The organism is Kribbella solani (assembly GCF_014205295.1).
Lineage (GTDB): Bacteria > Actinomycetota > Actinomycetes > Propionibacteriales > Kribbellaceae > Kribbella > Kribbella solani.
In genome coordinates, this window is sequence record NZ_JACHNF010000001.1 from 7,762,223 (window position 1) to 7,810,665 (window position 48,443).

The 48,443-nt window shown below is 68.8% G+C and carries 41 protein-coding genes (1 of these 41 cut by a window edge); 31 read left to right on the plus strand and 10 right to left on the minus strand.

The window, feature by feature from the left end:
* Both HDA44_RS36095 and HDA44_RS36100 read left to right on the plus strand, forming a co-directional pair.
* Positions 1–613, plus strand: the 3' portion of a protein-coding gene (locus HDA44_RS36095) for a TetR/AcrR family transcriptional regulator (protein WP_184842481.1). Its footprint begins 104 nt before the window's first position; 613 of the gene's 717 nt are visible here — the last part of the coding sequence; its start codon lies off the left edge, out of view; the stop codon is at positions 611–613.
* Positions 614–723: 110 nt separating this feature from the next.
* Positions 724–1,902 (plus strand): serine hydrolase domain-containing protein, encoded by a 1,179-nt coding sequence (locus HDA44_RS36100; protein WP_184842484.1) that lies wholly within the window; start codon positions 724–726, stop codon positions 1,900–1,902.
* A gap of 16 nt (positions 1,903–1,918) precedes the next feature.
* On the opposite strand, the gene HDA44_RS36105 is transcribed toward HDA44_RS36100, so the two are convergent.
* Together HDA44_RS36105 and HDA44_RS36110 are read right to left on the minus strand one after the other, a co-directional pair.
* Entirely contained in the window at positions 1,919–3,088 is a 1,170-nt protein-coding gene (locus tag HDA44_RS36105) for a glycoside hydrolase 5 family protein (RefSeq protein WP_184842487.1), read from the minus strand.
* Between the two features lie 322 nt (positions 3,089–3,410).
* Positions 3,411–4,427 (minus strand): LacI family DNA-binding transcriptional regulator, encoded by a 1,017-nt coding sequence (locus HDA44_RS36110; RefSeq protein ID WP_184842489.1) that lies wholly within the window; start codon positions 4,425–4,427, stop codon positions 3,411–3,413.
* 86 nt (positions 4,428–4,513) lie between these two features.
* On the opposite strand from HDA44_RS36110, the gene HDA44_RS36115 reads away from it, so the two are divergent.
* Genes HDA44_RS36115 through HDA44_RS36125 form a run of 3 tightly spaced genes read left to right on the plus strand, consistent with a single transcriptional unit; the run spans position 4,514 to position 7,620 of the window.
* A complete protein-coding gene (locus tag HDA44_RS36115) occupies positions 4,514–5,812 on the plus strand; it encodes an ABC transporter substrate-binding protein (RefSeq protein ID WP_184842492.1) in 1,299 nt (432 codons plus the stop codon).
* Complete coding sequence (locus HDA44_RS36120) at positions 5,813–6,706, plus strand: carbohydrate ABC transporter permease (RefSeq protein WP_238352632.1); 894 nt, start codon at positions 5,813–5,815, stop codon at positions 6,704–6,706.
* Positions 6,703–7,620, plus strand: coding sequence for a carbohydrate ABC transporter permease (locus HDA44_RS36125; RefSeq protein ID WP_184842495.1), 918 nt, complete (start codon positions 6,703–6,705; stop codon positions 7,618–7,620). The genes HDA44_RS36120 and HDA44_RS36125 overlap by 4 nt, the downstream gene beginning before the upstream one ends.
* A 39-nt stretch (positions 7,621–7,659) precedes the next feature.
* On the opposite strand, the gene HDA44_RS36130 is transcribed toward HDA44_RS36125, so the two are convergent.
* Positions 7,660–8,022 carry a hypothetical protein gene (locus HDA44_RS36130; RefSeq protein ID WP_184842498.1) on the minus strand — a complete coding sequence of 121 codons (363 nt, stop codon included), beginning with the start codon at positions 8,020–8,022 and terminating at the stop codon, positions 7,660–7,662.
* A gap of 125 nt (positions 8,023–8,147) precedes the next feature.
* On the minus strand, positions 8,148–9,020 hold the full coding sequence (locus HDA44_RS36135; RefSeq protein ID WP_184842501.1) for a phosphotransferase: 873 nt from the start codon (positions 9,018–9,020) through the stop codon (positions 8,148–8,150).
* A 101-nt stretch (positions 9,021–9,121) separates the two neighbouring features.
* Between HDA44_RS36135 and HDA44_RS36140 the strand changes: the two genes are divergently transcribed.
* Genes HDA44_RS36140 through HDA44_RS36155 form a run of 4 tightly spaced genes read left to right on the plus strand, consistent with a single transcriptional unit; the run spans position 9,122 to position 13,671 of the window.
* A complete protein-coding gene (locus HDA44_RS36140; RefSeq protein ID WP_184842504.1) occupies positions 9,122–9,850 on the plus strand; it encodes an ABC transporter ATP-binding protein in 729 nt (242 codons plus the stop codon).
* The gene (locus HDA44_RS36145) at positions 9,847–12,348 is read left to right on the plus strand and encodes an FtsX-like permease family protein (RefSeq protein ID WP_337906806.1); all 2,502 of its coding nucleotides are present in this window, start codon (positions 9,847–9,849) and stop codon (positions 12,346–12,348) included. Before HDA44_RS36140 ends, HDA44_RS36145 begins: the two co-directional genes overlap by 4 nt.
* A complete protein-coding gene (locus HDA44_RS36150) occupies positions 12,338–12,790 on the plus strand; it encodes a hypothetical protein (protein ID WP_337906807.1) in 453 nt (150 codons plus the stop codon). The genes HDA44_RS36145 and HDA44_RS36150 overlap by 11 nt, the downstream gene beginning before the upstream one ends.
* Positions 12,790–13,671 (plus strand): HTTM domain-containing protein, encoded by an 882-nt coding sequence (locus tag HDA44_RS36155; RefSeq protein ID WP_184842510.1) that lies wholly within the window; start codon positions 12,790–12,792, stop codon positions 13,669–13,671. Before HDA44_RS36150 ends, HDA44_RS36155 begins: the two co-directional genes overlap by 1 nt.
* 13 nt (positions 13,672–13,684) lie before the next feature.
* On the opposite strand, the gene HDA44_RS36160 is transcribed toward HDA44_RS36155, so the two are convergent.
* The gene (locus HDA44_RS36160) at positions 13,685–14,077 is read right to left on the minus strand and encodes a DUF1844 domain-containing protein (protein WP_184842515.1); all 393 of its coding nucleotides are present in this window, start codon (positions 14,075–14,077) and stop codon (positions 13,685–13,687) included.
* Between the two features lie 295 nt (positions 14,078–14,372).
* Here HDA44_RS36160 and infC point away from each other — a divergent pair, with 295 nt between their 5' ends.
* The 4 genes from infC to HDA44_RS36180 all read left to right on the plus strand — a co-directional run bounded on the left by infC (position 14,373) and on the right by HDA44_RS36180 (position 16,634).
* Complete coding sequence (gene infC, locus HDA44_RS36165) at positions 14,373–15,050, plus strand: translation initiation factor IF-3 (RefSeq protein WP_202868536.1); 678 nt, start codon at positions 14,373–14,375, stop codon at positions 15,048–15,050.
* Between the two features lie 90 nt (positions 15,051–15,140).
* A complete protein-coding gene (gene rpmI / locus HDA44_RS36170) occupies positions 15,141–15,335 on the plus strand; it encodes a 50S ribosomal protein L35 (protein WP_184842517.1) in 195 nt (64 codons plus the stop codon).
* Between the two features lie 75 nt (positions 15,336–15,410).
* Positions 15,411–15,803: a 50S ribosomal protein L20 gene (gene rplT / locus HDA44_RS36175; protein WP_131367113.1), complete on the plus strand. Its 393-nt coding sequence runs from the start codon at positions 15,411–15,413 to the stop codon at positions 15,801–15,803.
* Positions 15,804–15,833: 30 nt separating this feature from the next.
* Positions 15,834–16,634 carry an RNA methyltransferase gene (locus tag HDA44_RS36180; protein WP_184842519.1) on the plus strand — a complete coding sequence of 267 codons (801 nt, stop codon included), beginning with the start codon at positions 15,834–15,836 and terminating at the stop codon, positions 16,632–16,634.
* 84 nt (positions 16,635–16,718) lie between these two features.
* On the opposite strand, the gene HDA44_RS36185 is transcribed toward HDA44_RS36180, so the two are convergent.
* Positions 16,719–17,423, minus strand: a complete 705-nt coding sequence (locus tag HDA44_RS36185; RefSeq protein WP_337906809.1) for a TetR/AcrR family transcriptional regulator — start codon at positions 17,421–17,423, stop codon at positions 16,719–16,721.
* Positions 17,424–17,478: 55 nt separating this feature from the next.
* On the opposite strand from HDA44_RS36185, the gene HDA44_RS36190 reads away from it, so the two are divergent.
* The 8 genes from HDA44_RS36190 to HDA44_RS36225 all read left to right on the plus strand — a co-directional run bounded on the left by HDA44_RS36190 (position 17,479) and on the right by HDA44_RS36225 (position 34,673).
* A complete protein-coding gene (locus HDA44_RS36190) occupies positions 17,479–19,008 on the plus strand; it encodes an MFS transporter (RefSeq protein ID WP_319044234.1) in 1,530 nt (509 codons plus the stop codon).
* 12 nt (positions 19,009–19,020) lie between these two features.
* The gene (locus HDA44_RS36195; protein ID WP_184842522.1) at positions 19,021–19,950 is read left to right on the plus strand and encodes a hypothetical protein; all 930 of its coding nucleotides are present in this window, start codon (positions 19,021–19,023) and stop codon (positions 19,948–19,950) included.
* 87 nt (positions 19,951–20,037) lie between these two features.
* Complete coding sequence (gene pheS / locus HDA44_RS36200; RefSeq protein ID WP_184842525.1) at positions 20,038–21,147, plus strand: phenylalanine--tRNA ligase subunit alpha; 1,110 nt, start codon at positions 20,038–20,040, stop codon at positions 21,145–21,147.
* Positions 21,147–23,738, plus strand: coding sequence for a phenylalanine--tRNA ligase subunit beta (locus HDA44_RS36205; RefSeq protein WP_184842528.1), 2,592 nt, complete (start codon positions 21,147–21,149; stop codon positions 23,736–23,738). The genes pheS and HDA44_RS36205 overlap by 1 nt, the downstream gene beginning before the upstream one ends.
* Before the next feature lie 106 nt (positions 23,739–23,844).
* A complete protein-coding gene (locus HDA44_RS36210; RefSeq protein WP_184842532.1) occupies positions 23,845–25,398 on the plus strand; it encodes a gamma-glutamyltransferase in 1,554 nt (517 codons plus the stop codon).
* A 39-nt stretch (positions 25,399–25,437) separates the two neighbouring features.
* The gene (locus HDA44_RS36215; protein ID WP_184842537.1) at positions 25,438–26,409 is read left to right on the plus strand and encodes a glycosyltransferase family 2 protein; all 972 of its coding nucleotides are present in this window, start codon (positions 25,438–25,440) and stop codon (positions 26,407–26,409) included.
* Complete coding sequence (locus HDA44_RS36220; RefSeq protein ID WP_184842540.1) at positions 26,406–28,616, plus strand: hypothetical protein; 2,211 nt, start codon at positions 26,406–26,408, stop codon at positions 28,614–28,616. The genes HDA44_RS36215 and HDA44_RS36220 overlap by 4 nt, the downstream gene beginning before the upstream one ends.
* 108 nt (positions 28,617–28,724) lie before the next feature.
* Complete coding sequence (locus tag HDA44_RS36225) at positions 28,725–34,673, plus strand: Ig-like domain-containing protein (protein WP_238352634.1); 5,949 nt, start codon at positions 28,725–28,727, stop codon at positions 34,671–34,673.
* Here the strand turns inward: HDA44_RS36225 and HDA44_RS36230 are convergent, their stop codons facing one another.
* The 3 genes from HDA44_RS36230 to HDA44_RS36240 are packed head-to-tail and all read right to left on the minus strand — an operon-like array spanning position 34,674 to position 36,667.
* Positions 34,674–35,192: a GNAT family N-acetyltransferase gene (locus HDA44_RS36230; RefSeq protein WP_184842543.1), complete on the minus strand. Its 519-nt coding sequence runs from the start codon at positions 35,190–35,192 to the stop codon at positions 34,674–34,676.
* Between the two features lie 33 nt (positions 35,193–35,225).
* Positions 35,226–36,116: an RNA polymerase sigma-70 factor gene (locus HDA44_RS36235; RefSeq protein ID WP_184842547.1), complete on the minus strand. Its 891-nt coding sequence runs from the start codon at positions 36,114–36,116 to the stop codon at positions 35,226–35,228.
* Entirely contained in the window at positions 36,113–36,667 is a 555-nt protein-coding gene (locus HDA44_RS36240) for a carboxymuconolactone decarboxylase family protein (RefSeq protein ID WP_184842550.1), read from the minus strand. Before HDA44_RS36240 ends, HDA44_RS36235 begins: the two co-directional genes overlap by 4 nt.
* A 225-nt stretch (positions 36,668–36,892) precedes the next feature.
* Here HDA44_RS36240 and argC point away from each other — a divergent pair, with 225 nt between their 5' ends.
* The 8 genes from argC to HDA44_RS36280 are packed head-to-tail and all read left to right on the plus strand — an operon-like array spanning position 36,893 to position 44,851.
* The gene (gene argC / locus HDA44_RS36245; RefSeq protein WP_184842554.1) at positions 36,893–37,924 is read left to right on the plus strand and encodes an N-acetyl-gamma-glutamyl-phosphate reductase; all 1,032 of its coding nucleotides are present in this window, start codon (positions 36,893–36,895) and stop codon (positions 37,922–37,924) included.
* On the plus strand, positions 37,921–39,135 hold the full coding sequence (argJ, locus tag HDA44_RS36250; protein WP_184842558.1) for a bifunctional glutamate N-acetyltransferase/amino-acid acetyltransferase ArgJ: 1,215 nt from the start codon (positions 37,921–37,923) through the stop codon (positions 39,133–39,135). Before argC ends, argJ begins: the two co-directional genes overlap by 4 nt.
* Positions 39,132–40,007, plus strand: coding sequence for an acetylglutamate kinase (argB, locus tag HDA44_RS36255; RefSeq protein WP_184842561.1), 876 nt, complete (start codon positions 39,132–39,134; stop codon positions 40,005–40,007). The genes argJ and argB overlap by 4 nt, the downstream gene beginning before the upstream one ends.
* The gene (locus HDA44_RS36260; protein ID WP_184842564.1) at positions 40,004–41,206 is read left to right on the plus strand and encodes an acetylornithine transaminase; all 1,203 of its coding nucleotides are present in this window, start codon (positions 40,004–40,006) and stop codon (positions 41,204–41,206) included. Before argB ends, HDA44_RS36260 begins: the two co-directional genes overlap by 4 nt.
* Positions 41,206–42,138, plus strand: coding sequence for an ornithine carbamoyltransferase (gene argF / locus HDA44_RS36265; RefSeq protein ID WP_184842567.1), 933 nt, complete (start codon positions 41,206–41,208; stop codon positions 42,136–42,138). Before HDA44_RS36260 ends, argF begins: the two co-directional genes overlap by 1 nt.
* Positions 42,135–42,647 carry an arginine repressor gene (locus HDA44_RS36270; protein ID WP_184842570.1) on the plus strand — a complete coding sequence of 171 codons (513 nt, stop codon included), beginning with the start codon at positions 42,135–42,137 and terminating at the stop codon, positions 42,645–42,647. Before argF ends, HDA44_RS36270 begins: the two co-directional genes overlap by 4 nt.
* A gap of 8 nt (positions 42,648–42,655) precedes the next feature.
* A complete protein-coding gene (argH, locus tag HDA44_RS36275) occupies positions 42,656–44,071 on the plus strand; it encodes an argininosuccinate lyase (RefSeq protein ID WP_184842574.1) in 1,416 nt (471 codons plus the stop codon).
* Positions 44,072–44,092: 21 nt separating this feature from the next.
* Entirely contained in the window at positions 44,093–44,851 is a 759-nt protein-coding gene (locus HDA44_RS36280; RefSeq protein ID WP_184842577.1) for a DNA-3-methyladenine glycosylase, read from the plus strand.
* A gap of 49 nt (positions 44,852–44,900) precedes the next feature.
* Here HDA44_RS36280 and HDA44_RS36285 read toward each other — a convergent pair whose 3' ends face one another.
* Complete coding sequence (locus HDA44_RS36285; protein ID WP_238352635.1) at positions 44,901–45,848, minus strand: LLM class flavin-dependent oxidoreductase; 948 nt, start codon at positions 45,846–45,848, stop codon at positions 44,901–44,903.
* 100 nt (positions 45,849–45,948) lie between these two features.
* On the opposite strand from HDA44_RS36285, the gene HDA44_RS36290 reads away from it, so the two are divergent.
* The gene (locus tag HDA44_RS36290) at positions 45,949–46,986 is read left to right on the plus strand and encodes an App1 family protein (RefSeq protein ID WP_184842582.1); all 1,038 of its coding nucleotides are present in this window, start codon (positions 45,949–45,951) and stop codon (positions 46,984–46,986) included.
* Between the two features lie 48 nt (positions 46,987–47,034).
* Positions 47,035–48,327 carry a tyrosine--tRNA ligase gene (gene tyrS / locus HDA44_RS36295; RefSeq protein ID WP_184842585.1) on the plus strand — a complete coding sequence of 431 codons (1,293 nt, stop codon included), beginning with the start codon at positions 47,035–47,037 and terminating at the stop codon, positions 48,325–48,327.
* The last annotated feature ends 116 nt before the right edge of the window (positions 48,328–48,443 follow it).

Sequence of the window (48,443 nt, forward strand, 5' to 3'; positions counted from 1 at the left end):
TGTGGCCACCGGCATCGAGTTCGGCGACCGGTACGGGTTCGAGGCGATCTCGTTGCAGCGGATCGCGGCGCACCTCGGCGTCACCACGAACGCGATGTACCGCTACGTACGCTCCAAGGAAGAGCTGATCGTGCTGGTGCACGACAAGGCGATCGGCCTGCCACCCGAGCTGCCGGCGGGCTGGCGGGCGGCGGCGACGGCCTGGATGAAGGCGCAGGTCGACCGGTACGCGGAGCGGCCGTGGTTGCTCGACGTACCGATCCGCGGCGCGCCGATCACGCCGAACCTGCTGCGCTGGATCGAGGTGATGCTCACCGCGCTGGCCGGCACCGGGCTCAGTCAGCACGACAACCTCGGCTGCCTGGTACTGATGGACGGTTTCGCGCGCAACTACGCGAGCCTGGCCCGCCAGCTGGGCGCGAGCGACAGCACCCCGGTGCAGGCGGAGGCGGTCGGCCAGTTCCTGCTGCCGCGGCTGATCGAGGGCGGCTACCCGACGCTCACCTCGCTGTACCTGAACCAGGAGTACGAGGACGAGCTGGACGACGACCTGGAGTTCGGCCTGGCCCGGATCCTGGACGGCATCGAGGTGCTGATCGGCAAGTTGCCCTGAGCACCATCAGGTGTACCGGTTACCTGAATCGGCAACCTCATCGGTAACGCGGAGGAAACGCCGCGGGGAGTTGTATCGCAGTGGTCACAGATCACGTGAGGAGAACTCCCTTGGCACTTCAGAGCAGGCGCTCGTTTCTGCAGCTCACCGGGATAGCTGCCGTACCAGCGGTCGTCGGAGGCGGTTGGCTGATGTCCAGCGCGGCCGCGGACACCAAACAGGCAGCCACTACTCCAGCAGCCGCCACACCGGCAGCATTCCGCGACTTCGATCGGTACGTGCGCGAGCTGGCGGACGCGGACAAGTTCTCCGGCACCGTGCTGGTTAGCCGCAACGGCCGACAGGTGCTGTCGCGCGCCTACGGGTACGCCGACCGGAAGAAGCAGGTACGCAACCAGGCCGGCACCATTTACTGCCTCGCGTCCGTGACGAAGCTGTTCACCGCGGTCGCGGTCGGTCAGCTGGTACAGCGCGGCGCACTGAACTTGCTGGACCCCATCGGCAAGTACCTGACCGGTTTCACCGCTGATGTCGCCGACCACGTCACCGTGCACCAGTTGCTCACGCACACCTCCGGTCTGGGCGATTTCATGCGCGACCCGGGGTACTTCGAGGAGGCGGCCAAATGGACGTCCGGACAGCAGATGATGGACGGCACACTGCAGTTCGCGCGTGGTGAGAAGCTGGCGTTCGTACCAGGATCAGGCAGCCAGTACAGCAACTCCGGGTACCACACGCTCGGCTGCATCGTCGCGAAGGTCGCTGGGAAGACGTACTACGAGTACGTCCGCAATCACATCTTCCGCCCGGCCGGCATGAGTACCGCGGACTTCACCACCATGCCGCAGTGGCGAAGCGGCAGCCAGTACGCGCATCCGTACCCGGCTGATCAGTCCGGGAAGCGGTCCGACGCGCTGGACGGCAACATCTTCGCCTTCATCGGGAACCCGGCCGGCAATGCGATGGCGTCGGCGAACGACATGGTTCGGTTCGCCCAGGCAGTGAACGACGGCACGCTGCTGAACGCGGAGTACAAGGAGATCTTCCTCAGCCCGAAGGTGCCGAAGCCGCCCCGGGCCGGTGCGCAGGAGTCGGCCGCGTTCGCCGCGTACGCGACGGACGACCTGCTGGTGAACGGCAAATGGGTGTACGGGCACCCGGGTGGCGCACCTGGTGTCAGTACGAGCGTCGAGTGGTACCCGGGTACTGGCTGGACGGCGGTGTGCTTGAGCAACTACGACTCGTCGTTGGCTGTCAACCAGCGGCTCCGCGAGATCCTGACCAGTTGACCTCTTACCTGGTTGATCAGGGCAACAAGATTCGTACCGGGCCTTCGGCACGAGCAGCCACCCACCGCAGGTGGAACTCGCTGCCGGGGGCAACTTCCGGTCTACGGTCCGGCTCGGTCCGCAGATTAACCGGTGCGGTCAGTGTGGCCGCGTACGGCTGCTCTGGTACCCCATGCGCTTTGACCTCAGTGATCAGCTCAGCCAGCGCCTGCGCGGCCGGCTTGCGCTGGTGGTCCACAGTGAACAGCCCCAGGTCGTACTCACGGTCCGGGAAGTCCAGTAGCCGCCGGTCGATGTCGTGCGACGACCACCAGGTCACACCGTACAGGGCCGGGTTCGGCAGCACGGCCTCGACCGTACGCCGAGTGAACTCTGCCTGCAGGTCGACGGGGATGTCCGGCCCGGGGACGCCGATCTCCTGCAACCACACCGGGCGTTCCGGATCGAGCGAGGTGGCCTTGGCCAGCTCGATCAGGTAGTCCGCGTGCGTCAGCGTCGCCGGGCCGAGCGGACCGTCCAACTGGGACACCCCGTTGAAGACCCAGGAGTGGACGGTGCTCAGGTCGCCGAGGTCGACGGCCTCGACCGGGTGGAACGGGTGCTCGGCCTGGTACCAGGCGTCGTCGAACATCGAGTGCAGCGCCAGCACGTCCGGCGCGGCCTTCTTCAGCGTGGTCAGCAGGTCCTGCGCCCACGCGGCCGAGACCGCCGGAGTGGTCGGGCTGTCCGGCCAGAGGTTGTTGACCTCGTTGCCGAGGGTGATGGCGAAGACATTCGGCTTCGTCGCCAAAGCACGCGCCACGGTGTCGACGTACGCGGTCAGGCCGTCGCGGACCGTCGTGTCCTCGAACAGGCTGCTCTTGTGCCAGGTGAGCATCCAGGACGGCAGGAAGTCGAAGCTGGACAGATGGCCCTGGATCAGGTCGACCGCCACCGTCAGGCCGTGCTCGGCGGCCGCGTCGACGGTGTCGAGCAGGTCGGCGATCGCGCGCTCCCGGATGATCGCCCGGTTCGGCTGAATCCACGGCCAGACCGGGAACACCCGGAGATGGTCCAGGCCGAGCCCGGCCAGATCCGCGAAGTCCCGCCGGACCGCGTCCCGGTCGTAGTCCAGCCAGCTGTAGAACCAGCCGGCCGAAGGAACGTAGTTCGCGCCGAACCGCGGCCGGCCAACTCCCGAAGACATACCACCGATGCTAAATCGGTTTAGGCCACCACGGCAACCTGCTTCCCCCGCGCCCACTTCAGACGTTCACCTCCGAAGTTGCCCCTTCACCCTCCGGATACGGCCTGCGAAGGGTGCATTTCAGAGGTGAACCTCCGAAATGCAGGCGGGGCGGCGGAGCAGCGGGCCGGCGGCGGGGTGGGGCAGCCGGGCCGGGGCAGCCGGGCCGGCGGCGGGGTGGGGCGGCGGGCCGGGTGGCTGGGTGGGTTAGGCAGGTGGGGCGGCGGCCGGGTGGCTGGGGGGGTTAGGCGGGCGGGTTAGGCGGGCGGGGCGGATGGGTGGGTCAGGTGGGTGGGGCGGTGGATTCGCGGACGGTGAGGATGGGGTCGGGGGTGCGGCGGTTGATCACCTGGGTGGGGTCGGCGATGGTGTCGAGGAGCACCTCGGCGGCCTGGCGGCCGAAGTCGAAGGTGTCGCGGGACAGGGCGGTCAGCGCCGGGTGCATCAGCTGGGTCAGGATCGAGTCGTCGAAGGCGACGATCGACAGCTCGCCGGGGACCGCGACGCCCATCTCCATCGCGACGCCGAGCCCGGCCACCGCCATCACGTCGCTGTCGTAGACGATCGCGGTCGGCCGGTCCGGCTGGGAGAGCAGCTTGCGGGTGATCGCGGCGCCCTCGGCGTCGCTGAAGTCGGTGGTCAGCGACGGCGCGTCGAGCAGCCCGAGCCGGGGCGCGGCGTCCCGGACGGCCTTGATCCGGCGCTGGGTGTGCTGGAAGTTGGGCGTACCCGCCACGTGCGCGATCCGGCGATGCCCGAGCGCGGCCAGGTACTCGACGATGGCCAGCATCGCGTCCCGGTCGTCGGCCCAGACCGAGGCGAGCGCGCCCTTCCCGCCGCGGCCGCCGATCACCACGGCCGGCAGCTCGAGCGCCTTGAGTTCGTCGATCCGCGGGTCCTTGACGGTCAGGTCGACCAGGATCACGCCGTCCACCCGGTGCTCCGACGCCCACCGCCGGTACACCTCGATCTCCGCGGTGGTGTCCTCGACGATCAGCAGTTGCAGCGAGATCGATTCCGCCGACAGGCCGGACTGGACGCCGGAGAGCAGATGCGCGAAGAACGGTTCGACCCCGAGCGTACGGGCGGGTCGCGCGATCACCATGCCGACCGAGTCGACCCGGGACGCGCCGAGGGCCCGGGCCGCGCTGTGCGGCCGCCAGCTCATCTGCTCGGCGATCTTCAGAATCCGCTCCCGGGTCGCGTCACTGACCCCGGGCCGCCCGTTCAGCGCGAACGACACCGCGCCTTTGGACACCCCGGCCCGGGACGCGATGTCCGCGATCGTCGGTCTCGCCACGTCGTACCACCCTCTTCCCTTGACAGCGGATTCTACGGTGTGGATAGTGCAGGAGCTATACCGGTTTATCAAACCCAGGAGATTTCATGCGTAGACGTCGTCTGGCACCGGTGGCAGCTCTTGCCGCCGCGGCTCTCACTCTCGCCGGCTGCGGCCTCGGCTCCACCGATTCGAGCAGCAGCAGCGGCGGCGCCAAGCCGACCGTCGACGCCGGCGCCCAGGTGACCGGCGAGGTCAGCTTCCAGACCTGGGCGCTGAAGCCGAAGTTCACCGCGTACGTCGAGGGCGTGATCAAGGCCTTCGAGGCGAAGTACCCGGGCACGAAGGTGACCTGGCTGGACCAGCCGGGCGACGGCTACGACAAGAAGGTGCTCAGCCAGGCGTCCGCCGGCCAGCTCCCGGACGTGACGAACCTGCCGCCGGACTTCGCGCTCAGCCTGGCCAAGCAGAACATGCTGCTCGACGTCGCGGCCGCCGACCCGAAGCTGAACGAGGAGTACGTCGCGGGCGGTGTCGACGCGTACAAGTACCAGGGCCTGGACGGGACGTTCGGCTACCCGTGGTACCTGAACACCGACATCGACTACTGGAACGCGACCAAGTTCGCCGCGGCCGGCCTGGACGTGAAGAACCCGCCGAAGACCGTCGACGAACTGTTCACCGCCGCCAAGACGATGCACGACAAGACCGGCGGCAAGGAGTACCTGATCAGCCGGCTGCCCGGGATCGGTGACTTCACCAACGCCGGGGTCAAGATCCTGTCCGACGACGGCAAGAAGTTCACCTTCAACACTCCCGAAGCGGCCGCGCTGCTGGACAAGTACCGGGCCGCGTACCAGGCCGGGTACATGCCGCGCGACATCCTGACCAACGAGTACCTGGGCAACTCCAAGCTCTTCACCCAGGGGAAGGTCGCCTGGACCACCGGTGGCGGCAACGCGATCCAGGACTTCGTCAAGGACAACCCGTCACTGAAGGGCAAGGTCGTGCCGTCGCCCGCGCTGGACACCCCGGCGCTGTACGTGCAGGGTCTGTCGGTGTCCGCGAAGACCAAGAACCAGGCGGCCGCGATCGCGCTGGCCCGGTTCGTCACCAACGCCGAGAACCAGGCCGCGTTCGCGAAGATCGTGAACATCTTCCCCTCCACCAAGGCATCGGCCGACGACCCGTACTTCTCGAAGAGCGACGGCACCCCGGAGAGCGAGGCGAAGGTGCTCGCGTTCCAGTCGCTGGCCAAGGCGAAGGTGCTGCAGCCGCCGGTGATCAGTGGCGCCACCAACGACTTCATCGGGCAGCAGATCTCGCTCGCGATCGCCGGCAAGATCTCGTCGCAGGCCGCGCTCGACGCCGCGGTGACGAAGGCCAACCAGCTGCTCACCTCCTGAATGAAGGGCCACGGCTTGCGGTACAACCGCTGGTTCACGCCGTGGGTGCTGGTGATCCCGGCACTCACCTGGTTGCTGGTGTTCAACCTGTGGCCGTCGATCAACACCGTCATCCTGTCGTTCACCAACGCCAGGCCGATCGGCGGCGGCACCTTCGTCGGGCTGAAGAACTTCGAGACCCTGCTGCACGACGAGCAGTTGCGCTGGGCGTTGCTGAACAGCGTCATCTACATGGTGGTGTGCCTGCCGTTCCTGACCGTACTGCCGCTGCTGCTCGCCGTCCTGGTGGAGAAGAAGTTGCCCGGCATCACCTTTTTCCGGACCGCGTTCTACACCCCGGTAGTGGCGTCCGCGGTCGTGGTGGCGCTGATCTGGCAATGGATTCTGGACGATCGCGGTCTGGTCAACGGCCTCGCCGAGAAGCTCGGCGTGATCTCCGGGCCGCTGCCGTTCCTGTCCGACCAGTGGCTGTTGTTGCTCAGCGCAATCAGTCTGACGATCTGGAAGGGGCTCGGGTACTACATGATCATCTACCTGGCCGCCCTCGGGAACGTCGGGCGTGACCTGCACGAAGCGGCCGCCGTCGACGGGGCGGGTCCGCTGCGGCGGTTCGTACACATCACCGTCCCGGGGGTCCGCGGCACGATGATCCTGATCTCGATCCTGATCTCGGTGTCGGCGCTGCGGGTGTTCTCCGAGTTGTTCATCCTCAGCGGCGGCAAGGGCGGTCCGGGCGGGCGGGACAACTCGGTGGTGATGCTGATCCAGCAGTACAGCCAGGGCTTCGAGGGCAACCTCGGGTACGCGTCCGCGCTGTCGATCGTGCTGTTCTTCGTCACCGTCGTCCCGATGCTGATCCTGGCCCGGCTGAACCGGAAGGGGGCCGAAGCATGAGTGTGGTCACCGATCCGGCCCGCCCGGCCGTCGTCGGCGAGCCGGAGGGTCCGAAGCGGCGCCGCCGGACGGGTTCGTTCGGGTTCAACACGATCTCGCCGCGGGAGAAGGTCGCGCGGTACGCGTTGCTGGTGTTCGTGCTGCTGATCACGATCGGGCCGTTCCTCTGGCAGCTGTCGACGTCGCTGAAAGGTTCCGGGGAGGACATCTACACCCGGATCCCGCGGCTGCTGCCGGCGCAGCCGACGTTCGACCACTACAAGGCGGTCACCGACACCATCCCGGTCTGGGACTACGCGCGGAACTCGCTGGTCGTCGCCGTACTGGTTGTCGGCGGCAACATCATCGGCGCGTCGCTGGCCGGGTTCGCGTTGTCGCGGCTGCAGTTCCGGGGCCGGCGGATCGTCCTCGGGCTGTTCCTGGCGACACTCGTGCTGCCGGGCGAGGTCACGATCATCTCGCAGTACGTGACGGTACGGGAGTTCGGGCTGGCGAACACGTTGTTCGGTGTCGCCCTTCCCGGAATGATTGGTGCGCTCAACGTACTGCTGATGTTCAACGCGTTCCGCGCGCTGCCGCTGGAAGTCGATCACGCCGCGATCGTGGACGGCGCGAACGCGTGGCAGCGGTTCCTGTACATCGGCCTGCCGTCCGTTCGCGGAACGATCAGCGTGGTGGCGATCTTCGCGTTCATCGGTGCGTGGGACGATTTCCTCTGGCCGTTGATCGTGCTCACGGATCCGGACAAGTACACGCTGACGGTCGGACTGCAGTACCTGTCCGGTACGTTCGCCAACAACCCGCGCCTGATCGCGGCGGGCACGATGATCGCCTTCGTACCGATCGTGATCGTCTTCGCCACGCTGCAACGCTTCTTCTTCAAGGGCGTCGAGGAAGGCGCGGTCAAGGGCTAGCCGTACCGGCTCCGGCCTCAGCCGGAGCCGGTACCTTGACTACCGCACCAGCACGATCGAGTTGATCGGGGTGAAGTCGTACGACGCGTAGGCGCCGGTTCCGCGGAGAACGACATAGCAGTTCGTCCCGTTGTAGCCCTTGCAGATCTGGAAGCCCGCGCCGCCGGTCTGGTTGTTGATCAGGACTTTGTAGCCGGTGACGTTCTGGAGGTTGTGGGCACCGTAGCTGTACCAGATGTTCTTGCTGAGGATGCTGCCGTTCGGCTCCTGCAGGCAGACGGCCCCCGACGGGCAGGACGCCGCCGTGCCGTTCGCCGCCGCGTTCGCGGTCGGCGCCAGCGCCACCCCGGTGCCGATCACGGCGGCAGCGATCCCAGCGGCGGTCATCGCGATCTTACGCATCTTCTCGTCCCCTCTCGAGCGATGGTCTCCGGTCGAAGACCCACCTCGAAAGTAGGCGCGGACGACGCCGGGAGGGACGCCTTCGCGGTCTTTTCGGTCTGGGCCGAAAAGAGTTGCCTGCGACGTCAGATAATCCGGGATTCGGCGAAGCCGAGCCAGCGCGTGGTGTCGGCCGGGGCGTGGTGCCGGATCGACCAGTCGACCATGCGGAGCGTCATGTGCGCCCAGTACAGCCTGAGTACGCCGGGGGAGAGCACGCTTTCGAGCAGCTCGTCGAACCAGTCGAGGCGTACGTCAGGGAGGCGCGCGTGGGCGTCGAACCGCAGCGTGACGAGGCCGAACCGGCGATCGCCTCGGCCGATCCCGTCCCAGTCGACGATGCCCGTGATCCGCCCGGTGTCATCCACCAGGACATTGCCGGTGTGGAAGTCCAGGTGGACGAGATCGTCCCCGGTCATGGTGCTCGGTTCGTCCCGGCCGACCTCGTGAACCCGGTCCAGTACGCGGCGGGTGCGGTCGTCGTACGCCCGAAGTGACTCGTGCAGACAGAAGCCGGGTCCGCTCTGCAGCAGATGCATGGAAGGCACCGGCAACTCGGGGACCTTCGCGGCGAGGCCGGCGAACCGGTCGGTGATCGCGATCATCGATTCCAGCAACGCCCGGTCGATCCGCGTCGGGGGTTGTCCGGTCATTCGCTCCTGCACGACCCCGATGCCGTCCGGTAGTTCGGCCAGCAGTTCGTACCGGGGCACGGGTAGTCCATGCCGGCGTACTGCGTCCAGCACTTCTGCCGTACGCCGAAGGTCGTCCGGTGAACCGTCGCCTCGGGTCAGTACGCCGGCGCGCCCGTCCGGCCAGCGCACGTACGCCGCCCCGACCTCACCGTTGCCGGCTGACCCGGCGAACGTCAGCCCGGCGCCGCTGGCCCGATTCACCTGATCGACCAACCGCTGACCATCGACCTTCACGACACCTGCCGGAATCCCATCGCCACCCACCTGCCCGACCGTATCGTCAGCGCTGGGAACGCGGGCGGGTGAGAGCTTGACGAGGAAGCCGAGTTTGCGCGGTGGATACTGAGTATGCATACTCGGTATCCATGGCGATCAAACAGGGGCTGGTGTTGCAGGGCCTGACGCGGACGCACGGGGACGGGGAGCAGGCGGTGCACGCGCTGCGTGGCATCGATCTCGTCGTCCAGGAGGGCGAACTGGTCGCGGTGATGGGCCCGTCGGGGTCCGGGAAGTCGACGCTGCTGACCTGCGCGGGCGGCCTGGACCGGCCGACCAGTGGGCAGGTGCTTGTCGATGGCAATGACCTGGCCACGCTCAGCCGGAACGAGGTCGCCGCGCTGCGCCGCCGCCGGATCGGGTACGTGTTCCAGGACTTCAACCTGATCCCCGCGCTGACCGCGGCCGAGAATGTCGCGCTCCCGCTGGAGCTGGACGGCACCCGGGCGCGCGCGGCTCGCAAGCAGGCATTGCTGGCGCTCCAGGAGGTCGGCATCGAGGAGCTCGCCGACCGGTTCCCGGACGACATGTCCGGTGGCCAGCGGCAACGCGTGGCGATCGCCCGCGCGATCGTCGGCGAACGGCGGCTGCTGCTCGCCGACGAACCGACCGGCGCACTCGACTCCGAAACCGGCGAGGCCGTGCTCCAACTGCTCCGCGATCGCTGCGACCAGCACGGGATCGCCGGCGTCCTGGTCACGCACGACGCCCGGCACGCGGCCTGGGCGGATCGCGTCATCTACCTCCGCGACGGTGTCGTCGGCAGCGCGACCCAGTCGCTGCTGGACGCGGATGTCCTGCTGGAGGCTCCGCGGTGAAATTCGTCAACGACTGGGTGCTCGCGTTGCGCCTGGCCCGTCGGTTCGCGCGCCGCACGCTCGGCAAGACGCTGCTGATCGCGGCGATCGTCGGTCTGCCGGTGCTGCTCGGCAGCTGGTTCAGCGTCGTACAGCGCGGGGTGAATCCGACCGGTGAGGTGTACGCGCGGACGGTGATGGGCTCGGCCGACGCCCAGCTGACCGCACCTTCGGGGCGTACGGACGTACGGCGCGCACTGCCCGCGGGATCGCACGTCGCGCGCGCCGTGATGTCGACCGGCAGTATCGAGTTGCGCGGATCGGGCGCCGACCTGACCGCCAACCTCTACGCCGGTGACCTGACGGACCCGATCAACAACGGCACGTACCGGATGGACGAAGGCCGGATGCCGACGAAGCCGGACGAGGTCGCGCTGTCCCCGTCGCTGGCCGATCACCTCGGTCTGCACGTCGGGGGTACGTTGACCACCGCGGCCGGTACGAAGTACCGGATTGTCGGCATGGCCCGCACGATCACGCTGTCGACCAGCCGGGACGTGTTCACCACGACGGCGCTGGCGGATCCAGAGGCGCAGGCCGAGTACCGGCTCGACCTGCCGAACGGCACGGATCTCGCGGCCCTGGCCACCAAGCTCAAGCCGCAGGAGCTGTTCCTGACCACCCGGGCGGAGCTGGTCGATCCGGATATCCCGCGTGGCCCGGTGGGTGCTGACGCCGCCCGGATCCTGATGATCGGTTTCGGCGTCCTGGAGCTGGTGCTGCTGGCCGGTACGGCCTTCGCGGTCATTGCCCGGCGACAAACCCGCGAGCTCGGTCTGGTCACGGCGGCCGGCGGTACGGCAGCCGACGTACGCCGAGTGGTCCTGGCTCAGGGGCTGTTCGCCGGACTGGTCGGCGCCGGCGTCGGACTGGTCGTGGGCGTCTCGGTGGCGCTGGTCGGGAAGTCCTGGTGGGAGAGCGCCTCGGCGACCCTGATCACCCAGTGGCAGATCCCGTGGGTGCGGCTCGTCGTAGTAGTTACAGTGGGACTAGTTGCAGGTGTCGCGGCGGCGTTGGTGCCGGCGATCGGGGCGGGACGACGTCCGCCGATGGCCGCGCTCGCGGGCCGGTTCGCAGGTGTCACCGGCAGCGCTCGGCTGCGGCTGCTGGCGTTCGTGCTCGTGCTGGCCGGCGTGGTCTTGTCGGTGATCGGGAACATCCGGCTGGGCGCCGCGCTCGACGCCGCCCGGGTCGCCCGGCTGGCGAGCGACCCGGGCGAGGTCAGCCGGGTCGCCTCCGCCTCGCCGACCTGGCCGGTCACGCTGGTGGTCGCCGGCATCACGCTGGTCGTCGCCGGTCTGGTCTGGATGCTGCCGGCGCTGGTCGGCCGGGTCGCCGGCCTGGTCCGAGGGATGCCGCTGGGCGTACGCATGGCGATGCGCGACGCTTCCAGGCACCGCCACCGGACCGGTCCGGTCACCGCCGCGATCATGATCGCGGTCGCCGGTACGACGGCCCTCGGGTTCGCCATCGTCAACCAGTCGGCGGCGAAGGAACAGAACTACCGGCCCGTCGGCCTGCCCGGCGAAGCAGTGCTGCAGTTCTACCTGGGCGACGTCCGGTACTCGCCCGAGCTGGTGGACCAGGTCCAGAGCCTGCTGCCAGTGGAGCACCGGTACCAGCAGGGCCTAGTCACCCTGTACGGCACCAAGGAGACCAACGGCTACGTGCCGACTGTCAGCGTCAGCCCGACCGGTGACTCGCTGAAAGCGGTTGATCCGGCGTACGTGGCCCGCTTCGGCGACTGGGGCCGGAAGGCCGCCGCCGCGCTGCGGCAAGGACAGGTCGTCGTGCCGCCGACCACGCCGGTGCGCGACGGCAAAGTGCAGCTCAGCCGTGGCGACCCGTCCGGGCGGAGTACGTTCGCGTACCCGGGTGCGGTCGTCGGGGCGCCGCCGAAGATCAGCTTCCTGGAGCACGCTGCCCTGATCAGTGCGGACGCGGCCAAACGCCTGGGCACGGCCGACGTGGACGAGACGCACTTCATCCTCAGCCGGCCGCCGACCGATCAACAGCTGGCGGCGGTAGCGAAGCTGCTCGGGCACGAGGACGAGCTGAAGGTCGAGCGCGGCTACCAGAGCCCGGTACGCAACGCGTCGATCGGTCTGCTCGCGCTGGGCGCGACCGCCACGCTGCTCGGGGTCGCGATGTCGGTGTCGCTGTCGATGTCGGAGGGTCGCGCGGACTTCGCCACTCTCGCGGCAGTCGGCGCACCGCCGCGGCTGCGACGTGGTCTCGCCGCCGCGCAGGGCTGGTTCCTCGGACAGCTCGGCTGCGTACTCGGTGTGGCCGTCGGTGCGCTGTACGGCTTCACCGCGCACACCGTGGTCGGTTCACCGCACGTGGTGGTGCCGTGGGCGGTCATCGCCGGGATCGCGGTCGCGGTGCCGCTGTTCGCCGCGCTGGTGCCCTATGTCCTTACTCGTTCCAAGCTGGAGATGGTGCGTCGTGTCGACTGAGCGACTGATCGGAAAACGCGGCCGCGTGGTCCGCGTGGCGATCTCCGTGATCGGGATCGTGCTGCTGGTGAACGGATCGGTCCGGGGCAGCGATGACCTCTGGCCGTTCGGTCCGATGTCGCAGTACTCGATGGTCGTCGCGGACGACGAGTCGATCCTGTTCACCCGGATCAGCGCGGTCACGGACGCCGGCACGACGGTCGACGTACCGCTGAACATCGAAGGAGCCGGCGTGGCCCGCGCCGAGATCGAGGCGCGCGCCGGGGAGATCGTGAAGGACCCGTCGCTGCTGCAGCAGGTCGCCGACGGGTGGGCGCGCAAGCACCCGGACAAGCCGAGGTACGTGAGCCTCGAACTCATTCAGGACACCACGACACTCGTCGGCGGCCGGGTCAACGGACCGTCGGTACCGCGAGTCCTGACGACTTGGAAGGTACGTTGATGAGGTGGTTCACGCCGAGTATCGCGCTCGGTCGGGTGGCGTGGCTGCGTACGGTGCTGTACCTGTTCGTCATCCTGGACATGCATGCGTTCGTCCGCGACACCCTGATGAAGGGCCAGCAGCCCGGTCTGTACCAGCCGCTCTTCCTGGCCCGGCTGTTCGACCTGCCGAAGCCGACGATCGCCAACACCACGGCGCTGTACGCCGTCCTGCTGATCGCCTGCCTGGTTGGTGCGTCCAACTACTTCCCCAGACTGGCCGGCTGGATCGTCGCGCCGGCGTTCACCTGGTGGGTACTGATCGGGATGAGCGACGGCAAGGTCGACCACGACCACCTCGCGCTCGTCATCGCACTGTGGGTGATGCCAACGGTCGCGTCGGGGCGGCGGGGACTCGCGGCGTACGGCGACCAGACCCGGTCGGACGCGGCCGGATGGGCGATCCGGTGCATCCAGATCTGTGTCATCGCGACGTACTTCCTGTCCGCGATCGCCAAACTGCGCAGTGGTCACTGGACGCTCGCCTGGCCGGGCAGCGCCGTACTGACCTGGGCGATCGTGCGACGGCCGCATCCGGTCGGGGAGTGGCTGCTGCACCACCCGTGGATGCTGCACGTGCTGCAGTGGGTCGGGATCGTCGCGGAGTTCTGCTCGCCGGTGATCCTCTGGCTGAAAGGGCGGTGGCAGCTGCTCGGCGCCCTGTTCTTCATCGGGTTCCACGCGGCCACCACCGCGATCCTGCTGATCCACTTCCTGCCGACGGTCGTCTGCTGGCTCGCGTTCGCGCCACTGGAGCGGATCGCGCCCTGGTTCCGCGCCCGCCGCGCCCGCCGCAAGCCGGCGGCCGCGACCGAGCCGGCCTACCTCGCGGCGGAGGGGTAGCTGGCCGACCTACTTACTTGGTGGGGGAGGGGTAGACGGCGCCGGTGTACTTCTCGCCCGGGCCCTGACCCGGCTCGTCCTGGATGCTGCTCGCCTCGCGGAAGGCGAGCTGCAGCGAGCGGAGGCCGTCCCGCAGCGGCGCGGCGTGGTGGTGCCCGAGCGACGGCGCCGCCGCGTCGAGCAGACCGGCCAGCGAGTCGATCAGCGACCGGGCCTCGTCCAGGTCCTTGTGCTCGGGCAGGTCGGCGGCCAGGCCGAGGTTCACGGCGGCCGCGCTCATCAGGTGCAGCGCGGCGGTGGAGATGATCTCCACGGCAGGGACCTCGGCGATGTCGCGGGAGGCGGTCGCCAGGGGGTCGGGCCGTGCGGTGTCGTTCAAGTGCGGAGTGGCATCTGCGTCCGTCATGCTGCTACTCTTACATGGCGACCGACCTGGTTCGTCGGTGACCCCTGACCGGAATAGTCGAGGGACACCGGCGGTTCAAGTCTAAGCGGAGGGCCACCTCCCACCCAGTCGATGAACAGTCGGCGGGTCCCGGTCAAACGTACGGCGTACCTCCCCTCGAGGGTTGGGACGTCGTACCGCTGGGAATTGGGCCTTCGTGTGATCGCACGAGGGCCTTCGTGTTTTTCAGGAGGCGCTGGGATCACGAGGTGGCATCCAGTACGAGTTCAACCCAGGAGGACCCATCACCACTGATTTGCGCGTCAACGAGCGCATCCGCGTTCCCGAGGTGCGGCTGGTCGGACCGAACGGTGAGCAGGTAGGCATCGTCCGGATCGAGGACGCACTGCGGCTGGCCCAGGAGGCCGACCTCGACCTGGTCGAGGTCGCGGCGACCGCACGGCCTCCGGTCTGCAAGTTGATGGATTTCGGCAAGTACAAGTACGAGACCGCGCAGAAGGCGCGCGAGTCCCGCCGGAACCAGACCAACACCATCATCAAAGAGATGAAGCTGCGGCCGAAGATCGACCCGCACGACTACGAGACCAAGAAGGGTCACGTGGTGCGGTTCCTGAAGGCCGGGGACAAGGTCAAGATCACCATCATGTTCCGCGGACGTGAGCAGTCCCGGCCCGAGCTCGGGTTCCGGTTGCTGCAGCGGCTGGCCGAAGACGTGACCGAGCTCGGCTTCGTCGAGTCCTCGCCACGGCAGGACGGCCGGAACATGATCATGGTGCTCGGACCGCACAAGAAGAAGTCCGAAGCGCGCGTGGACGTGGAAGCCGAGAAGGCGCAGCGGAAGGCCGAGCGGGAGGCCGAGGAGCAGGCGGAGCGCCAGGAGCGCGCCGAGCAGGCTCAGGCCCACGAGGCCGAGCGCGCCGCCGGTGTCACCAAGAAGCCGAAGGGTCCGGCCGACAACCTCGACCCGGAGTGACGAACCGCTCCGGCCGCGAGCAGCACCACAGTGGCCGGAGCCGTTACACCGACGATCGAGTCAACGAAGAAAACTCAGGAGCACACAGCCATGCCGAAGATGAAGACCCACTCGGGGATGAAGAAGCGGGTCCGGGTCACCGGGTCGGGCAAGATCCGTCGCGAGCAGACCGGTGTCCGGCACCTCGCGGAGGCGAAGACCTCGAAGCGCAAGCGCCGCCTGTCCGGCACCGTCGAGGTCGCCCCGGCGTACGTGAAGAAGGCCAAGAAGCTGCTCGGCATCTGATCTCCCCCACCCGTTCCATCCCCCGTCGCGCGGCCAGCACCGCCGCCGGCGCAGAAATACAAGGAGTAACACCTCATGGCACGCGTGAAGCGGGCAGTCAACGCCCACAAGAAGCGCCGGGTCGTACTCGAGCAGGCCAGCGGCTACCGCGGCCAGCGCTCGCGGCTGTACCGCAAGGCCAAGGAGCAGGTCACCCACTCGCTCGTCTACGCCTACCGTGACCGCAAGGCGCGCAAGGGCGACTTCCGCAAGCTGTGGATTCAGCGCATCAACGCCGCGGTCCGGGCCGAGGACCTGACCTACAACCGGTTCATCCAGGGCCTGCGGCTGGCCGAGGTCGAGGTGGACCGGAAGATCCTGGCCGACCTGGCCGTCAACGACCCGGCCGCGTTCTCCGCGCTCGTGCAGGTGGCCAAGGCCGCCCTGCCGGCGGACGTGAACGCGCCGAAGTCCGACGCCGCGGCCTGAGCCGCGTCGTTGGCACCGAAGCACTCCTCGGTGGCGAGTCCCGGTCTGCTGACCGCGCAGTCCGCGCGGATCAAGCAGGCCCGGCGGCTCGCCACTCGTGCGTTCCGGCGCAAGACCGGCCGGTTCCTGGCCGAAGGCCCGCAGGCGGTCCGGGAAGCCCTCGAGCACCGCGAGCTGGTGATCGAGGTGTACGCCGAACCCGCGGTCGCGTCCCGGCACCGTGATCTGCACGACCTGGCCGCCGCCGCCGGCGTACCGTGGCTCGAGGTCGAGCGCGCCGCCGTCGAGGCGCTCAGCGAGACGGTCACCTCACAGGGTGTCGTCGCGGTCTGTTCGCTGGTGGACGTGCCGCTCCAGCCGGTCGGGAAGCTGATCGCGGCCGGCGTACAGGTCCGCGATCCGGGCAACGTCGGCACCTTGATCCGGACGGCGGACGCGGCCGGCGCGGACGCGGTCGTACTGTCGTCGGAGTCGGTCGACCCGCACAACCCGAAGGCGGTCCGGGCCAGCGTCGGCAGCATCTTCCATGTCCCGATCACGACGGACGTGGACATCGTCGCGGCCGCTCAGGCCTGGCGCGAGCAGGGTCTGCAAGTGCTCGCGGCCGATGGGTACGGCGCGACGGATCTGGACACCTGCATCGACGACGGCACGCTCGCGAAGCCGACCGTGTGGCTGTTCGGCAACGAGGCCCACGGCCTGCCGGACGGCATCAACGCGATCGTCGACCACTCGGTCAAGGTCCCGATCTACGGCCGCGCCGAGTCCCTCAACCTGGCCACCGCGGCCGCTGTCTGCTTGTACGCCTCCGCCCGGGCCCAACGCCGCTGACCGTGCCGCCGTAACTCTCCTCCCGATCGCAGCTGGCCCACACTCCGTGTGGTCCGAAGGCGAGTGCGCCCAGGTGCCGGGTTGTCAGCGGTTGGCGCGGGTGGCCAGGCCGTCGAGGAGGGCGTCGAGGCCGAAGACGAAGTTTTCGGTGAGGCCGGTGTCGAGGCCGACGGTGGTTCGGCGGCGGACGGATTCGAGCATGCCGGGGTAGTCGGTGGCCAGGGCGTCGGCTTGTTCGACGATTTGCTTGACCCAGTCGTCCTCGGAGGTGCCGGAGGCGCGGGCCATTTCGCGGGTCGCCACCTCGGCGCTGACGGTGCCGAGGACGTAGGACATCACGCTGCTCATCGCCAGATCGGTCTCGGGCTTGGAGAAGCCGGCCGCGCCGAACAGGGTCAGGCCGCGGGAGCCGAGCCGCATCGCGTTCGGGCCGATGCTCGGGCGGGTGTACATCACCTCGGGCAGCCAGCGGTGCCGCAGCACGGCCGCGCGGATGCTGTGGCCGAACAGCAGCGCGCCGGCCCGCCAGCCGGCCAGCTCCGGTTCGGGTACGTCGATCTCGCCCCAGACCTCGTCGATGAGCAGGTCGATCAGATCGTCCTTGGTGTCGACGTACCAGTACAGGCTGGTCGCGCCGGCCGCGAGCCGGCCGGCCAGTTTGCGCATGCTCAGCCCAGACAGTCCCTCGGTGTCGAGGATCGTCATCGCGGCGGCGACGATCTGGCCCTGGCTGAGCGTCTCCCGGGACGGCGCGGACCTGCGTTGCCGGGTCCAGATCGAGTCGTTCACGCCACCATCCTACCCAGGACTCGCACACTGTACGAGTTCGTCGTACAGTGTGCGAGTGACTAGTACACCGTTCGAGTCCTCTGAGACTGCCACCGGCACCGGCCATCCCCGGCGCTGGTGGATCCTGATGATCCTGTGCCTGGCCCTGATGGTGCTGGTGGTCGACAACACCGTCCTGAACCTGGCGATCCCGTCGCTGATGCGCGACCTGGACGCGACCCCCGCGGACATCCAGTGGGTGATCGACGCGTACATCCTGGCGTTCGCCGGCCTGCTGCTGACCGCGGGCAGCCTGTCCGACCGGTTCGGCCGGCGGAAGATGCTGCTGCTCGGTCTGGTCGTGTTCGGGCTGGCCTCGATGCTGGCGACCCTCGCCGAGAACCCCTGGCAGCTGATCGCCTGCCGCGGCCTGATGGGCGTCGGCGGCTCGCTGCTGATGCCGAGCACGCTGTCGCTGCTGTTCACCGTCTTCCCGCCGGCCGAGCACCGCAAGGCGATGGCGGCCTGGTCGATGGTCGCGATGGTCGGCGTGGTCGCTGGGCCGACCGTCGGCGGCGTACTGCTGAACCACTTCTGGTGGGGCTCGATCTTCCTGATGAACGTGCCGATCGCGATCCTCGCCATCGTCGGCACGCTGGCGCTGATCCCGGAGTCGAAGGGCCCGGCGCGCAACATCGACGCCGTCGGCGCGATCCTGACCATGGTCGGGATGGCATCGATCGTCTGGGCGATCGTCTCGATCCCACTGCACGGCTGGGGTTCCGGCCGGGTGATCGGGATGCTGGTGCTCGGCGTGGTCTCGCTGACCGCGTTCGCGCTCTGGGAGAAGCGCAGCGCGCATCCGATGGTGCCGCTGGCGCTGTTCAAGGACCGGCGGTTCAGCGGTACGAGCTTCTCGATCGTGCTGTTGTCGTTCACCGCCGGTGGATTGATGCTGGCGCTGACGCAGTACCTGCAGTTCGCGTTGCAGTACTCACCGCTGAAAGCCGGGTTGGCGTTGCTCCCGTACGCGGTGGCGGCGGCGTTGTTCAACGGACTGGGCGCGACGCTCGGCAAGAAGGTGGCCGACCGGACGCTGATCTCGCTCGGGCTGCTGATCATCGCGGGCAGCTTCCTGATCCTGGCGCAGGTGTCCGACACCACCGGGTACGGGCTGCTCATCCTTGGCCTGCTGGTGATGGGTGTCGGCGCCGGGCTGGCCGGTCCGGCGGCGTACACGCTGCTGATGCAGGCAGTCCCGGCCGAACACCGCGGTGTCGGCTCGGCGATGAACGACACCGTCCAGCAGACCGGTGCGGCGTTGTCGGTTGCCGTACTCGGCAGCGTGCTGGCCGCGTCGTACTCGTCGAAGCTGCCGGACGTAGTGCCCGAGCCGGCGCGGAAGTCGATCGCCGACACGCTCGCCTTGGGGCCGGACTTCTTCGAGGCCGCGAAGCACGCGTTCGTCGACGCGATGTCGATCGCGATGATGGTCGGCGCGGCCGGTGCGCTCGCCGGTGCGGTCGTCGCTGTCGTGGTGCTGCCACGTGGCGCCCGCAAGTCCGAAGAGGAGCCTGTACCCACGGTGAACGACCCGGTGCACTGACACGATTGGCCGATGACGAGACGGTGGCTGATCGACCTGCCGACCAGGATTCACTTGTGGACCGCGGAGCAGGAGATTCGTCACCGTACGTCGTCGCATCCGGAGCGGCTGCGCAACCTGGACGTACTGCGCGAGTACCGGAAGAGCCGTGCGTTTCCGCGGAATGACACCAGCCTCGGGCGTACGCCGTACTTCGTCGATCGCGCGGGACGGCACTGTGCGGTCGGTCAGCTGATGCGCGGTTCCGGCGATGAGCAGCTTGTACGCCGGATCGCGGCTGATGCCAACCTGGCCCGGATCGACGACATGGACCCGGTAGTACTGAGCGGCTGGGCGGAGCGGTCCGGGCTGACAAAGCGTGAGCTGGCGCGGATCCAGCCGCAGTACCCGAACGAGACGCAGTGGGTCGTGAACCTGATGCTGTGGACCTCGTTCCTGATGATCCCGTACGCGCTGCTGGCCGCCGCCCTCAACCGGATGCCGCCGGACCGGCGTGAGGCGCGGATGACCGTTCTGGCCGGAACCGTCGCCCTGCTGACCGCATTGACGTTCGTGGCGTGCCCGTACGTGCTGCCGGGCGGGGAACCGGCGGCGCTGGTGACGGTGGCCTGGTTCGTGGCGCTGTTCGGCCCGGCGATCGTGGCCTTTCTGCTGGTGAATCAGGTCCGGCGCGGCCGGGCCGACCCGGTGACACTGCCCGGGACCGCCGGCCTGGTGATGGGAGCGGTCGGGTCCGTACTGGCCGCGGCCTCCGTCGTTCTCGGGCTGCTCTGGACCCCGGAACCGGAGCCGCGACGTGGGTCCGATCCGCTGTGGGTCCCGCCGCCGTCAGGAGGCGCGTCGACCACGCCGGGCTTCCTCGTACCGGCCGGTCTCGTCGGTCTGGTGGCGGGTCTGGTGGTTCTGGTGGGGTTCGTCCGGCTGCGCCGCCGGACGGCCTGATCGGCGGGTTGTGGACAGCCGATTCACGCTCTCGGGGCTCGGCTTCCTAGACTGCAAGTCGCAGAAGTTCCGAATCGAGAGCGAGCCATGTCCGGTCCCAACACTGATTACGACCCGGTCGAAGTGACGCCGCTGCATGCCGAAGAGGTGGAGCGGACCCGCGACGAGGCGCTGACGGCGTTTACCGGGGCGGCCGATCTGGCTGCCCTGCAGGAGGCGAAGCTCGCCCATCTCGGCGACAAGTCGCCGATCGTGCTGGCCAACCGGGAGATCGGCGCGCTGCCGCCGCAGGCCCGCAAGGAGGCCGGGCAGCGGATCGGTGCCGCCCGGAAGGCGATCAACGAGGGCTTCGCGGCGCGGCTCGCGGTGCTCGAGGCCGCGCGCGAGGAGCTGATGCTGGCCACCGAGCGGGTCGACGTCACGCTGCCGTGGCACACCCCGCGGCTCGGCGCGCGGCACCCGCTGTCGCTGATCTCCGAGCAGGTCGCGGATGTCTTCACCGCGCTCGGCTGGGAGGTCGCCGAAGGCCCCGAGGTGGAGGCCGAGTGGCTGAACTTCGACGCCCTGAATTTCCAGCCCGACCACCCGGCGCGGCAGATGCAGGACACGTTCTTCGTCGAGCCGGCCGGCTCCGGCAAGGTGTTGCGTACGCACACCTCGCCCGTCCAGTCGCGCTCGATGCTCTCCCGGAAGCCACCGATCCACGTGATCTGCCCGGGCCGCGTGTTCCGTACCGACGAGCTGGACGCGACCCACACGCCGGTCTTCTACCAGGTCGAGGGCCTGGTGGTGGACGAAGGCATCACGCTGGCGCACCTCAAGGGCACCCTTGACCACTTCGTCGTGTCGATGTTCGGCGAAGGCCTGGAAGCGCGGCTCCGGCCGAACTTCTTCCCGTTCACCGAGCCGTCGGCCGAGGTGGACCTGAAGTGCTTCGTCTGCCGCGGCGCGTCCGTCGGCAACCCGGACCGCCCGTGCCGTACGTGTGGCAGCGAGGGCTGGATCGAGTGGGGCGGCTGCGGCGTGGTGAACCCACGGGTGCTGCGGGCGAACGGCATCGACACCGACCGGTACTCCGGTTTCGCGTTCGGGATGGGCCTGGAGCGGACGCTGATGTTCCGCAACGGGGTCGAGGACATGCGGGACATGGTCGAGGGTGACGTGCGGTTCAGCCGCCAGTTCGGGATGGAGATCTGATGCGAGTCCCACTGTCATGGCTGCGTGAGTACGTCGAGCTCCCGGCCGCGGTCACCGGGCGCGAGGTCGCGGAGCAGCTGATCCGGGCCGGCCTCGAGGTGGAGACCGTCGAGGAGTCGGACCTGACCGGGCCGCTCGTGGTCGGCAAGGTGCTGACGTACGAGAACGAGCCGCAGAAGAACGGCAAGACGATCCGCTGGTGCTCGCTGGACATCGGCGCGGCCGAGCCGCAATGGGTGGTCTGCGGCGCGCACAACTTCGAGGTCGGCGACCTGGTCGTGGTCGTGCTGCCGGGCGCGGTGCTGCCCGGTGGGTTCGCGATCGCGGCCCGGAAGACGTACGGGCACGTCTCCAACGGGATGATCTGCTCCAGCTCCGAGCTCGGGCTGGGCGACGACGGTACGCACGGGATCGTGGTGCTCGAGCCGGGCGAAGGGCAGCCGGGTGACGACGCGATCGAGCTGCTCGCGCTGCGCGACGACGTGCTCGACATCGCGGTGACGCCGGATCGTGGGTACTGCCTGTCGATCCGCGGTGTCGCGCGCGAGGTCGCGACCGCGTACGGGGTGCCGCTGAGCGACCCGGCCGGCCTGACGCCGACCGGCTCCGGGGTGGATGGTTATCCGGTCCGGGTGGATGACGCGGACGCGTGCAGTGTGTTCGTGACGCGGACCGTGACCGGGATCGACCCGGCGGCGACGTCACCGCGGTGGATGCAGAAGCGCCTGCTCGCGTCGGGGATGCGGCCGATCTCGATCGCGGTCGACATCACCAACTACGTGATGCTCGAGCTGGGCAACCCGATCCACGGGTACGACAAGAATCTGCTGTCCGGGGAGATCGTGGTCCGGCGGGCACAGCAGGGCGAGAAGCTGGTCACGCTGGACGACCAGACCCGCGAGCTGGACGCCGAGGACCTGCTGATCACCGACGCTTCCGGTCCGATCGGGCTTGCCGGAGTGATGGGCGGGGCGACCACCGAGCTGTCGGCGACGACGCGGGACGTGGTGATCGAGGCGGCGCACTTCGACGCGATCGTGATCGCGCGGACGTCACGCCGGCACAAGCTGTCCACCGAGGGTTCGAAGCGGTGGGAACGCGAGGTCGACCCGAACCTGCCGAGGTACGCGGCCCAGCGCGTCGCCGACCTCCTCACCGAACACGCCGGCGGCACCACGCTGCCGGACGAGACAGTCATCGACACCCACCCCAAGCCCGCCCCGGTAAACCTCCGAGCCGACCACCCCGCCCGCGTAGCCGGCGCCCCAATCACCATCGAGGAAACCGTTCGGCATCTGGAGTCGGTGGGCTGCACGGTCGAGGCCGCCGCGGCTGACGCGGTCGCGGCTCCGTTGGCTGCCGGTGTACACGCCCCTGCCTTGGTGATCACCGCCGGCGCACCGGCTGACGCCAGAGGTGTTGTAGGTGGTGGAGTGGTTGCTGGTGATGATCTGCTGACTGTGACTCCGCCGTCTTGGCGGCCGGATCTTGTGGATCCGAATGACTTTGCGGAAGAAGTTATTCGGCTGTTCGGGTATGACAACGTGCCTTCGGTGTTGCCGGCCGCTGCGGGTGGGCAGGGGCTGACGATTGCACAGAAGCGGCGCCGGCGGGTGGCGACGGCGCTGGTGGGTGCCGGGCTGACCGAAGTGGTGTCGTACCCGTTCACCGGCCCGGCCGACTTCGACGCGCTCGGGCTTCCGGCCGACGATTCACGGCGTACGACGGTGCAACTGGTCAACCCGATCTCCGACGAAGAACCGTCGATGCAGACCACGCTGCTCGCGACCCTGCTCCGGACCGCCGAGCGGAACGTCGGGCGCGGCGCGAGTGACCTGGCGATCTTCCAGACCGGCCTGGTTTTCCTCCCGAAGGCGGAGACCAAACCCGCCCCGCTCCCGTCGGTCGCCCAGCGGCCGAGCGACGCCGAGATCCAGGCTCTGTACGACGCGCTCCCGGACCAGCCGCTGCACGTCGGCGTGGTGCTGACCGGCGCGCTGACCCCGACTGGTTGGTGGGGCAAGGGCAGTCCGGCCGGCTGGGCGGACGCGGTACAGGTCGCGCGGCTGATCGCGTCCGCGGTGGGCGTCGAGCCGGTCGTACGGAACGCGGAGTACGCGCCGTGGCATCCGGGCCGTTGCGCCGAGTTCTCGATCGACGGCACCGTGATCGGTCACGCGGGTGAGCTGCACCCGAAGGTGTGCCAGGCGTTCGGTCTGCCGGCCCGGTCGAGCGCGGTCGAGCTGAACCTCGGTGCGCTGATCGACGCGGCGCCGGAGTCGATCTCGGCGCGGCCCTTCTCGTCGTACCCGGTGGCCAAGGAAGACGTGGCGCTGATCGTTCCGGCCGAGGTTTCGTCGGCGGAGGTGCAGGCCGCGTTGACCGAGGGCGCGGGTGAGCTGCTGGAGGCGGTCCGGCTGTTCGACGTGTACACGGGTGAGCAGATCGGCGAGGGGAAGAAGTCGCTGGCGTTCGCGCTCCGGTTCCGCGCTCCGGACCGGACCCTGAAGGAGAACGAGGTCGCCGGCGCGCGGCAGGCGGCGGTGCAGGTGGCGGTCGACCGATTCGGCGCCGTCCAGCGGGTCGGCTGACCACCATGAGCACGGGCGCCAGGCGCCGGCACGCGGGGGATACGGGCGCCAGGCGCCGGCGCGCGGGGGATGCGGGCGTGAGGCGCCGGCGCGCCGGGGGTGCGCGATGAGTGGCGGTCACCCCCGGGTGGCGGTGGCGGCGCCTAACTCGGCAGCGGCGGATGCCGGGGTGCGGGTGGCCGCCGAGGGTGGGAACGCGGTGGATGCCGCGATCGCCGCCACGCTGGTCACGATGGTGAACGAGATCGGCGTAGTCTCGCCGGCTTCCGGCGGTTTCGTCACGCTGCAGGTCGCGGGCGGTCCGGCGGTCACGATCGACGGCTGGGTGGAGATGCCCGGCCGCGGTCTGCCGGGTGACCGGTTCGGCCGTGGCGTCTGGGATGTCACCACCGATTACGGCGGCGGCACGACGACCACCGTCGGCCACGGTTCGGTCGCGACTCCGGGCGGGATGAAGGCACTCGCGCTCGCCCACGAGCGGTCCGGCAAGGCGCCGTGGCGTGAGGTGGTCCAGCCCGCGATCGACATCGCCCGGAACGGTTTCGCGCTGAGCCGGACGTCGGGCTACTACCTCGGGTTCACCCACGAGATCATCTTCGGCTGGCATCAACCGAGCCACGGCGTCGTGCACGACGGGGACGGCGAGGTGATCAAGGCCGGTACGACGGTGGTGATCCCGGAGCTGGCCGAGGCGCTGGAGCTGATCGCCCGCGACGGCGCCGAGACGATGTACACGGGTCAGCTCGCCCAGTTGCTGGTGCACGACATGGCCGCGAACGAAGGCATTCTGACGGCCGCGGACCTGGCGGCGTACGAGGCTGTCGTACGCCCGGCGCTCGTGGTCGAGCAGAACGGGTGGCGGTTCGCGACGAATCCACCACCCGCGGTTGGCGGCGTCGCGGTCGCGGCGATGCTCGCCTTGCTCGACGGCGTACCGGCCGACGGGAGCTGGCGGCAGTCGGAGCTGGAGCGACTGGTCGACGTACAGTACGCGGTGCTCGGCCGGCGCCTCGCCGAGTTGGACACCGAGGACGTACGCAAACTGGAGGGGCAGCGGCTGCTCGATCTGGCCGCGGCCGGTGATCTGCGCGCGCTGACCTCGCCGAGTACGGCGACGGTGTCGGTTGTCGACGACGAGGGTGACGCCTGCGCGATCACGGTCTCGTCCGGGTACGGCTCGGGCGTACTGACGCCGGGCACCGGGATCTATCTGAACAACGCGCTCGGCGAGCAGGAGCTGTTGCACGGCGGGCCGCACAGTCTCGCGCCCGGCACGCGCCTGACCTCGAACATGGCGCCGAGCGTCGCCCGCCGGAGCAGTGACGGCGCGGTGCTGGCGCTCAGTTCGCCTGGTTCGGACCGGATTCCGACCGCGCTGGCCCAGGTGTACGCGCTCTACACGCACGGCGGCCTCCCGCTTCGGGAGGCGGTCGAGCACCCGCGCCTGCATGTCCGGGTCCGCGAGGACGTGACCGTCGACTACGAGGACGATCTTCCGGTGTCCGGTTCGACCGCGCTGCCGGCCCGGTCGATGCCGCCGCACTCGATGTACTTCGGCGGGGTCGCGGCCGCGTTCTGGGATCCGGCCGACGGCCTGCTCGCGGTCGGCGACCCGCGCCGCACCGGCGCGGTGGCGATCTCCCCGCCCGGAGACTTGTAAGGTCGAGATCTTCGTAGTGATGGAACCGGAAGGCAGCTGATGCGGGACACCCAGCCCGAGCTCTCCGTCGTCGTACCGATGTACGACGAGGAGGAGGTGCTGCCGATCTTCTTCGAGCGGATGCACCCGCTGCTCGACGGCCTGGGCAGCACGTACGAGCTGCTGGTCGTCGACGACGGCAGCCGGGACCGGACCGCCGCGCTGCTGCTGGACGCGGCGAAGGACTGGCCGCAGCTCCGCGTCGTCCGGCTGCTCCGGAACAGCGGTCATCAGGCCGCCCAGTCGGCCGGTTTCCGCCGGGCACGCGGCCGGTACGTGGTCACGATCGACGCCGATCTGCAGGACCCGCCGGAAGTGATCGCGGAGTTCCTGGCCACGGTCCGCGAGCAGGACGTCGACGTCGTGTACGGCGTCCGCTCCGACCGCTCCAGCGACAGCTGGCCGAAGCGTACGACGGCCCGGCTGTACTACCGGTTGATGTGCCGGCTGGTCGGCAAGCAGATCCCGTTCGACGCGGCCGACTTCCGGCTGGTGACGCGGCGCGTGGTCGACGCGGTGAACGCGCTGCCGGACGACGGCCGGGTGTTCCGGCTGGTGATCCCGTGGCTGGGCTTCCCGAGCACCGAGGTCCGGTACGTCCGGGCCGAGCGCGCCGCCGGTACGACGAAGTACAACCTGTCCAAGATGGTGCGGCTGGCGTTCGACAGCGTGACCGCGTTCTCGGCCGCGCCGCTGCGACTGGCGACCTGGCTGGGTCTGCTCGGTGGCGCGATGTCCGGGCTGTTCGTGGTCGGTGCGCTGGTGATCAAGCTGACCGGCCGGAGCATCCCCGGCTGGACGTCGACCGTGCTGGCGGTCAGCGTGATCGGCGCGATCCAGCTGTTCTGCCTGGGTCTACTAGGTGAGTACGTAGCGCGGCTGTTCCAGTCGAGCCAGCGGCGCCCGCAGTTCCTCGTCGGATACGACAGCCTCGAAGACCACGGTCATCAGGACCCGGTCACCAACAGATGAGGCGGTACGTCCCGTGGCTGCTGCCGATTCTGGTTCTGGCCGCCGGGTTCGCGTCGCTCGGTGATGTCGGTGCCGGTCCACTGGTCAAGTACGCGGCGTACTTCGTGGGCGCGATCGCCCTACCGGGGACGTTGCTGCTGCGCGCGGTCTGGCGTAGTACTGGCAACTGGGCCGAGGACCTCGGGCTCGGGTCGGTCGTCGGCGCGACCTGGCAGCTGATCGGCTGGGCGATCTTCACCGCGCTCGGCTGGCAACGCTGGTTGATCATCTGGCCGGCACTGGTACTGGCCGGCTTCGCGATCGCGGGCCGGAAGTACTGGCGGATCACCGACCCGAAACCACTGCCGGTTCTGTGGACCTGGGGTTTGGCGGTGTCGGCCGCGGTCATGGTCGGCGCGACCACGCTGGGCGTGATGGCGTACCACCCGATGCCGCCGAACGGTGAGGCGTACTACCCGGACCTGCTGTACCACCTGTCGATGGTGCATGAGCTGACTCGGGCACTACCGCCGGAGACGCCACAGGTCGTGGGGGAGCCGCTCGACTACCACTGGTTCGCCAACGCCGACATGGCCGCGGCTGTTGATGTCACCCGGCTGACTCCGATGGTGGTCCTGTTCCGCCTCTGGATTCTGCCCTGGCTGGTCGTCGCACTGCTCGTCTGCGCGACTCTCGCTCGTCAGGTCAGCCGTACGTGGTGGACCGGCGTACTCGCGGCGCTCGCACTAGCCGCCCCGCAACTGTTCCTGCTGGTCGATACGAGCGTGAACTTGGCACCACCGGTCAGTCTGCTCAGTCCATCGCAGACGTTCGGGATGATCGCGGCCGTTGCGGTAGCGGTGTTCCTGATCGACCTGCTGTTCAAGGGCGGCAGCCGGTGGCTCTGGCTGTTGATTGTGCCGATCGCCATCGTCGGTGGTGGCTCCAAACCGACCGTACTGCCGCTGCTGGTCGCCGCTGTTGGTTTGGCTGCGCTCTACTTGCTGGTGACAACCAGGCGGCTGCCCTGGCGGCTGATCGGTACTACCGCAGTACTGCTCCTGGTTGGTGCAGTCACGTTCCTGACGGTCGCCGGAAGTACTAGCGGTTCGCATGTGCAGTTCCTGGCCGTACTGAAGTCGCTACCCGTCTACACCGCCGCGACTGGCGACACCACGCAGCCAGGTGCCGGCGGACTGATCCTGCCGGCGCTCTCGCACGGTGCGGTGCTCGGAACCCTCAGCCTCTTGCTGGGACTGCTGCTGACGCTTCAGGCGATGTCATGGGCAGGTCTGGGCGTCGTCGGCCGCAAGGACGTGGTTGCCTGGTTCCTACTCGGTGCAATGGTCGCCGGCTGGGCCGGGTACCTGCTGGTGGACCACCCGTCCGTCAGCGAGTCGTACTTCGTCTACACGGCCGCACCGTTCAGTCTGGCCGGTGCAGGTTGGTTCGCGGCGACCAGTGCCCGCAAGGCCAGTCGTCCGGTTCCGATAGCGATCGCTGCTTTCGTACTGTCGATCTGCTACGCCGGACTGCTCGTCTGGGTACGCGGCGTGCCTGCTCCGTCGACAGGTCGCCAGCTGTGGTTCAGTACCCAGCTGCTGCTTGCAGTCCTCGGCATCACGCTCGTACTGGTGCTGGCGTGGCGCCTGTTCTTCCGGCAAGCAGGTGGCGGCATGCTCGTCGTACTGGTGTTGCTGTCGACCGCACCGATCAGTTCGTTGCTGCAGAGCGCCGTACGTGGTGACACGGAGAAGGCACCGACGTACCGGGCAGCGCACTGGTGGGTGTACCCGGATGAGGCCGAGGCCGCGTTGTGGCTCGGCCAGAACTCCGCCGCAACGGATGTGGTCGCGACGAACACCTGGTGCCGCCCGGCCGGTCGTCCGGCACCAGGGTGCGATGCTCGCGGCTACCTGGTCAGTGGGATCGCCGGGCGGCGCACGCTGATCGAAGGCTGGGCGTACACGAACCAGGCGATGGCGAAGCAGGGCGAAGGCGGTCTCCGCTACACCCAGCAGCCGTCGCCGTGGCCGGACCGGGTCGCACTGACCGAACAGGCCTTGACCGCGCCGACACCTGAGGTACTGCAACGGCTGCGTGCCCAGTACGGCGTGCGCTGGCTGTACGCCGATGCGCGCAACGGCCCGGTGGCGCCCGCGCTGGATCAGCTTGCCGTGCTGCGACACAGCATCGGCAAGGTCCGGATCTACGACCTCGGAGAGTAGTTCTCCCGTAACATCGGGTCGGCGTACGCCGTTAGCTTGTACGCAGGTCCGCCCGCCCGCGGCCGCAGCAATTGGCAGTGCCGTGACATGCTCGGGAGGGCGGGACAGATGCGGGCAACCCGAGCGGGCCTGGCGATTGTGCTCGCCACCGTTCTCCTCAACGCCGGTACCGCCACCGCGTACCAGGTGCCGACCGCGCCGTTCGCGGCCGGCGACTCCGCGACCACCGTGATGCCGGGTTCCGGTTTGCGGCAGACGATCACGGCAACCGGGCAGACCGAGCTCGGTGACCCGACGACGGTCGCGTTCCGCGGCCTCGGGCCGACTACCTACCAGCCCGCGCTCGCCAAGACGACTCCCGCGCAGGACGTGGTGGTGAACACCGGCGACTGCGCGTCCACCGGCGGTTGTGGCGACCGCGGCACGATCACGATCGCGTTCTCCCAGCCGGTCCGGAACCCGGTCCTGCACCTCGGCGGCATCGGCGGCTCCGTCACCCGGACGGTAAGCAACCGTACGACCGCGCAGTCCGAACTGCACGCGATCCTCAAGCTCAGCACCGCTGGTCTCAGCCTGACGAAGCTAGTGCCCTGCATCGGAGATTCTTTGGTGCTTGCGGCGCCCAGGCACGCACCTCGCGGCAGCGGAGGAACAGCCACGATGGAAAAACATCGAGGCTGCCCCTCCGCCACCACGATGCACGCACCTGGACACCGCAATCACTCAAACAATCTCCGACGCAGGGCACTTGGCCCGGGCAACAACCTCGCGGTCACCAGTGACACGATCACCGCGGCCAACGACGACAGCGGCCCGAACTGCGTGAACACCAAGTCCTCGTCCGGTCTGGACGCCTCGGCGACGGCGGCGTGCGGCTCGGTCCGCGTGAACGGTGTCGTGACCAAGGTGACCTTCGGCGTCACTGCCTTGTTCACCAAGCACCCGAAACTGCCCGCGACGAACAACGGTTCGTCCGGTGACGCGTTCTCGATCGTCGCGTCCACACCGGAGGACTTCGGCGATGCACCCGCGTCGTACGGCACCGCGTCGTCGGTGATCAGCGACGTACACCTCGGGAAGGACGTCACCGAGGACAACGCGGGCGTCGCGAACGGTACGACTGGCCCGGTCACGCCGGACCAGGGCGACGACGGCGTCGTGTTCAAGCCGCTGCGCACCAACCAGACCACGTACGCGGCCGACCTGCGGCTGACCGGCGCGTCGAAGGCCGGGCGGGCTTGTGCGTGGATCGACGTCAACCTGAACGGCAGCTTCGATCCGGGCGAGCGCGCCTGTGCGCCGTTCGCGGCCGGCCAAAGCACGGTGACGTTGCGCTGGACCGAGCTCGCTCCGAAGGCAGGAGCCGCGTACGCGCGAGTGCGGGTCGGCTACAACGACGCGCAGGTCGAGAAACCGACCGGTGCGGCGGACTCCGGCGAGGTCGAGGACTACCCGCTGCCGATCACGCCGCCGCCTCCGCCGGTGCTGACCGACGACACCGCGACCACCGCGTTCGGCACGGCCGTGGTGGTGAAGGTGCTCGCCAACGACAAGCCGGGTGATCCGGGTACGCCGCTGGCGCCCGCGACGCTGTGCCTGATCGACGGGAGCAACTGCGTTCCGATGGTGAACGTGGTCGGCCAGGCGAAGTACGTGGCCAACGCCGACGGGACGATCCGGGTCGAACCGGTGCCGGGGTTCTTCGGCGCGGCCAAGCCGGTCACCTATCGGGTTGCCGACGGCAACGGGACGACCGCTACCGCGAAGCTGACCGTGACCGTCGCGCTGCCGGACCGGCCGGTGGCGAACCCGGACACCATCAGTACGCCGCAGAACGTCAGCGTTTCGGTGAAGCCGCTGGCCAACGACAGCGCGGCCGCGGGCGTCACGCTCGTACCCGGCTCGGTCGTCCTGCGTGATCCGGCGGACGCGACGTTCAAGAAGAAGGTCGTGATCGCGAGCGAGGGCGAGTACGTGGTGAAGCCGGACGGGGGTGTGGATTTCGTTCCGCGGCCACGGTTCACCGGAGTCGGTACGTCGATCGGTTATCGGGTCAGCGACAGTACGAAGCAGACGGCCGAGTCGACGCTGACGGTGACTGTTCGGGTGGTGACTCCGGTTGCCAACGGTGATTCGGTGTCTACCGCGTTCGACACCGAGGTTGTCGTGCCGGTGCTGGAGAACGATCTGCCCGGGTCGCCGGATGCGCCGTTGGTGCCGGCGACCTTGAAGCTGGTTGATCCGGTTGGCGATGAGCTGGTCGACAAGATCACGGTTGCTCGGCAGGGTACGTATCTGGTGGCGGACGGGAAGGTCACGTTCGAGCCGGTGCACGGGTTCAGTGGCGTCGCGACGGCGGTCACGTATCAGGTGCTGGACAAGAACGGTACGGCCGCGCGGGCGGCGCTGACGGTGTCGGTGAACGCGCCGGGGCCGCCGGTGGCGAACCCTGACACGATCACGACGCTCCAGGGCCGATCGGTAGTGGTCGCTGTGCTGGAGAACGACAAATCCGGCCCGACGGGCGCGGCCCTGGTCCCGGCAACCGTCCGCCTGCTCGCCCCGCCGGCGCAGCTGGCCTCATCCCGGCCCGTGACCTCACTCGTGATTGCCGGGCAGGGGAAGTACACCGCGAAGCCGAACGGCAAGGTGCTGTTCGAGCCGCTGCCTACCTTCAGCGGCGCCGCCACCCCGATCGGCTATCAAGTTGCCGACAGCAACGGCGCGATCGGGAGGTCGACCCTGACGGCGCGTGTCACGAAAGTCCAGCCGGATGCAACCGACGACACCGCCACCACGCCGTACGACACGACGGCGACCGTCCCGGTGCTGGCGAACGACGACGCCGGCGACCCGTCCGTACCGCTGGTCCCGAGCAGTGTCCGCCTGATCGACCCGGCCACGAAGGAGCCGAAGGCAACGGTCGTCGTAGCCGGCCAGGCGACGTACACGACCACGCCCGAAGGCAAGATCGTCGTCGACCCGCTGCCGAAGTTCACCGGCCGGGCGACGCCGATCGGCTACCGCGTCTCCGACGTGAACGGCACCATCACCACCGCGACCCTGACGGTCACGGTCGCCAAACCACCCGCGCCGACCGCCGAACCCGACACCGCAACCGGCAAACAGAACCTGCCGCTCCGCGTCATGCCGCTCGCCAACGACACGGCGGGCCGCGGCAGCGGTCTCGATCCGCGCAGCCTGACCCTGCTCGACCCGGCCGACGGCGCGCAGAAGAAGCTGGTGAAGATCCCGGGCCAGGCCGTGTACCAGGTCAATCCGGACGGCACGGTCACCGCGTATCCGCTCCCGGCCTTCACCGGTACGGCGACCAAGGTGACGTACCGGATCGCTGACTGGTTCGGTCAGGCCGCCCGGTCGACGATCGCGGTGACGATCACGCCGATCATGCCGGTCGCGGTCGATGACGCGGCCCGGACGGCGTACGCCAAGCCGGTCACGATCAACGTGCTGGCGAACGACAAGCCGGGTGACCCGAGCGCGCCGCTGGTCCCGGCGAGTCTGACGCTCCTCGACCCGGCCGACGGATTGCCGAAGGTAACCGTGAGCATCCCGAACGAGGGCGTGTACACGACCACCGGGGGAGCAGTTCGGTTCGTGCCGAGCGCGACGTTCCGCGGACCAGGTACGCCGATCGGCTACCAGGTTGCCGACCGCAACGGAACCAGGACGACGGCCCGGCTGACGGTCACGGTCGGCCGCCCACCGGTAGCGATCGCTGACAGCGCCACCACCCTGCAGAACGTCACCGTCACGGTGAGCGTCCTGGCCAACGACCGCCCGGGGACCAACGCGACGCTCGACCGGAGCACGGTCGGGCTGATTGATCCGGCCGCGCGCACCACCGGGTACGTGCGCAAGGTGACGGTCGCGAACCAGGGCACGTACTCGGTGCTGCCGACGGGAGCGGTCGAGTTCGATCCGCTTCCGGCGTTCCACGGCAAGGCGCTGCCGATCAACTACCGGGTCGCCGACTCGGACGGGAACTACGCGGCCTCGACGCTCAGTGTCACGGTCACGCCGATCTGGCCGGTCACGATCGACGACTCGGCGATCACCCCGTTCGAGCACGCGATCACGGTGAACGTCCTGGCGAACGACAAGCCGGGCGATCCGTCGGCGCCACTGGTTCCGGCGAGTCTGGTGCTGAAGGATCCGACCGGCCGGTACGGCAAGACGATGACGCGCGGCGGCGAGGGCAGCTACCGCGCCGCCAATGACGGGACAGTCACGTTCACGCCCGCGAAGGGCTTCCAGGGCGTGACGACCCCCGTGACGTACCGGATCGCGGACGCGAACGGCACCACCGCGGAAGGCCTGCTGCTGTTGACGGTCGGCAAGGGACCGTCGGCGGTGGCGGATGCGGTCACCACCAAGCAGAACGTGACGGTCACCGTCGATCCGCTGGCGAACGACGATCCGGGTACGGGCGCCGAGCTCGACCGGACCAGCGTGCAACTGTACGCCGGTGACTGGGACCGCAAGGCCGTGATTCCCGGACAGGGTGTGTTCACGGTGAACACCGCCTCCGGAAAGATCACGTTCGACCCGGAACCGGCGTACCGCGGCGTCGTGTCGATCCCGTACCGGGTCACCGACTCCACCGGCAACACCACGAGTGCGGCCGTCTCGGTCACGGTCTCGCCGGTCGTACCGATCGCCACGGACGATGCGGCCAGCACGGCGTACGAGACGCCGCTGAGCGTGAACGTGCTCGCGAACGACAAGCCCGGGGACGCGAGCGCGCCGCTCGTTCCGGCCGGTGTCCGCGTGATCGATCCGGTCACCGGCGAACCGCTGCCGGCGCTGGTCGTACCCGGCGAAGGAACCTTCACCGTGCAGCCGAACGGGTCGATCCGTTTCGCGCCGGTCGATGGGTTCGCCGGCGCGACGGTCCCGGTCGGGTACGAGGTCGCGGATCGCAACGGGACCATCGGCGCCGCCACGCTGACGGTGACCGTGCAGGCGCGGCCGGTCGCGATGCCCGACGCCGCGCGGACCAAGCAGCACGTTGCGGTGACGATCGACCCACTCGCCAACGACAAGCCAGGTCCGGACGCGAAGCTCGATCCGGACTCGCTGCTGCTGGTCGGGCCCGACGGTGCGCTGGTCGATGACGTGACGGTGGCCGGCCAAGGTACGTACGTGGTTGCCAACGGCAAGGTCACGTTCAGCCCGACGGCGACCTTCACGGGCACCGCGCGACCGGTCGCGTACGAGGTGAAGGACAGCAACCGGAACTCGGCCCGCGCGACCATCACCGTCACGGTCGTTCCGGTCCGGCCGGTGGTCGTCGACGACAGCGCGGACACTGCCTTCGGTACGGCGGTCGAGGTGAACGTCCTCGGCAACGACAAGGCCGGCGACCCGTCCGCACCGCTCCGGCCGGAGTCGGTCGTGCTGCGTGATCCGGTGGACGGCAAGGAGAAGAAGACCGTGACGGTGCCGAAGGAAGGTGCCTTCGCCGTCGGCGTGGGCGGCACCATCACGTACACGCCGGTGAAGGGTTTTGTCGGTACGACGCGATCGATCGCCTACCGGGTCACCGACGCGAACGGGACGTCCGACACCGCGCTGCTCGACGTGACGGTCTCCGGACCGCTGCTCGCGCGAGCGGCGCCGGACGCGGCCACCGGTACGCCGGGCAACGCGGTCGCGGTGAATCCGCTGCTCAACGACAGCGGCGAGATCCAGCCGAGCTCGGTCTGTCTCCGCACGGCGACAGGCACGTGTACGAAGCACGTGACCGACGGCGCGGGCACGTGGTCGGTCGCCGGGGACGGCACGGTCACGCTCAAACCCGCCGCCGCGTTCACCGGCACCGCGAAGGTCACGTATCAGCGCACCGACGACACCGGCGAGACGGTCACCGCACCGGTGAAGTTCACGGTCGGCGCGGACGCCGACGACTTCGGCACGTACGCCCCGGCCGCCTTCCCGCTCACCGGTGGGATCCCGCCGATCGTCCTCACCCTCGGCGTCCTGCTCGCCGCCCTCGGCGCGACCCTGATCCTGATGGCCCGCACCCGCAAGTGACTACAGGTCCAGCACCAGCATGACCTCGTCGCGGTAGTCGTCCGGGGCGACCCGAACGGCGCGCGGGTGGGCGCCGACGACGCGGTAGCCGAGTGGGCCGTAGAAGTTCTCCAGCCCGAGCCCGCCGCGGACGGTCAGCTGCAGTTGCTCCAGGCCGAGATCGACCGCGGAGCCGCGCAGACCCTCCATCAGCATCCGGCCGGCGCCGTTGCCCTGGTACTCCGGATGAACCATCACGCGCAGCACGGTCCGCCAGTGCGCGTTCAGTGCGCTGCCGCGACTCACCAGCATGCCCATTCCGGCGTACCGCTCACCCGTGTGCAGTACGCCGAGTAGATCCGTACCGCTGGCGATCCGGCCGAGAGCGCCGTCGAGGTTCTCGGCGATCTGCTCGACCGGCGCCGGCGGTGTGTACCCGACCGCGCCGCCGGCGTTGGTCGCCGCCACCCAGGTGTCCAGCAGGTCCGCCCGCACGCCCGGGTCGAGCGCGTCGTCCGGATCGAGTTCCAGGTACTTCACTACACCTCCAGCTGCGACTGAGTTGCAGATAGTCTACGGCTCGAGGGTGCTCCGGGGCGGTACGTCCCCGAGCTTGTCCGGGTTCCGCAGCAGGTACAGCTCGGTGATCAGGCCGTCGGTGCACTTCAGGAAGGTGACCGTGTCCGGCTGGTCGCCGTAGTACGCGATGAAGGCCTGCTCGTCGTTCAGCGTGGCCATCCGGATCTCGAAACCGGGATTGCCCGCGATCACGCCGAACAACCACCGGGCGATCTTCTCCGCGCCCTGGATCGGGCGCAGCGCGGCCTGCTTCTTGCCACCGCCGTCGCTGATCAGTACCGCATCCGGCGCGAGCAGCGCGACCACCTGATCGAAGTCGCCCGAACCGGCCGCCTGCATGAACCGCAACGTCACCTCGTCATGGCTGGCCTTGTCGACGTGATGCCGCGGCTGCCGGGCGTGGACGTGCCCGCGGGCCCGGTGTGCGAGCTGCCGGACCGCGGCTTCCGATCGGCCGAGCGTTTCCGCGATCTCGTCGTACGGGAGATCGAACACCTCGCGCAGTACGAACGTGGCCCGCTCCAGCGGCGACAGCGTCTCCAGTACGACGAGCATCGCCATGCTGACCGAGTCCGCCAGCTCGACCGCGGCCGCCGGATCGTCCGGCGATTCCAGCGCACTGATCGGCTCCGGCAGCCACGGTCCGACGTACTGCTCCCGCCTCGCCTTCTGTTCACGCAGCCGGTTCAGCGCCAGGCGGGTGGTGATCCGGATCAGGTACGCCCGTGGGTCGCGGATGTCGTCATGTTCGATCGCGGACCAACGCAGCCAGGCTTCCTGGACCACGTCCTCCGCGTCACTGACACTCCCGACCACCCGGTACGCCGCCCCGACCAGTACCGGCCGGTGCTCGGCGAACTCGTGGGCGAGCTGTTCTTCAGTCACTTGGCCGGCCTCAGTTCGCAGTACTCCTTGAAGCCCTGGCTGGTGAGGCCGACGGCGGCGTTGACGCGGGAGCGGAAGTTCTCCAGCGCGACCATCGCGGTCAGCTCGACGAACTCCTTCTCGCTGAGGTCCCGCCGCAGCCGCTCGACCTGCTCGTCGGTCACCTCCGGCGGCGTCGCCGTCATCGCCTCGGTGTAGTCCATCACCGCGCGCTCCAGATCCGTGTAGACGTCGCTGTCCCGCCACCTTGGCACATCGCGCAGTTTGACCGGGTCCACGCCCTGGTGATGGAACTCCCAATATCCGAAGTCCATGCACCAGCTGCACCCGATCTGGGCCGACGCGACCATCACGCTGAGCGCCTTCAGCCCCGGGTCGAGCGCCTTCCAGTTGCCGGCCGTACCTTCCAGCAGGGCGGTCGAGAGCAGTACCGGCCGGTGGTGCAGCGCTACTTTCACCGGGTCCGGGACTTTCCGGAACCTCCGCCGGCTGATCCATTCCACGAGCCGTACGCTCGCCGTCCGCCGGTGCTCGAGCCCGATCCGCGCCATCTCATCCTCCAGAAGTCCGTCGTCGACACCTGGACACGCGCCAGCTGGCCGGCTGTGACATGAACTGGGTCACAATCGGCGGTTCGACAGGAGGTGTCGGTCGTCGGCGCGCCCATCGCGGACCTCACAGGCGTGAATGACGATGTACGTACACGGGTACGTCCTGTCGAGCTGCCGTCGGGCTGGGGATTGGATATTCATCCGGATCATGGCATACTCATTCATATGAGCGTGACGGTGGCGGTGGCCGGGGCCAGTGGATATGCCGGGGGTGAGCTGCTCCGGTTGCTGAGCGGTCACCCGGACGTGGAGATCGGCGCCGTGACCGCCGGCGGGAACGCCGGTACGGCGCTCGGCGCGCACCACCCGCACCTCGTGCCGCTGGCCGGGCGCATCCTCGTCGAGACCACGGCGGAAACGCTCGCCGGTCACGACGTGGTCTTCCTCGCGCTGCCGCACGGACAGTCCGCCGTCATCGCCGAGCAACTCGGCAACGACGTCACCGTGATCGACTGCGGCGCGGACTTCCGGTTGCTCGAGGCCGACGCGTGGGTGGAGTTCTACGGGGGAGTGCATGCAGGCGCCTGGCCGTACGGACTGCCGGAGCTGCCCGGGCAACGGGACAAGCTCCGCGGTGCGCATCGGGTCGCCGTACCGGGGTGTTATCCGACCGTATCCACGCTGGCCCTGCTGCCCGCGGTACAGGCCGGACTGGTTGACGCGAGTCAGTTGGTCGTCGTCGCGGTCAGCGGTACGTCCGGCGCGGGCAAGGCGCCGAAGGCACATCTGCTCGGTGCGGAGGTGATGGGTTCTGCCTCGGCGTACGGGGTCGGCGGCGTACACCGGCACACTCCGGAGATCGAGCAGAACCTCGCGCCGTACTCGGATCAGCCGGTGAGCGTTTCGTTCACGCCGGTCCTCGTACCGATGGCCCGCGGCATTCTCGCCACGTGCAGCGCACCGATGGCCGATTCCGCCGACTACGAGACGCTGCGGAAGGCGTACGAGGTCGCATACGCGGATGAGCCTTTCGTACACCTGCTGCCCGAAGGGCAATGGCCGCAGACACAGGCCACGCTCGGCGCGAACACCGTGCAGTTGCAGGTCGCACTCGACCAGCGCACCGGCCGCGCCGTGATCGTGGCCGCCATGGACAACCTCACCAAGGGCACCGCCGGCGCCGCCGTGCAGTGCATGAACCTGGCCAAGGGTCTGACCGAGACCACGGCCCTGCCCCTCGTAGGAGTAGCCCCGTGACCGTCGATATCACCCCGGACACCGCGCTGGATCCAGGAGTCGATCGGAGCGCCGGGGTCACCGCGCCGGCCGGCTTCCGCGCGGCCGGAGTGATCGCCGGGATCAAACCGGCCGGTACGCCGGACCTGACCGTTGTCGTGAACGACGGCCCGCACGACGTCGCCGCCGGCGTCTTCACCACCAACAAGGTGAAGGCCGCGCCGGTGCTCTGGTCGCAGCAGGTCCTGACCGCCGGCGTACTGAAGGCCGTCGTCCTGAACTCCGGCGGCGCGAACGCCTGCACCGGGCCGGAAGGTTTTCAGGACACCCACAAGACCGCCGAAGAGCTGGCATCGCTGCTGGGTGTGGGCGCCGCCGAGGTCGGCGTCTGCTCGACCGGCCTGATCGGCGAACGCCTTCCGATGGCGGCTCTGATCCCGGGACTTTCGCTGGCCGTGGATGCGTTGGGCAACGGTCCCGAGCACGGTCTGGCCGCGGCCACCGCGGTGATGACGACCGACAACGTGCCGAAGCAGGCCGCGCTGAAGCACCCGGGCGGCTGGAGCATCGGTGGGTTCGCGAAGGGCGCCGGGATGTGCGCGCCGAACATGGCGACGATGCTGAGCGTCATCACCACCGACGCCGTGCTGGACCAGCCGCACCTCGACCACGCGCTCCGGAACGCGGTCGGCAAGACCTTCAACCGGCTCGACGTCGACGGTGGTACGTCGACCAACGACACCGTGTTGCTGCTCAGCTCGGGCGCGTCCGGCGTGACCGTGACGCCCGAGGAGTTCGAGGCCGCGCTGACCGTACTGGCTGCTGACCTGGTGCAGCAGTTGCAGGCCGACGCCGAGGGTGTCACCAAGCACGTCAGCATCACCGTCCAGGGCGCGGCGTCCGAGGCGGAGGCGCTGGCCGCCGCCAAGGTCGTTGCCGAGGACAACCTGTGCAAGACCGCGTTCTTCGCCTCCGACCCGAACTGGGGCCGGATCGCGATGGCGGTCGGCAACGCGCCCACCGCCTTCGACCCGGCGCTGCTCGACATCACCCTGAACGGTGCCGCCATCTGCGTCGCCGGCGGCAAGGGCGTCGACCGTTCCGAGGCCGACCTCAGCGGTCTGGAGATCGACGTGGTGATCGACCTGCACGCCGGCTCCGCGTCGGCGACCGTACTCACCACCGACCTGTCCCACGCCTACGTCGAAGAGAACTCGGCCTACTCCTCATGATTCCAGCGGATCCGATCGAAAAGGCAGCGGTACTCACCGAGGCGCTGCCCTGGCTGAAGGAGTTCCACGGCAAGACCGTGGTGGTGAAGTACGGCGGTAACGCGATGGTCGACGAGAAGCTCAAGCGGGCGTTCGCCGAGGACATCGTGTTCCTGCGGTACTCAGGAGTGCGCGTGGTCGTCGTACACGGTGGTGGTCCGCAGATCAGCGACATGCTCGGCCGGCTCGGGATCGACAGCGAGTTCCGCGGCGGGTTGCGGGTGACCACGCCGGAGGCGATGGATGTCGTCGGCATGGTGCTGGTCGGCAAGGTCGGCCGGGAGCTGGTCGGGCTGCTGAACGCGCACGGTCCGTTCGCGGTCGGCATGTCCGGCGAGGACGCCGGCCTGTTCACGGCGGAGCGGCGTACGGCGCTGGTGGACGGTGAACAGGTCGACATCGGCCTGGTGGGCGACGTGGTCGACGTCCGCCCGGAGGCGGTGATCGACCTGATCGACGCCGGCCGGATTCCGGTGGTGTCGACGATCGCGCCGGACGAGGACGGCCTCGCGCACAACGTGAACGCGGACACCGCGGCCGCCGCGCTGGCTTCGGCCCTCGGCGCGGAGAAGCTCGTCGTACTTACTGACGTGGCAGGCCTGTACCGCAATTGGCCCGACAGCGACGAGATCATCACCCAGATCGACACCGCCGAGCTGGCCGAACTGCTCCCGTCGCTCGCCTCCGGCATGGTCCCGAAAATGGAGGCCTGCCTGCGCGCGGTCGAGTCCGGCGTGTCCCGGGCCACCGTGATCGACGGCCGCGTACCGCACTCGTTGCTCCTCGAAATCTTCACCGACGCCGGAATCGGAACCCAGGTGATCCCGTCATGACCGAACTGCTCACCGTCGATGGCACCCAGGCCGCGCTGACGTCGCGGTACTCCGGCGCGCTGATGAACACCTTCGGCGCACCGAAGCGCGTGCTGGTGCGCGGCGAGGGCGCGTACCTGTGGGACGCGGACGGCAACAAGTACCTCGACCTGCTCGGTGGGCTGGCGGTGAACTGCCTCGGCCACGCGCACCCGTTCGTGGTGTCCGCGGTGACATCACAGCTCGCCACCCTGGGGCATGTCTCGAACTTCTTCGCCTCCGCGCCGCAGATCGCGCTGGCCGAGAAACTGCTCGGTCTCTTCGACGTACCGGGCAAGGTGTTCTTCACCAACTCCGGCACCGAGGCGAACGAGGCCGCCTTCAAGATCACGCGGCGCACCGGCCGTACCAAGATCGTCTCCACCATCGGGGCGTTCCACGGGCGGTCGATGGGCGCGCTCGCGCTGACCTGGAAGCCGGCGTACCGGGAGGCGTTCGCGCCGCTGCCCGGTGACGTCGAGTTCGTGCCGTACGGCGACGCGGACGCGCTCGCCGCCGCGGTCGACGACCGGACCGCGGCCGTCGTCCTGGAGCCGATCCAGGGCGAGAACGGCGTGATCGTGCCGCCGGACGGCTACCTGCGGGCCGCGCGGCGGATCACCTCCGAGCACGGCGCGCTGCTGTGGCTCGACGAGATCCAGACCGGCATCGGCCGGACCGGAACCTGGTTCGGGTACGAGGCCGAGGGGATCGTGCCGGATCTGGTCACCGTCGCGAAGGGCCTCGGCGCCGGCATCCCGATCGGTGCCTGCATCGGTCTCGGCGCGGCCGCGGACCTGCTGCAGCCGGGGAACCACGGGACCACGTTCGGCGGCAACCCGGTCGCGGCGATCGCCGGGCTGGCGGTGCTGACCGTGATCGAGCGGGACGGCCTGCTCGGCCAGGTGAATGCCATCGGCAACCACCTCGCGTCCTCGATCAGCGCGCTCGACCACCCGAAGATCGCCGGCGTCCGCGGCCGCGGGCTGCTGCGCGCGATCCAGCTGACCGAGCCGGTGTCCGACCAGGTCGCCGCGCTGGCGCTGGAAGCCGGTTTCGTGGTGAACAATCCGGTCCCGGACGCGTTGCGGCTGGCCCCGCCGTACATCCTGAGCAAGGCTGACGTGGACAGTTTCGTCGCGGCCCTTCCCGGGCTGCTCGATCAGACGGAGGCGAACTGATGGTACGGCACTTCCTGCGGGACGACGATCTGTCGCCGGTCGAGCAGGACGAGGTACTGACGCTGGCCGCGCAGCTGGCGGGGGACCGGCACGGGCATCAGCCGCTGACCGGGCCGAAGACGGTCGCGGTGATCTTCGACAAGACCTCGACCCGGACCCGGATCTCGTTCTCGGTCGGGATCGCCGAGCTCGGCGGCGTACCGCTGGTGATCGACGCGAAGACCTCGCAAATGGGCCGGGGTGAGCCGATCGCGGACACCGCGCGCGTACTGGACCGGCAGGTCGCGGCGATCGTCTGGCGGACCGCCGGTCAAGAGCGGATCGACGAGATGGCGGCGGCGTCGCGGGTGCCGGTGATCAATGCGCTCACCGACGAGTTCCATCCTTGTCAGATCCTCGCCGACCTGCAGACCGTACGCCAGCACAAGGGTTCGACGGCCGGGCTGAAGCTGGTGTACCTGGGCGACGGCGCGAACAACATGGCGCACTCGTACCTGCTCGGCGGCGCGACCGCTGGGATGCACGTCGTGATCGGCTCACCGGAGGCGTACCAACCGGATCCTGAGGTGCTGGTGCGGGCGGCCACGATCGCGGAGCAGACCGGCGGCTCGGTGGCGTGGTCCGGCGATCCGGTCGCCGCGGTCGACGGCGCCGACGTGGTTGCCACCGACACCTGGGTGTCGATGGGTCAGGAAGCCGAGGCGGCCGACCGGGAAGCGCCGTTCGTTCCGTACGCGGTGACCGAGCAACTACTCGCCAAGGCGAAGCCGGACGCGATCGTGCTGCACTGCCTGCCCGCGTACCGTGGCAAGGAGATCGACGCGGCCGTGATCGACGGACCACAATCGGTCGTCTGGGACGAGGCCGAGAACCGGCTGCACGCGCAGAAGGCGCTGCTGTCGTGGCTGTTGGCGAGGAGCTTCGAGGCATGAGCATTGCGGCCGTACCGACCACCAAGACTGCTAGGCAACAGCGGATTGTCGAGCTGCTCGGGCGGCAGCCGGTGCGGTCGCAGACCGAGCTGGCCGATCTGCTGGCCGACTCCGGCCTGGTGGTCGGTCAGGCGACGCTGTCCCGCGACCTGGTCGAGATCGGCGCGGTGAAGGTCCGCGACGGAGCCGGTCAGCTTGTGTACGCGGTGCCCGGCGAAGGTGGTGACCGTACGCCACGCGCCGGTGAAGCGGCCGCCTTCGAGGCGCGGCTCGCCCGGGTCGCGTCCGAGCTGCTGGTCAGCGCGGAGGGCAGCGCCAACCTGGTAATCCTCCGAACCCCGCCGGGGGCGGCCCAGTACTTCGCGTCGGCGATCGACCACGTGGGCCTGGACGACGTCCTCGGCACCATCGCGGGCGACGACACCGTCATGGTCGTCTCCCGCAACCCCACCGGCGGCGATGCCCTGGCCGCCCGCTTCCTGTCCTTAGCCGCACGCGAACCGAAGTAAGGAAACCAATGAGTTCTGGAGAAAGCGCCGCTCTGTGGGGTGGGCGGTTCGCGGGTGGTCCGGCCGACGCGCTGGCCGCGTTGAGCAAGTCCACGCAGTTCGACTGGCGGCTGGCGCCGTACGACATCGCCGGGTCGAAGGCGCACGCGAAGGTACTGCACCGCGCGGGACTGCTCACCGACGAGGACCTGACCGCGATGCTGGCCGGCCTCGACGCGCTGCTCGCGGACGTGCTCGCCGGCAAGTTCCTCCCGGCCGAAGCCGATGAGGACGTACACACCGCGCTGGAACACGGGCTGCTGGAGCGGCTCGGCGCCGAGCTGGGCGGCCGGCTCCGCGCCGGGCGCTCGCGGAACGACCAGGTCGCGACGCTGTTCAAGGCGTACCTGCGGGAGCACGGCCGGATCATCGGACGACTCGTACTCGATCAGGTGAACACGCTGGCCGAGCAGGCCGCGAAGCACCTGGGCGTCGCGATGCCGGGGCGTACGCATCTGCAGCACGCGCAACCGGTCCTGCTCTCGCACCACCTGCTTGCCCACGCCTGGCCGCTGATCCGGGACCTGGATCGGCTGGCCGACTGGGACGCTCGCGTCGCGGCCGATTCGCCGTACGGGTCGGGTGCGCTGGCCGGAAGTTCGCTGGGTCTCGACCCGGTGTTCGTCGCCCGCGAGCTCGGCTTCACGAACTCGTCGGCGAACTCGATCGACGGTACGTCCGCGCGGGACTTCGTCGCGGAGTTCGCGTTCGTCACCGCGCAGATCGGGATCGACCTGTCCCGGCAGGCCGAAGAGGTGATCATCTGGGCGACGAAGGAGTTCGGGTTCGTCGAGCTGGACGACGCGTACTCGACCGGGTCCAGCATCATGCCGCAGAAGAAGAACCCCGACATCGCCGAACTCGCCCGCGGCAAGGCCGGCCGGCTGATCGGGAACCTGAGCGGCCTGCTGGCGACGCTCAAGGCGCAGCCGCTGGCGTACAACCGGGACCTGCAGGAGGACAAGGAGCCGGTCTTCGACTCCATCGACACCCTCGAGGTACTGCTGCCGGCGTTCACCGGGATGATCCGCACCCTGCGCTTCAACGCCGACCGCCTGGCTGAGCTCGCCCCCCAGGGTTTCTCCCTCGCCACCGACATCGCCGAGTGGCTGGTCCGGCAGAAGGTTCCGTTCCGAGTGGCCCACGAGCTGGCCGGCGCCTGCGTCCAGGCTTGCGAGAAGCGCGGCATCGAACTCTGGGACCTCACCGACGACGACCTCGCCGCCATCTCCCCGCACCTGACTCCCGAAGTCCGCACCGTCCTGACCGTCGAAGGCTCCCTCACCTCCCGCAACACCCGAGGCGGCACCTCCCAAACCCAGGTAACAGCCCAACTAACCGAACTCCACTCCCGCGCCCAGGCCCACGCAACCCGGCTCGGCTGAGGCTCCTTTAGGGTGCTGCGCATGCGCCGTTCTTTGCTTGCCGGTCCGGTTCTGGACGTGGCTCCGAAGTTGCTTGGCATGGTTCTGCGCAGCACCACCCAGGAAGGAACCGTCGCGGTCCGCCTCACCGAGGTCGAGGCGTACGACGGCGCGAACGACCCGGGCTCCCACGCGTACCGCGGCCCCACCGCCCGGACCGAGGTGATGTTCGGCCCACCCGGCTTCCTGTATGTGTACTTCACCTACGGCATGCACTTCTGCATGAACGTCGTCGCCGGCCCGGACGGGAAACCGTCAGCCGTCCTGCTCCGCGCCGGCGAGGTGATCGAAGGCCTCGACCTGGCCCGCACCCGCCGCGGCCACCTCACCGAACAGCGGACCGCCTTCAGCCAGACCTCGCCCGGCACCGGCAAGCAAACCCCTGGCATCCGCGGGGACGTGCAGGGTATTCGCGGGGGAGCACCCGGCGCGGAAGGTGCAACGCCCGCCGTACGCAAGGGACCGGTCGTCAAACGCCCGAAGCCGAGCCCTGACCGGGACCTGGCCCGCGGCCCGGCTCGCCTGTGTGTTGCCCTGGGCATCGGCCGGTCCGGCAACGGCATCGACCTGCTGGCGAAACATTCACCGATCCAGCTCCTCCCAGGCCCCGGCTACGACGGCGAACCATCCACCGGCCCCCGAGTCGGCCTCCGCGACGCCGCCGACCGCCCGTGGCGCTTCTGGATCCCGAACGACCCAACCGTCTCCCCGTACCGCCCGCACGTCCCCAAGCGCCGCTGACCAGCACCACCGACTGACCAGCACCACCGGCCGACCAGCTGACCAGCGACTAGCGGTTGGTCAGTTCAAGTACGTAGTCCAGCTGCGGCAGCCCGTGCTCCACCTCCGGATCCGGGAACAGCCCGACGTGATCCACCCCAGCCGCCTCCAGCGTCTCCAGATGCGCGGCCGCGTCCTCAACCGTCCCGATGGCCCCGATCTGCGTCCACCAGTCCCGCGGCATCCCCACCAGCCCGGCCTCCCCGGACTCCGCATACAACTTCTGCATCTCGTCAAAGAACGGCAACGCAGTCAGCTGCGGCGGCTTGTTACCAAGGTGCCCTCCGAGCCACGGCGCCGTGAACTCGTACGCCGCCTTCCGATCCCCGCGTACACACATCGCCGCGAACACCGCGACCACGAACCCGTCCGGCGATCCCGCGTACTCGACCGACTGCCGCACGTACGCCGCTGTCGCCGGCTCGGCCAGCACCACCCCACCGGCGACCCGCCCGGCCAGTGCCATCGACTTCGGCCCCTGCACGCCGAGCAGAATCGGCGGCGCCTGCACCGGCGGCGCATCCAGCTTCACCTTGTCGAGGAAGACCGCCTTGCCGTCGAAGCTGACCTCCTCACCGGCCAGCAATCGCGTGACGCTCGTGGTGACCTCCTCCAGCGTCGTCAACGGCGACTTGGGGCGTACGCCCATCTGTCCCATCCACGACTGCACACCGTGGCCGATACCGGGCAGGAACCGCCCCGGCCCGAGCGCCTCGAGCGTCGCGAACTCCATCGCCGTCACCGCCGCCGTCCGCGCGACCGCCGGCACGATGCCGAGCCCGACCGTCAGCCGCTCGGTCGACGCCAGCGCCGCCGACACCAGCGCCGGGCCGGACGTGTAGAAGCAGTCCTCGATGATCCACAGCTCATCCGCCCCACCGGCATCGAGCCGCCGCGCCACGTCGGTAACCAGAGCAGCGGGATAGGTCCTGGGGAAGCACATTCCGAGAGCGGTCATGGAGCCACGGTAGGAGATGGCTCGGACAGTTCTTGAAGGACAGGTCAAAGGACCGCGAGGCAGGGCGACTAGGGGACCGTGCTGCGGGTAGGTTTCTGGTATGGCCCGTCCGCACTACGCGTCCCGTCTCGAGGACTGGTTCAACGTCGGGGTGCAGGCGGTGTTGCGGCGGCGTGGCTGGCAGGAGCGGATCATCCCGCAGGTCGGGTACGGCAACACCGAGTTCGTCCGGGTGCTGGCCCGGGTGGTGCTCGGCCGCGACCCGCGCAACCAGCCGCGGTTCGACGAGGACCAGGTGGTGCGTGGCTGGCGTGCGTTCGTCACGGCGCCGGCCGTCAAGGTGACGGTGACGGTGACTGTCAGCGGGCAGACCTTCGAAGCGGTGACCGACCGTGGCGGATTCGTCGACCTGACCGTGCCGGTAGTACTTCCGCCGGGCTGGCATGAGATCAACCTGGGTGTACATGGCGACCGGCAAGCTCGCGCGCGCATCTTCGTACCGGATCCGGATGCCAAGTTCGGGCTGGTCAGCGACATCGACGACACGGTCATCCTGACGATGCTGCCGAGGCCGTTGATCGCCGCGTGGAACACGTTCGTACGCGACGAGCAGGCGCGCCGCGTCGTACCAGGAATGGCAGGGCTGTACGAGGAGCTGCTGGCGGACCACCCTGGTGCGCCGATGTTCTACCTGTCCACGGGGGCCTGGAACACCGCTCCGACACTGACTCGGTTCTTCGCACGGCACGGGTACCCACCGGGGCCGTTGCTGATGACGGACTGGGGACCTACGAACACAGGCTGGTTCCGTAGCGGCCAGGAGCACAAGCGAACTGCGCTACGGCGACTGGCTCGGGAGTTCCCGAAGGTCCAGTGGGTGCTGATCGGTGACGACGGACAGCACGACCCCCAGTTGTACGGTGACTTCGCTCAGAGCCATCCGGACCACGTACTCGCCATTGGCATCCGCCAGCTCACTCCGGCTGAGCAGGTCCTGTCACACGGTCTGCCCGTACCCAACCAGGACCCAGGTGCCCACGACCCGCACCGGCCAACAGCTGTCACTGTCCAGGGACCGGACGGACATGCGCTCCGCCCGCAACTGCGGTCTGTCCTGACCCGTCCAGAGTCCACCTGACCGTTTACGGGACACTAGTACTGACCGACGTACTCGAGGAGAGAACTAGTGACCGAACGCCGCACTCAGGTGCTTGACGACCTGGAGAGCCGTGGCCTGATCGCCCACTCCACCGACCCGGACGCACTGCGCGCGTCGATGGCGGCTGGACCGATCACCTCCTATGTCGGTTTCGACCCCACCGCGCCCAGCCTGCACATGGGGAACCTGCTGCAGCTGCTGACACTGAGACGACTGCAGCTGGCCGGCCACAACCCGATCGGACTGGTCGGTGGCGCCACCGGGTTGATCGGTGACCCCAAGGAGACGTCTGAGCGGGTGCTGAACCCGAAGGACGTCGTGCACGAGTGGGTCGAGAAGGTGCGCGCCCAGGTGGAGAAGTTCGTCGACTTCGATCCAGCGCTGCCGAACCCGGCGCGGATGGTCAACAACTACGACTGGACCAAGGACCTCAACACCCTGGACTTCCTGCGTGACATCGGGAAGCACTTCCCGGTGAACCGGATGCTCGGCCGCGAAGTGGTGAAGGCGCGGTTGGAGCAGGGGATCAGCTACACCGAGTTCAGCTACGTACTGCTGCAGTCTCTCGACTTCTTGGAGCTGTACCGCCGGCACAACTGCACGCTGCAGACCGGCGGCAGCGACCAGTGGGGGAACCTGACGGCCGGTGTGGAACTCATCCGCCGTACTGATGCGGGCAAGGCGCACGCACTGGCGACACCGCTCGTAACGAAGGCGGACGGTACGAAGTTCGGCAAGACCGAGTCCGGCACTGTGTGGTTGGACCGGGAGCTGACAACGCCGTACGCGTTCTACCAGTTCTGGTTCAACAGCGACGACCGGGACGTACTGCAGTTGGTGCGGTACTACACGTTCCGTACGGCCGAGGAGATCGCTGCGCTGGAGCAAGCAACCGCGGAGCGACCACAGGCACGCGAAGCACAGCGAGTGCTGGCTGAGGACGTGACCACGCTCGTACACGGTGCTGAGGAGACGCGGCGCGTACAGGAGGCGTCGAATGCGCTGTTCGGCCAGGGGGAGCTGGGGTCGTTGGACGGCGCCACCCTCGTTGCTGCGTTGCAGGAGGCGCCGCACGTGGAGCTGGGTGCCGGCGAGCCGATGCCAACGTACGGCGACCTGCTGGTGAAGTCCGGTCTGGTCGCCAGTAAGTCGGCTGCTCGGCGGACCGTGGCCGAGGGCGGCGCGTACCTGAACAACGAGAAGGTGAAGGACGCGGAGTACGTGCCGGGCACGGACGATCTGTTGCCGGGCGGCGTACTGGTGCTGCGGCGTGGGAAGCGTTCTTTCGCAGGTGTTCTGGCGACACCGGCGCAGGGCTGACGACAGCGAGGTGGGAGTGGTCTCCACTCCCACATCCGGGCCGCCGGCGGCAAATTGCAAGCCTGTGATCCTGCCCACCGGGGGCCGATTTGACCCGTCACCTGCCAGCCACGTAC

Excerpts from the sequence above, each read along its gene's own strand:
- HDA44_RS36210 (WP_184842532.1), top strand. The coding sequence starts at position 23,845 with ATGAGTGGCGGTCACCCCCGGGTGGCGGTGGCGGCGCCTAACTCGGCA.
- HDA44_RS36280 (WP_184842577.1), top strand. The coding sequence starts at position 44,093 with ATGCGCCGTTCTTTGCTTGCCGGTCCGGTTCTGGACGTGGCTCCGAAG.
- HDA44_RS36240 (WP_184842550.1), bottom strand. The coding sequence starts at position 36,667 with ATGGCGCGGATCGGGCTCGAGCACCGGCGGACGGCGAGCGTACGGCTC.
- argH (WP_184842574.1), top strand. The coding sequence starts at position 42,656 with ATGAGTTCTGGAGAAAGCGCCGCTCTGTGGGGTGGGCGGTTCGCGGGT.
- HDA44_RS36285 (WP_238352635.1), bottom strand. The coding sequence starts at position 45,848 with ATGACCGCTCTCGGAATGTGCTTCCCCAGGACCTATCCCGCTGCTCTG.
- HDA44_RS36115 (WP_184842492.1), top strand. The coding sequence starts at position 4,514 with ATGCGTAGACGTCGTCTGGCACCGGTGGCAGCTCTTGCCGCCGCGGCT.
- HDA44_RS36215 (WP_184842537.1), top strand. The coding sequence starts at position 25,438 with ATGCGGGACACCCAGCCCGAGCTCTCCGTCGTCGTACCGATGTACGAC.
- argC (WP_184842554.1), top strand. The coding sequence starts at position 36,893 with ATGAGCGTGACGGTGGCGGTGGCCGGGGCCAGTGGATATGCCGGGGGT.
- HDA44_RS36105 (WP_184842487.1), bottom strand. The coding sequence starts at position 3,088 with ATGTCTTCGGGAGTTGGCCGGCCGCGGTTCGGCGCGAACTACGTTCCT.
- HDA44_RS36270 (WP_184842570.1), top strand. The coding sequence starts at position 42,135 with ATGAGCATTGCGGCCGTACCGACCACCAAGACTGCTAGGCAACAGCGG.
- HDA44_RS36155 (WP_184842510.1), top strand. The coding sequence starts at position 12,790 with ATGAGGTGGTTCACGCCGAGTATCGCGCTCGGTCGGGTGGCGTGGCTG.
- HDA44_RS36260 (WP_184842564.1), top strand. The coding sequence starts at position 40,004 with ATGACCGAACTGCTCACCGTCGATGGCACCCAGGCCGCGCTGACGTCG.
- argB (WP_184842561.1), top strand. The coding sequence starts at position 39,132 with ATGATTCCAGCGGATCCGATCGAAAAGGCAGCGGTACTCACCGAGGCG.
- rpmI (WP_184842517.1), top strand. The coding sequence starts at position 15,141 with ATGCCGAAGATGAAGACCCACTCGGGGATGAAGAAGCGGGTCCGGGTC.
- pheS (WP_184842525.1), top strand. The coding sequence starts at position 20,038 with ATGTCCGGTCCCAACACTGATTACGACCCGGTCGAAGTGACGCCGCTG.
- HDA44_RS36120 (WP_238352632.1), top strand. The coding sequence starts at position 5,813 with ATGAAGGGCCACGGCTTGCGGTACAACCGCTGGTTCACGCCGTGGGTG.
- HDA44_RS36140 (WP_184842504.1), top strand. The coding sequence starts at position 9,122 with ATGGCGATCAAACAGGGGCTGGTGTTGCAGGGCCTGACGCGGACGCAC.
- HDA44_RS36290 (WP_184842582.1), top strand. The coding sequence starts at position 45,949 with ATGGCCCGTCCGCACTACGCGTCCCGTCTCGAGGACTGGTTCAACGTC.
- HDA44_RS36130 (WP_184842498.1), bottom strand. The coding sequence starts at position 8,022 with ATGCGTAAGATCGCGATGACCGCCGCTGGGATCGCTGCCGCCGTGATC.
- HDA44_RS36125 (WP_184842495.1), top strand. The coding sequence starts at position 6,703 with ATGAGTGTGGTCACCGATCCGGCCCGCCCGGCCGTCGTCGGCGAGCCG.
- HDA44_RS36160 (WP_184842515.1), bottom strand. The coding sequence starts at position 14,077 with ATGACGGACGCAGATGCCACTCCGCACTTGAACGACACCGCACGGCCC.
- HDA44_RS36195 (WP_184842522.1), top strand. The coding sequence starts at position 19,021 with ATGACGAGACGGTGGCTGATCGACCTGCCGACCAGGATTCACTTGTGG.
- argF (WP_184842567.1), top strand. The coding sequence starts at position 41,206 with ATGGTACGGCACTTCCTGCGGGACGACGATCTGTCGCCGGTCGAGCAG.
- rplT (WP_131367113.1), top strand. The coding sequence starts at position 15,411 with ATGGCACGCGTGAAGCGGGCAGTCAACGCCCACAAGAAGCGCCGGGTC.
- HDA44_RS36225 (WP_238352634.1), top strand. The coding sequence starts at position 28,725 with ATGCGGGCAACCCGAGCGGGCCTGGCGATTGTGCTCGCCACCGTTCTC.
- HDA44_RS36205 (WP_184842528.1), top strand. The coding sequence starts at position 21,147 with ATGCGAGTCCCACTGTCATGGCTGCGTGAGTACGTCGAGCTCCCGGCC.
- HDA44_RS36220 (WP_184842540.1), top strand. The coding sequence starts at position 26,406 with ATGAGGCGGTACGTCCCGTGGCTGCTGCCGATTCTGGTTCTGGCCGCC.